The sequence below is a fragment of the Muricoccus roseus genome, from assembly GCF_900141905.1.
GTDB lineage: Bacteria > Pseudomonadota > Alphaproteobacteria > Acetobacterales > Acetobacteraceae > Roseomonas > Roseomonas rosea.
In genome coordinates, this window is the sequence record NZ_FQZF01000027.1 from 1 (window position 1) to 52928 (window position 52928).

The 52928-nt window shown below is 72.4% G+C and carries 57 protein-coding genes (1 of these 57 running past the window's edge); 35 read left to right on the forward strand and 22 right to left on the reverse strand.

Features of this window, described 5'->3' with window-relative positions; all coding sequences use genetic code 11:
• Both BUB97_RS19180 and BUB97_RS19185 read right to left on the reverse strand, forming a co-directional pair.
• Positions 1-234: transposase (locus BUB97_RS19180; protein ID WP_408906141.1), on the reverse strand; the 234-nt coding region annotated here is incomplete at its 3' end.
• Between the two features lie 253 nt (positions 235-487).
• Complete coding sequence (locus BUB97_RS19185; protein ID WP_073137749.1) at positions 488-1396, reverse strand: polysaccharide deacetylase family protein; 909 nt, start codon at positions 1394-1396, stop codon at positions 488-490.
• 112 nt (positions 1397-1508) lie between these two features.
• On the opposite strand from BUB97_RS19185, the gene BUB97_RS19190 reads away from it, so the two are divergent.
• The 12 genes from BUB97_RS19190 to BUB97_RS19245 all read left to right on the forward strand — a co-directional run bounded on the left by BUB97_RS19190 (position 1509) and on the right by BUB97_RS19245 (position 12243).
• A complete protein-coding gene (locus BUB97_RS19190) occupies positions 1509-1784 on the forward strand; it encodes a phosphopantetheine-binding protein (RefSeq protein WP_277614041.1) in 276 nt (91 codons plus the stop codon).
• 2 nt (positions 1785-1786) lie between these two features.
• Complete coding sequence (locus BUB97_RS19195; protein ID WP_073137753.1) at positions 1787-2275, forward strand: hypothetical protein; 489 nt, start codon at positions 1787-1789, stop codon at positions 2273-2275.
• The gene (locus BUB97_RS27280) at positions 2268-3620 is read left to right on the forward strand and encodes an AMP-binding protein (protein WP_073137755.1); all 1353 of its coding nucleotides are present in this window, start codon (positions 2268-2270) and stop codon (positions 3618-3620) included. The genes BUB97_RS19195 and BUB97_RS27280 overlap by 8 nt, the downstream gene beginning before the upstream one ends.
• Entirely contained in the window at positions 3617-3934 is a 318-nt protein-coding gene (locus tag BUB97_RS19205; RefSeq protein ID WP_139281393.1) for a 3-hydroxyacyl-ACP dehydratase FabZ family protein, read from the forward strand. Before BUB97_RS27280 ends, BUB97_RS19205 begins: the two co-directional genes overlap by 4 nt.
• Entirely contained in the window at positions 3931-5451 is a 1521-nt protein-coding gene (locus tag BUB97_RS19210; RefSeq protein ID WP_073137757.1) for an LpxL/LpxP family acyltransferase, read from the forward strand. Before BUB97_RS19205 ends, BUB97_RS19210 begins: the two co-directional genes overlap by 4 nt.
• A 94-nt stretch (positions 5452-5545) precedes the next feature.
• Complete coding sequence (locus tag BUB97_RS27285; protein WP_073137759.1) at positions 5546-7891, forward strand: MMPL family transporter; 2346 nt, start codon at positions 5546-5548, stop codon at positions 7889-7891.
• A gap of 314 nt (positions 7892-8205) precedes the next feature.
• Complete coding sequence (locus tag BUB97_RS19220; protein WP_245818368.1) at positions 8206-9387, forward strand: beta-ketoacyl-[acyl-carrier-protein] synthase family protein; 1182 nt, start codon at positions 8206-8208, stop codon at positions 9385-9387.
• Positions 9388-9400: 13 nt separating this feature from the next.
• Positions 9401-10207 carry a beta-ketoacyl synthase chain length factor gene (locus BUB97_RS19225; protein ID WP_073137761.1) on the forward strand — a complete coding sequence of 269 codons (807 nt, stop codon included), beginning with the start codon at positions 9401-9403 and terminating at the stop codon, positions 10205-10207.
• Positions 10204-10614, forward strand: a complete 411-nt coding sequence (locus BUB97_RS19230) for a hotdog family protein (RefSeq protein WP_073137763.1) — start codon at positions 10204-10206, stop codon at positions 10612-10614. Before BUB97_RS19225 ends, BUB97_RS19230 begins: the two co-directional genes overlap by 4 nt.
• Positions 10611-11327 carry a 3-oxoacyl-ACP reductase FabG gene (gene fabG / locus BUB97_RS19235; RefSeq protein WP_073137765.1) on the forward strand — a complete coding sequence of 239 codons (717 nt, stop codon included), beginning with the start codon at positions 10611-10613 and terminating at the stop codon, positions 11325-11327. Before BUB97_RS19230 ends, fabG begins: the two co-directional genes overlap by 4 nt.
• Complete coding sequence (locus BUB97_RS19240; protein ID WP_073137767.1) at positions 11324-11860, forward strand: NUDIX domain-containing protein; 537 nt, start codon at positions 11324-11326, stop codon at positions 11858-11860. The genes fabG and BUB97_RS19240 overlap by 4 nt, the downstream gene beginning before the upstream one ends.
• 143 nt (positions 11861-12003) lie before the next feature.
• Positions 12004-12243 (forward strand): hypothetical protein, encoded by a 240-nt coding sequence (locus tag BUB97_RS19245; protein ID WP_073137769.1) that lies wholly within the window; start codon positions 12004-12006, stop codon positions 12241-12243.
• 164 nt (positions 12244-12407) lie between these two features.
• Here BUB97_RS19245 and BUB97_RS19250 read toward each other — a convergent pair whose 3' ends face one another.
• The 6 genes from BUB97_RS19250 to BUB97_RS19280 form a co-directional block, all read right to left on the reverse strand.
• On the reverse strand, positions 12408-13409 hold the full coding sequence (locus BUB97_RS19250; protein WP_086062359.1) for a Tim44 domain-containing protein: 1002 nt from the start codon (positions 13407-13409) through the stop codon (positions 12408-12410).
• A 77-nt stretch (positions 13410-13486) separates the two neighbouring features.
• Positions 13487-14113 carry a glutathione S-transferase family protein gene (locus BUB97_RS19255; RefSeq protein WP_073137773.1) on the reverse strand — a complete coding sequence of 209 codons (627 nt, stop codon included), beginning with the start codon at positions 14111-14113 and terminating at the stop codon, positions 13487-13489.
• Between the two features lie 86 nt (positions 14114-14199).
• Positions 14200-15006, reverse strand: a complete 807-nt coding sequence (locus tag BUB97_RS26975) for a GNAT family N-acetyltransferase (protein WP_245818369.1) — start codon at positions 15004-15006, stop codon at positions 14200-14202.
• Between the two features lie 495 nt (positions 15007-15501).
• Positions 15502-15843 carry an AtuA-related protein gene (locus BUB97_RS19270; protein ID WP_073137775.1) on the reverse strand — a complete coding sequence of 114 codons (342 nt, stop codon included), beginning with the start codon at positions 15841-15843 and terminating at the stop codon, positions 15502-15504.
• Positions 15840-17219 (reverse strand): acyclic terpene utilization AtuA family protein, encoded by a 1380-nt coding sequence (locus BUB97_RS19275; RefSeq protein ID WP_073137777.1) that lies wholly within the window; start codon positions 17217-17219, stop codon positions 15840-15842. The genes BUB97_RS19270 and BUB97_RS19275 overlap by 4 nt, the downstream gene beginning before the upstream one ends.
• 6 nt (positions 17220-17225) lie before the next feature.
• Positions 17226-18212, reverse strand: coding sequence for a Bug family tripartite tricarboxylate transporter substrate binding protein (locus BUB97_RS19280; RefSeq protein WP_073137779.1), 987 nt, complete (start codon positions 18210-18212; stop codon positions 17226-17228).
• Positions 18213-18331: 119 nt separating this feature from the next.
• Here BUB97_RS19280 and BUB97_RS19285 point away from each other — a divergent pair, with 119 nt between their 5' ends.
• Both BUB97_RS19285 and BUB97_RS19290 read left to right on the forward strand, forming a co-directional pair.
• A complete protein-coding gene (locus tag BUB97_RS19285) occupies positions 18332-19261 on the forward strand; it encodes a LysR family transcriptional regulator (RefSeq protein ID WP_073137781.1) in 930 nt (309 codons plus the stop codon).
• An 8-nt stretch (positions 19262-19269) separates the two neighbouring features.
• Complete coding sequence (locus tag BUB97_RS19290) at positions 19270-20202, forward strand: hypothetical protein (protein ID WP_073137783.1); 933 nt, start codon at positions 19270-19272, stop codon at positions 20200-20202.
• Positions 20203-20211: 9 nt separating this feature from the next.
• Here the strand turns inward: BUB97_RS19290 and BUB97_RS19295 are convergent, their stop codons facing one another.
• Positions 20212-20919, reverse strand: a complete 708-nt coding sequence (locus BUB97_RS19295; protein WP_086062361.1) for a FadR/GntR family transcriptional regulator — start codon at positions 20917-20919, stop codon at positions 20212-20214.
• A gap of 127 nt (positions 20920-21046) precedes the next feature.
• On the opposite strand from BUB97_RS19295, the gene BUB97_RS19300 reads away from it, so the two are divergent.
• Positions 21047-21970 carry a dihydrodipicolinate synthase family protein gene (locus tag BUB97_RS19300; protein WP_073137787.1) on the forward strand — a complete coding sequence of 308 codons (924 nt, stop codon included), beginning with the start codon at positions 21047-21049 and terminating at the stop codon, positions 21968-21970.
• Between the two features lie 154 nt (positions 21971-22124).
• Here BUB97_RS19300 and BUB97_RS19305 read toward each other — a convergent pair whose 3' ends face one another.
• The 3 genes from BUB97_RS19305 to BUB97_RS19315 all read right to left on the reverse strand — a co-directional run bounded on the left by BUB97_RS19305 (position 22125) and on the right by BUB97_RS19315 (position 25841).
• Positions 22125-23480: a TldD/PmbA family protein gene (locus BUB97_RS19305; RefSeq protein ID WP_086062363.1), complete on the reverse strand. Its 1356-nt coding sequence runs from the start codon at positions 23478-23480 to the stop codon at positions 22125-22127.
• Complete coding sequence (locus BUB97_RS19310) at positions 23477-24784, reverse strand: M16 family metallopeptidase (RefSeq protein ID WP_073137881.1); 1308 nt, start codon at positions 24782-24784, stop codon at positions 23477-23479. The genes BUB97_RS19305 and BUB97_RS19310 overlap by 4 nt, the downstream gene beginning before the upstream one ends.
• 343 nt (positions 24785-25127) lie before the next feature.
• On the reverse strand, positions 25128-25841 hold the full coding sequence (locus BUB97_RS19315) for a restriction endonuclease (protein ID WP_073137789.1): 714 nt from the start codon (positions 25839-25841) through the stop codon (positions 25128-25130).
• Between the two features lie 268 nt (positions 25842-26109).
• Here BUB97_RS19315 and BUB97_RS19320 point away from each other — a divergent pair, with 268 nt between their 5' ends.
• Positions 26110-26316 carry a hypothetical protein gene (locus BUB97_RS19320; RefSeq protein ID WP_073137791.1) on the forward strand — a complete coding sequence of 69 codons (207 nt, stop codon included), beginning with the start codon at positions 26110-26112 and terminating at the stop codon, positions 26314-26316.
• A gap of 42 nt (positions 26317-26358) precedes the next feature.
• On the opposite strand, the gene BUB97_RS19325 is transcribed toward BUB97_RS19320, so the two are convergent.
• On the reverse strand, positions 26359-27345 hold the full coding sequence (locus BUB97_RS19325) for a Bug family tripartite tricarboxylate transporter substrate binding protein (RefSeq protein ID WP_073137793.1): 987 nt from the start codon (positions 27343-27345) through the stop codon (positions 26359-26361).
• Between the two features lie 104 nt (positions 27346-27449).
• On the opposite strand from BUB97_RS19325, the gene BUB97_RS19330 reads away from it, so the two are divergent.
• Complete coding sequence (locus tag BUB97_RS19330) at positions 27450-27935, forward strand: (R)-mandelonitrile lyase (RefSeq protein WP_086062364.1); 486 nt, start codon at positions 27450-27452, stop codon at positions 27933-27935.
• Here BUB97_RS19330 and thrC read toward each other — a convergent pair.
• Positions 27862-29265, reverse strand: coding sequence for a threonine synthase (gene thrC, locus BUB97_RS19335; RefSeq protein WP_073137883.1), 1404 nt, complete (start codon positions 29263-29265; stop codon positions 27862-27864). The genes BUB97_RS19330 and thrC overlap by 74 nt on opposite strands.
• A gap of 101 nt (positions 29266-29366) precedes the next feature.
• Between thrC and BUB97_RS19340 the strand changes: the two genes are divergently transcribed.
• From BUB97_RS19340 to BUB97_RS19380, 9 genes are all read left to right on the forward strand, one after another.
• A complete protein-coding gene (locus BUB97_RS19340) occupies positions 29367-30002 on the forward strand; it encodes a histidine phosphatase family protein (protein ID WP_073137795.1) in 636 nt (211 codons plus the stop codon).
• Between the two features lie 101 nt (positions 30003-30103).
• Positions 30104-31213 (forward strand): SGNH/GDSL hydrolase family protein, encoded by a 1110-nt coding sequence (locus BUB97_RS19345; RefSeq protein WP_073137797.1) that lies wholly within the window; start codon positions 30104-30106, stop codon positions 31211-31213.
• A 362-nt stretch (positions 31214-31575) separates the two neighbouring features.
• A complete protein-coding gene (locus BUB97_RS19350) occupies positions 31576-31884 on the forward strand; it encodes a putative quinol monooxygenase (protein ID WP_073137799.1) in 309 nt (102 codons plus the stop codon).
• On the forward strand, positions 31881-32360 hold the full coding sequence (locus BUB97_RS19355; RefSeq protein ID WP_073137801.1) for a CinA family protein: 480 nt from the start codon (positions 31881-31883) through the stop codon (positions 32358-32360). Before BUB97_RS19350 ends, BUB97_RS19355 begins: the two co-directional genes overlap by 4 nt.
• A 58-nt stretch (positions 32361-32418) precedes the next feature.
• Complete coding sequence (locus BUB97_RS19360; RefSeq protein WP_073137803.1) at positions 32419-32994, forward strand: TetR/AcrR family transcriptional regulator; 576 nt, start codon at positions 32419-32421, stop codon at positions 32992-32994.
• Positions 32991-34034 (forward strand): efflux RND transporter periplasmic adaptor subunit, encoded by a 1044-nt coding sequence (locus BUB97_RS19365; RefSeq protein ID WP_139281395.1) that lies wholly within the window; start codon positions 32991-32993, stop codon positions 34032-34034. Before BUB97_RS19360 ends, BUB97_RS19365 begins: the two co-directional genes overlap by 4 nt.
• Before the next feature lie 5 nt (positions 34035-34039).
• Positions 34040-35254: an ABC transporter permease DevC gene (devC, locus tag BUB97_RS19370; protein WP_245818370.1), complete on the forward strand. Its 1215-nt coding sequence runs from the start codon at positions 34040-34042 to the stop codon at positions 35252-35254.
• Positions 35254-35955, forward strand: coding sequence for an ATP-binding cassette domain-containing protein (locus BUB97_RS19375; RefSeq protein ID WP_073137807.1), 702 nt, complete (start codon positions 35254-35256; stop codon positions 35953-35955). The genes devC and BUB97_RS19375 overlap by 1 nt, the downstream gene beginning before the upstream one ends.
• Positions 35956-36249: 294 nt before the next feature.
• Positions 36250-36447 (forward strand): hypothetical protein, encoded by a 198-nt coding sequence (locus tag BUB97_RS19380; protein WP_073137809.1) that lies wholly within the window; start codon positions 36250-36252, stop codon positions 36445-36447.
• A 16-nt stretch (positions 36448-36463) separates the two neighbouring features.
• Here BUB97_RS19380 and BUB97_RS19385 read toward each other — a convergent pair whose 3' ends face one another.
• Together BUB97_RS19385 and xseA are read right to left on the reverse strand one after the other, a co-directional pair.
• Positions 36464-37279 carry a M23 family metallopeptidase gene (locus tag BUB97_RS19385; protein ID WP_073137811.1) on the reverse strand — a complete coding sequence of 272 codons (816 nt, stop codon included), beginning with the start codon at positions 37277-37279 and terminating at the stop codon, positions 36464-36466.
• A gap of 66 nt (positions 37280-37345) precedes the next feature.
• Positions 37346-38923, reverse strand: a complete 1578-nt coding sequence (gene xseA / locus BUB97_RS19390) for an exodeoxyribonuclease VII large subunit (RefSeq protein ID WP_086062365.1) — start codon at positions 38921-38923, stop codon at positions 37346-37348.
• A gap of 105 nt (positions 38924-39028) precedes the next feature.
• On the opposite strand from xseA, the gene BUB97_RS19395 reads away from it, so the two are divergent.
• The 3 genes from BUB97_RS19395 to BUB97_RS19405 are packed head-to-tail and all read left to right on the forward strand — an operon-like array spanning position 39029 to position 42462.
• Complete coding sequence (locus tag BUB97_RS19395; protein ID WP_175562685.1) at positions 39029-40207, forward strand: sensor histidine kinase; 1179 nt, start codon at positions 39029-39031, stop codon at positions 40205-40207.
• 57 nt (positions 40208-40264) lie between these two features.
• On the forward strand, positions 40265-41533 hold the full coding sequence (gene purD / locus BUB97_RS19400) for a phosphoribosylamine--glycine ligase (protein WP_073137817.1): 1269 nt from the start codon (positions 40265-40267) through the stop codon (positions 41531-41533).
• The gene (locus BUB97_RS19405; protein ID WP_073137819.1) at positions 41530-42462 is read left to right on the forward strand and encodes a hypothetical protein; all 933 of its coding nucleotides are present in this window, start codon (positions 41530-41532) and stop codon (positions 42460-42462) included. The genes purD and BUB97_RS19405 overlap by 4 nt, the downstream gene beginning before the upstream one ends.
• A gap of 28 nt (positions 42463-42490) precedes the next feature.
• Here the strand turns inward: BUB97_RS19405 and BUB97_RS19410 are convergent, their stop codons facing one another.
• On the reverse strand, positions 42491-43315 hold the full coding sequence (locus tag BUB97_RS19410) for a MurR/RpiR family transcriptional regulator (RefSeq protein WP_073137887.1): 825 nt from the start codon (positions 43313-43315) through the stop codon (positions 42491-42493).
• A gap of 110 nt (positions 43316-43425) precedes the next feature.
• Here BUB97_RS19410 and BUB97_RS19415 point away from each other — a divergent pair, with 110 nt between their 5' ends.
• Genes BUB97_RS19415 through BUB97_RS19435 form a run of 5 tightly spaced genes read left to right on the forward strand, consistent with a single transcriptional unit; the run spans position 43426 to position 47200 of the window.
• Complete coding sequence (locus BUB97_RS19415; protein ID WP_073137821.1) at positions 43426-44097, forward strand: amino acid ABC transporter permease; 672 nt, start codon at positions 43426-43428, stop codon at positions 44095-44097.
• Positions 44097-44762, forward strand: a complete 666-nt coding sequence (locus tag BUB97_RS19420; protein WP_073137823.1) for an amino acid ABC transporter permease — start codon at positions 44097-44099, stop codon at positions 44760-44762. The genes BUB97_RS19415 and BUB97_RS19420 overlap by 1 nt, the downstream gene beginning before the upstream one ends.
• A complete protein-coding gene (locus BUB97_RS19425) occupies positions 44731-45468 on the forward strand; it encodes an amino acid ABC transporter ATP-binding protein (RefSeq protein ID WP_073137825.1) in 738 nt (245 codons plus the stop codon). The genes BUB97_RS19420 and BUB97_RS19425 overlap by 32 nt, the downstream gene beginning before the upstream one ends.
• Positions 45469-45488: 20 nt before the next feature.
• Complete coding sequence (locus tag BUB97_RS19430; RefSeq protein ID WP_073137827.1) at positions 45489-46292, forward strand: transporter substrate-binding domain-containing protein; 804 nt, start codon at positions 45489-45491, stop codon at positions 46290-46292.
• A gap of 5 nt (positions 46293-46297) precedes the next feature.
• On the forward strand, positions 46298-47200 hold the full coding sequence (locus tag BUB97_RS19435; RefSeq protein ID WP_073137829.1) for a PfkB family carbohydrate kinase: 903 nt from the start codon (positions 46298-46300) through the stop codon (positions 47198-47200).
• Here the strand turns inward: BUB97_RS19435 and BUB97_RS19440 are convergent.
• The gene (locus BUB97_RS19440; RefSeq protein WP_073137831.1) at positions 47188-48219 is read right to left on the reverse strand and encodes a tagatose 1,6-diphosphate aldolase; all 1032 of its coding nucleotides are present in this window, start codon (positions 48217-48219) and stop codon (positions 47188-47190) included. The genes BUB97_RS19435 and BUB97_RS19440 overlap by 13 nt on opposite strands.
• Positions 48220-48305: 86 nt before the next feature.
• Here BUB97_RS19440 and BUB97_RS19445 point away from each other — a divergent pair, with 86 nt between their 5' ends.
• On the forward strand, positions 48306-48980 hold the full coding sequence (locus BUB97_RS19445) for an aspartate/glutamate racemase family protein (protein ID WP_073137833.1): 675 nt from the start codon (positions 48306-48308) through the stop codon (positions 48978-48980).
• Positions 48981-49013: 33 nt separating this feature from the next.
• Here the strand turns inward: BUB97_RS19445 and BUB97_RS19455 are convergent, their stop codons facing one another.
• From BUB97_RS19455 to argH, 4 genes are all read right to left on the reverse strand, one after another.
• Positions 49014-50774, reverse strand: a complete 1761-nt coding sequence (locus BUB97_RS19455; protein ID WP_086062369.1) for a DEAD/DEAH box helicase — start codon at positions 50772-50774, stop codon at positions 49014-49016.
• A 446-nt stretch (positions 50775-51220) separates the two neighbouring features.
• The gene (locus tag BUB97_RS26340; protein WP_175562686.1) at positions 51221-51376 is read right to left on the reverse strand and encodes a hypothetical protein; all 156 of its coding nucleotides are present in this window, start codon (positions 51374-51376) and stop codon (positions 51221-51223) included.
• A gap of 4 nt (positions 51377-51380) precedes the next feature.
• Positions 51381-51635 (reverse strand): hypothetical protein, encoded by a 255-nt coding sequence (locus BUB97_RS19460; RefSeq protein WP_073137835.1) that lies wholly within the window; start codon positions 51633-51635, stop codon positions 51381-51383.
• Positions 51632-52928 carry the 3' portion of an argininosuccinate lyase gene (gene argH / locus BUB97_RS19465; RefSeq protein ID WP_073137889.1) on the reverse strand. Its footprint extends 128 nt past the window's final position, so the window shows 1297 of its 1425 coding nt (coding positions 129-1425); its start codon lies off the right edge, out of view — the gene reads right to left on this strand; its stop codon occupies positions 51632-51634. The genes BUB97_RS19460 and argH overlap by 4 nt, the downstream gene beginning before the upstream one ends.

Genomic DNA, 52928 nt, shown 5'->3' on the forward strand with positions numbered 1-52928 from the left:
CCGCTCGGAGCGGACCGAGAACAGGATCTGGATCAGGCTCGCTCGGATCAGCCGCTCGGGCGCAATCGAGGGGCGGCCGAAGTCGGTGTAAAGCACCTCGAAATCGGCATCCAGGCTGGCCAGCGCCTCGTTCACCACCTGCCGGATCTTGCGCAGGGGATGCCGCGCCGGGATGCGCGCCTCAAGATCGACGTAGCTGAACAGCGACCCGCTCGTCTCGTCCGTCCCCCGCATCATCAACCCCGCGGTTGCCCTGCGGAGGTGAATCATGTTCCTCAAATCGCGTCGAGGGCCGACTTCTTCAGCAACCTGTTAGAAGTTTGGAATCACTCGGCTGACGGTGCGCCTCGGGTCCACGACCCGAGGCGACTGCAAAGGCAGGATCAGCGCCCGGCAACCCGAGACCCCGCTGATCAACGGTATCCACGGTAGTCAGACGGGGTTCCAAGGGCCTCAGGCCCTTGGCGGGTGGAGGGCGGAGCCCTCCTCAGGCTTCGATCTCGGCCAGGGCGAGATGGCGCGGGGTGGGGGCGGTGCCGGCGAGGTGCCAGGCTTCCTCCAGCCTTTCGCCGAGGGGCCGGGAGATGCGCCCGGCCAGCATGGCGCGCAGGTGCCGGGCGGTGACGCCGCGGTTGGCGCGCAGGAAGATGCTGCCGAGCACGCCCAGGGCGGCGCACCAGCGGAAGGGTTCCGCCGTGTCGATGTCGTAGGGGTGGCAGTAGGTCCAGGCCAGCGGCCCTTCGAGGCGGCGGAGCATCCAGCGCAGGTCCCAGGCCGGGACGTAGCGGAGGTACATCCCGCCCAGGGCCGGCAGCGTCATGGGGCCGAGGGGCGCGACGGGGGCGGGCAGTTCGAGCAGGCCGCAGGGCCAGACGAAGGGGCGGCGGGGTGCCGTGGGGTGGCTGTGCAGGAAGCCGCGCCCGGGGAGGACCGAGGAGGAGTATCGGTGCCCGGCCTCCATCAGCGCCTCCGCGGCCCATTCGGTGCGGGGGGTGAGGGAGAAGTAGGGGGCGCGGAAGCCGGGCACGGGCTGGCCGGAGAGGTCCTGCAACCGGGCGCGGGCGCGGTGGGCTTCCGCCCGCAGGGTGGCGGGGCCGAGGGCTTCGAGGGCGCGGTGGGTCTGGTTGTGGGAGGCGACCTCATGGCCGCGGGCGGCGATGTCGCGCACCAGCCATGGGGTGGCGTCCGCCACCTCGCCGAGGATGAAGAAGGTGCCGCGGGCGCCGCTTTCGTCCAGCAGGTCCAGCAGGGCGGCGGTGGCGGCCAGGTGGCGGGTGCGCTGGGGGTCGGCGGGGCTGGGCTCGATATCGGCGGTGAAGGTGAGGTGGTGGGAGACGGACGCGAAGGGGCCGGCGGCCCCGGGGAGGGCCGCTTTGCCGAGGCCGGGACGGGCCATTGGAGTGCCCCGTTGCGGTTCCTGCGCTCTCACGGAGCTTTTTTGCGGCGTTTCACCATTCTGTGTGCTTTATCCCCAAGTCGCTGACCGGACCAGGGTGGAGACGTATCGAGTGAGTTCGACGAGCGTGATGACGGTGCTGGAAGCCGAGGTGGCGGCGCTGGTCGTCGGGGCCCTGCAGCTTGAGGTCAGGCCCGAGGAAATCGACCCGGAGGCGCCACTCTTCGGCGAGGGGCTGGGGCTGGACAGCATCGACGCGCTGGAGATGGCGCTGGCGATCTCGCGCCAGTACGGCTTCCAGCTCCGTTCGGATGACGAGCGGAACGGGCGGATCTTCGCCTCGCTGCGGAGCCTGGCGGCGCATATCGAGAAGAACCGGGTGGGCTGAGCATGCCCGGCGCGGGCAAGGCTTTGGGCTGGCGCCTCTGGGCCACGCTGCCCTTCCTCCTGCTGCCCTTCGTGCCCCGGGACCTATGGCCGGACGGGGTGGGGGCCGTGCTGGAACGGCTCTGGGCGCTGCTGCCCGCCTTCTGGACGGCGGGCTTCGCCTGGGCTTTCGCGCGCACGCTGCGGCCGGGGCGGGAGCCGCTGATCGCCCGCTACATCCGCTTCGACGACCGGCGTGACCCGGCGGAATGCGCGGGCTATGCGCGGGGGCTGACGCTGTTCTGGGCCGTGGTCCTGGCCCTGTTCGCGGCGGTGGAGATCGCGGCGCCGCTGGCCGGGATCGACCCGGGCCTGTGGCCGGAGTCGGCGATGCTGGCGCTTTTCCTGGGGGAGCATGTGGTGCGGAGCCTTCTCTTTCCCGCCGGCGGCATCGCCTGGCCGACCCAGACGCTGGGGGCCATCCTTCGGGCGGAGCGGGCGCGCCATGGGTGACATCGCCTTCCTGGACCGCGCGCCGGGGGATGTGCTGGCGCGGCTGGGGGATGTGCCGGTCACGGCCGGGCGGTTCCTCGCGGATGTGGCGGCGCTGGCGGCGCGGCTGCCGGAGGCCCCTTACGCCCTGAACCTGTGCGCGGACCGCTACCTGGCGCTGGTGGCCTTCGGCGCGGCGCTGGCGCGGGGGCAGGTGACGCTGCTTTCGGCGGACCGTTCGGCGCACCGGCAGCGGGAGCTGGCCGCGCGCTACCCCGGCACCTATGCGGTGGCCGACGGGGTGGAGACGGTGATTCCCGCTGTGGCGGCCGGCGCCTGGGGCGAGGGGTTGGGCGCGAACTTCCCCATTCCGGCGGAGCGGGTGGCCGCGATCGGCTTCACCTCCGGCAGCACGGGGGAGCCGGCGGCGCATGCGAAGCCCTGGGCCGCGCTGGTGGCGGCCGCGCGGGCGGCGGCGGCGCGCTTCGGGCTGGATGACGCGGCGGACCAGGCGACGGTGATCGGCACCGTGCCGGCGCAGCACATGTATGGCTTCGAGACGACCATGGTGCTGCCGCTGCGCGCGCCCATGGCCATTCATTCCGGCCCGCATTTCTACCCCGTGGAGGTGGCGGAGGCCGTGGCGGCCGCGCCGGGGCGGCGGGTGGTGGTGACCACGCCCCTGCAGCTGCGGGCGCTGGTGGCGGGCAGGGTGGCCGGGGTTTCGGCCTTCATCTCGGCCACCGCGCCGCTCTCCCCGGCCCTGGCGGCCGAGGCGGAGGCGGTGCTGGGGGCGCCGGTGCTGGAGATCTATGGCGCGACGGAGATGGGCTCCATCGCCAGCCGCCGGACAGTCGAGGGCGAGGAATGGGCCCTGTATGACGGGGTGGCGCTGCGGGCCGAGGGGGCGGATGCGGCCGCGGCCGTGGTGCCGGGCCTGCCTGAGCCGGTGCCGCTTTCGGACCTCGTGGAGATGGGAGGCGGCGGGCGCTTCCGCCTGATCGGGCGGCGCGGGGACATGGTGAAGCGGGGCGGCAAGCGGGCCTCGCTGGCGCTGCTGAACCGCGTGCTGTCCGAGATCGAGGGGGTGGAGGACGGGGTCTTCGTCGCGCCCGAGGACCTGGAGGCGAACCCGGCGGCGCGGCTGGCGGCCTATGTGGTGGCGCCCGGCCGGACGAGCGCGGAGATCGTGGCGGCGCTGCGGGAGCGGGTGGAAGCGGTGTTCCTGCCGCGCCCGGTGGTGCTGGTGGAGCGGCTGCCGCGCAACGCGGTGGGCAAGATCACGCGGCAGAAGCTGGAAGCGCTGCGGGACGCGCTGCCCCATGGGGTGCCGGCCCATGGGGAAACAGAAGGGGAGGCGGGGTGAGCGCGGGGCCGGCCGAGGCCGTGGGCGAGGCCCTCTGGGCCGCGCGCTTCGCGGTGCCGGCGGACCATCCCTGCCTGCCCGGCCATTTTCCCGGCCGCCCGGTGGTGCCGGGGGTGGTGCTGCTGGACGGGGTGATGGAGGCGGCGCGGAAGGCGGGGCTGGCCGATGGGGCAGGGCTGCCGGCCGCGAAGTTCCTGCGGCCCGTGGGGCCGGAGGAGGTGGTGGAGATCGCCCTGCGGCGGACCGCCACGGGGCGGCTGGCCTTCACCGGCCATGTGGAGGGGGTGCTCGCCTTCCAGGGGGAGCTGGCGTGAGCTGGCTGCAGCAGCGCGAGCGCGGGGGCGCGGCCCTGCGGCTGATGGGCTGGATCGCCCGGGTGGCGGGGTGGCGCCTTTCCTATGCGCTGCTGTTTCCGGTGACGGCCTATTTCCTCCTCACGGCGCCGGCGCGGCAGAAGGAGGCGGTGCGGCGCTTCCAGCGGCGGGCCCTGGGGCGGGAGACGGGCTGGCGGGACCTTTGGCGGCCCTATTTCGCCTTCGCCGCCACCATGCTGGACCGGGTGTACCTGCTACGGGGGCAGACGACGGGCTTCCGGATCACGGTCTCCGGGCTGGAGGCGCTGGATGCGAAGATCGCCGAGGGGCAGGGCTGCGTGCTGCTCGGCGCGCATCTCGGCAGCTTCACCGCCATGCGGGCGCTGGCGGATGGCTGTGCCGGGCGGCGCTGCCCGGTGGAGGTGATGGCCTTCATGTACGAGGCCAATGCCCAGCTGGCGAACAAGCTGTTCTCCGCCCTGTCGCAGGAGAAGGCGCAGCTGGTGGTGCCGCTGGGGCGGCCGGATTCCATGCTGCGGGCCAAGGAATGCCTGGAGCGCGGCGGACTGGTGGGGATTCTCGCCGACAGGCGCCCGGCGGTGGGGGAGGACCGGGTGGTGCCCCTGCCCTTCCTTGGCGCTTCGGCGCCCTTCCCGGCCGGGCCGCATATCCTGGCCGCCGTGCTGAAGGCGCCGGTCATGCTCGCCTTCGGCATTTGGAAGGGGCCCCGGCGCTACGAGATCCTGTTCGAGCCCTTCGCCGACCGGGTGGTGCTGAACCGGGCGAGCCGGGAGGAGGACCTGCGGGCCGTGGCCGCGCGCTATGCCGTGCGGCTGGAGGTGGTGGCGCGGGCGCATCCGGAGAACTGGTTCAACTTCTACGACTTCTGGGAGGAGATGGCGGAGCCCGCCGCGGCGGCGGCCCCGGCGCGCGGGCCTTCCGTGGCCCGCCGGGCGGCGCTCGGCCTGCCGTTGCTGGCCCTGCCGCGCCTGGCCCGTGCCCAGGCTCAGCCTGAGACGGGCGGGCTGGAGGCGGTGATGGCGGCGCTGTCGGCCGTGCGGCGGACGGAGGCGGTGTTCGAGGAGAGCAAGTCCATCGCCGGGCTGGCCGACACGCTCTCCAGCAGCGGGACGCTGCGCTGGGAGGCGCCCTCCACGCTGGAGAAGCGGGTGGTGTACCCCTTTGCGGAGCAGGTGACGGTTTCGGGTGCCCGGCTGGTCTATGAGCGGGCCGGGCGGGAGCGGCAGGAGGTGAACCTGGACCAGGCGCCCGAGGTGCGGGCGCTGGTGGAGGCCATCCGCTCCACCCTGGCGGGGGACCTGGCCGTGCTGCGCGAGCATTACGAGGTGGGGTTCTCCGGCAGCCTGCAGGACTGGACCCTGCGGCTGAGCCCGCTTTCCATGCGGGTGCGGGCGGTGGTGCAGCGGGTGGAGGTGCAGGGCGCCGCCGGGCGCATCACGCGCTTCGAGACGGTGGGGAACGAATCCTCGGTGATGCGGATCTCGTACCGGTCCTGATCCTCCCCGGGGCTTGTGGTGCGGGCGGCCGTGGGCAATTGGCAGCGCGGGCTGGCCCCGCCGGAACGCCGACCAGAACAGGATACCGCGCAGAATGAGGTTCGTTCCGGCCGGGGTGCTGCGGCCGCTGCTGGCGCTGGGGGTGCTGGCCCTGCTGGGCGCGCTGCTGTTCCGCGCCGTCGAGGTGCGGACGGACATGGCGGATTTCCTGCCCCCGGCGGCGACGCCCGAGGCCGCCTTCCTGCTGACCGAGCTGCGCGAGGGGGCGGCGACGACGCTGCTCCTCATCGGCATCGAGGGGGCGGAGGAGGCGGAGCTGGCGCGGGTTTCGCGCGCCATGGGTGAGGCCATGCGAGCCACGGGGCTCTTCGTCTTCGTGGGCAATGGCACGGCGGACCTGACGGAGGCGGAGCAGGCGCTGCTGTTCCGGTACCGCTACCTGCTGGGGCGGTCCGAGGGCGCCTTCGAGGAGGCGGCGCTGCGGCGGGGGCTGGAGGCGCTGCTGGACGGGCTGCGCTCCTCCCTTTCGGGCGTGCTGTCGCGGCTGGGCTTCGCGGACCCGACGGGGATTTTCCTGGAGACGGTGAAGGGCTGGCTGGGCGGCAGCGGCGTGCAGGTGCGCCACGGGGCCTGGTTCGCGGGCGGGGAGGGGCCGCCGCGGGCGCTGATGGTGGCGCGGAGCAAGGCGCTGGGCACGGATACGGAGGCGCAGCGGCAGGCCGCGGAGGCGGTGCGGGCGGCGTTCGCCGGGGCCGGACCTCAGGGGCCACGCCTGCTGCTTTCCGGGCCCGGCGTGTTCGCGGCGAGCGCGGCGGCGGCGGTGAAGGCGGATGTGGAGCGGATGGCCATTCTCTCCGGCGTGCTGCTGTTGGGCTTTCTGCTGTGGCGCTACCGCTCGGTGACGGTGCTGGCGGTGGCGGGGGTGCCGCTGCTGGCGGGAACGCTGGCGGGGGCGCTGGCGGTGGCGCTGGTGTTCGGGCGCGTGCAGGGGGCGGCGCTCGGCTTCGGGGTGACCATGCTCGGCGTGGCGGTGGACTACCCGATCCTGCTGCTGACCGCGCGGCAGCGCGGGGAGGCGCTGGGGGAAGCGGCGCGGCGGATCTGGCCGAACCTGCGGCTGGCGGCCGGGGCGGCGGCGCTGGGGCTGGTGGCAATGATGGCCTCCGGCTTTCCCGGGTTGGCGCAGCTGGGGCTGTTCGGGGCCGCGGGCCTGCTGGCGGGGGCGGCGGTGACGCGCTGGGTGCTGCCCTGGCTGGTGCGGGACGAGGTGCTGGCGCGGCCCCTGCCGGGGCCGGTGATGCGCGGCCTGGGCTGGCTTTCCGGCCGGCCGGCCCTGGCGGCCGGCGCGGTGGCGGTGGCGCTGGGCTGGATGGCGCTGGCCGGGCCGCCGCGCTGGGAGGATGACATCGCCCGGCTGAGCCCGGTGCCGGAGGCGGAGCGGAACCTCGATACGGCGCTGCGGGCGCAGCTCGGGGCGCCGGATGTGCGGCACCTCGTCGCGCTACGGGGGGCGGATGAGGAGGCGGTGCTGCGGGCCTCGGAACGGGTGGCGGGGGCGCTGGCGCCCCTGCTGGCCGATGGGCGGCTGGCGGGGCTGGACCTGCCGAGCCGCTACCTGCCCAGCCGGGCGACCCAGGAGACCCGGTTGGCCGGAATGCCGGAGCGGGCGGTGCTGGAGGCGCGGCTCGCCGAGGCGATGCGGGGCCTGCCCTTCCGCGCCGGGGCCTTCGCGCCCTTCCTGGACGCCGTGGAGGAGAGCCGGCGCCTGCCCCTGCTGGATTCCGCCGCCCTGGCGGCCGCGCCGCTGATCTCCACCCGGCTTTCCCCCCTGCTCTCGCAGCGGGGCCATGAATGGGTGGGGATGGGGCTGCTCGCCGGGGTGGAGGATGCCGGGGCGGTGCGGAGGGCGGTGACGGGGCTGGGCGACCCCGGCGTGCTCCTCGTCGATGTGAAGGGCGAGACGGAGGCGATGATCGCGGCCACCACCCAGGGGGCGCTGCTCTGGTGCGGGGTGGGGGCGCTGGGGGTGCTCGCCCTGCTCGGCCTCGGGCTTCGCAGCATGCGGGCGGCGCTGCTGCGGGTGGCGCCCATCCTCGGGGCGGTGCTGGTGGTGCTGGCCGTGCTCTCGGCGCTGGGGGAGCGGCTGACGCCCTTCCACCTCGCGGCGCTGCTCCTCATGGCCGGGGTGGGGCTGGATTACGCGCTGTTCCTGGGCGCGGCGGCGCGCGACCCGGAGGAGGCGGCGCGGACCCTCGGGGCAGTGCTGACCTGCACGGTGACGACGCTGCTGACCTTCGGGATGCTGGCCCTTTGCGAAACGCCGGTGCTGCACGGGATCGGGGTGACGGTCTCGGTGGGGGTGGCGGCGGCCTTTCTTCTCGCCCTCTCCTTGGCACCGCCGCTCGGCGAGGGCTCCGCCCTCGGCCCGCCAAGGGCCTGAGGCCCTTGGAACCCCGTCTGACTGCCGTGGATACCCTGATCGAAGGGGCCTCTGGTTCGGGGCTATTTCCTGCCTTTGCAGTCGCCTCGGATTATGGACCCGAGGCGCACCGTCAGCTGAGTGATTCTAAACTTCCAGAAAAAGATGATGGTCGAAGGCACTGCCTTCGACGGGTCCGGGGAGAGGAAGGATTCCTTCTTCCTCTCCCCGGGGACCGCCGAACAGCCCCAACCGGCCCGCAACAGATCAACCAGCGAGAAATCCCTGCTGCACAGGGACGTTGCGCGATGCGATACAGCGGCCAGATGCCTTCCATGCTCCCCCCTCTCGCGATGACCGCCTTCACCGCCACCAGTGCCATGGGCACGGGGTTGGAGGCGACGCGCGCCGCCCTTCATGCGCGCCGGGGCGGGCTGGCGCCCTGCGACCTGCCCGGGATGCCGGAGGGGATCTGGGTGGGGCGGGTGCCGGGGCTGGAGGAGGTGGTCCTGCCCGAGGCGCTGGCGCGGTATGATTGCCGTAACCACCGGCTGGCGGAGCTGGGGCTGCGGCAGGACGGGTTCGAGCAGGCGGTCGCGGAGGCTGCCGCGCGCCATGGGGCCACGCGGGTGGCCGTGGTGATGGGCACGAGCACCTCGGGCATTGCCGAGACCGAGCTGGCCTATGCCGGGCGGGATGCGGATGGCGCGCTGCCCCCGGGCTTCGACTTCGCCCATACGCACGACCTCTATGCCCTGCCCCGCTATGTGCGCGCGCGGCTGGGGCTGCGCGGGCCGGCCATCGCGATCTCCACCGCCTGCACCTCGGGGGCGCGGAGCTTCCTGGAGGCGCAGTCCATGATCGCGGCGGGGCTGTGCGATGCGGTGGTGGTGGGCGGGGTGGACACGCTGTGCCGGATGACGCTGCACGGCTTCAACTCGCTGGAGCTGCTTTCCCGCGCGGCCTGCCGGCCCTGCGCGGCGGACCGGGACGGGATTTCCATCGGCGAGGCGGCGGGCTTCGCGCTGCTGGTGCGGGCGGAGGATGCGCCGGGGGGCGGCGTGGCGCTGCTGGGCGCCGGGGCGAGCGCGGACGGGCACCACATGTCCTCCCCGCATCCCGAGGGGCTGGGCGCGGTGGCGGCAATGCGCGCGGCGCTGGACGCGGCGGGCGGCGGGCCGGTGGACTACATCAACCTGCACGGCACCGGCACGCGGGCGAATGACGCGATGGAGGGCCATGCCGTGCGCGCCCTGTTCGGGGACCGCGTGCCCTGTTCCTCCACCAAGGGGTGGACGGGGCACACGCTGGGGGCCTCGGGCGCGCTGGAGGCGGTGATCGCCGCGATCTGCGTGGCGGATGGGCTTGTGCCGGGCTGCCTGGGAGTGGAGACGCCGGACCCCGGCTTCGGCGTGGATGTGGCGGTGGAGAACCGCCAGGCGCCCGTGCGGCGCGTGCTGAGCAATTCCTTCGGTTTCGGCGGCAGCAACTGCGCCCTCGTCATCGGGCAGGCGTGAGGGCCCTTCTGTCGTGAGATGCGGGATCGCGGGGGTGGGGCTGCTCGGCCCCGGTCTGCCGGGCTGGGCGGCGAGCCGGGCCGTGCTGACGGGGGAAGCGGGGTGGGAGCCAGCGCCGGTGGTGCTGGCGCCGCCCGCCGCCCTGCCGCCGACGGAGCGGCGACGCACCAGCGTGGCGGTGCGGCTGGCCCTGGCCGTGGCCGCCGAGGCGGCGGCGGATTCCGGACTGCCGCCGGAGGCGCTGGAGACGGTTTTTGCCTCCTCCAACGGGGATGGCGCGGTGGTCGGGTCCATCCTCGACGCGCTGGCGACGCCGGGTGGCGCCATCTCGCCGACGCAGTTCCACAACTCCGTGCACAATGCGGCGGCGGGGTATTGGGGGATCGCGGTGGGGTCGAACCGCGCCTCGGTCAGCCTGGGCGGGCATGACGACAGCTTCCCCATGGGGCTGATGCAGGCGGCTGCGGCCGTGGTGGCGCGGCGCGTGCCGGTGCTGTTCTGCTGCTACGACGCGCCGCTGGCGCCCCCGCTGGATGCGCGGCGCCTGACGGACACGGTGTTCGGCATGGCGCTGGTGCTGGTGCCGGAGGAGGCGCCGGTCGTGCTGTCCGTGGAGCTGGCGGACCGGGCGGAGGCGGCTTCGGCCGGCGCGCTGGGGCCCTTGATGGCCGGGAACCCCGCGGCGCGGGCGCTGCCCTTGCTGCAGACCCTGGCAGCCGGCCGCGCCGCGCGGATCGGGCTGCCGCTGCTGGATGGCGGCGCGGTGGTGCTGGGGGTGGAGCCGGACCTGGCGCCGGATGGGACGCCGGGCGCGGCATGACCCCTCGGGTTCCGCATGCGGGCGCGATGCGGCTGCTGGACCGCGTGATCGAGCATGACGCGGAGTCCATCCTCTGCGCCGCGGTGTCGCACCGGGAGGCGGGGAACCCGCTGCGGCGGGACGGGATGCTGCCGGCGGTGTGCGGGGTGGAATATGCGCTGCAGGCCATGGCCGCGCATGGGGCGCTGACCGGGGATGGGGCGGCGCAGCCGCCGGGCTACCTCGCCAGCCTGCGCGGGGTCTCGCTGGAGGTCTCGCGGCTGGATGACGTGGCGGAGGAACTGCGCGTGGAGGCACGGGCGCTCTCGCGCGCGGCGCGGGGCTTCGTCTATGCCTTCCGCGTCACGGCGGGCGGGGTTCCGCTGCTTTCGGGCCAGGCGGCCATCATCATTCCGGAGAATCCATGATCCGCGCCTTCGTCAGCGGGGGCGCGAGCCCGATCGGCGCCGCCATCTCCCGCGCGCTGGCGCGGGACGGGCATCATGTGATCGTGCATGGCAGCGGCAACCCGGAACGCGCGACCGCCGTGGCCGAGGAGATCGTCGTGACCGGCGGCAGCGCGGAGGCGGTGGGCTTCGACCTGACGGATGCGGCGGCCTGCGAGGCGGCGCTGGCGCGCGTGCTGGAGGCCGGGCCGGTGCAGACCGTGGTGCACAACGCCGGCACGCATGACGACGCGCCGATGGCCGGCATGTCCGCGCAGCAGTGGCATTCCGTCATCGATGTCTCGCTGAACGGCTTCTTCCACCTGGTGCGGCCGCTGCTGCTGCCGATGATCGGCACGCGCTTCGGGCGGATCATCGCCATCTCCTCCGTCTCCGGCCTCATGGGGAACCGGGGGCAGGCGAATTACGCGGCGGCGAAGGCGGGGCTGCATGGGGTGGTGAAGTCGCTTTCCATGGAATGCGCGCCGCGCGGCGTGACGGTGAACGCGGTGGCGCCGGGGATCATCGAGAGCCCGGCCACCCAGGCGTTCACGAAGGAGCAGATCCGCGCGATGGTGCCCGCGCGCCGGGCCGGGACGCCGGAGGAGGTGGCGCAGCTGGTCGCCTTCCTCGCCTCGGACCGCGCGGGCTACATCACGGGGCAGGTGATTTCGATCAACGGGGGCATGGCTTGACCATCGAGACGCTTTCCACGCGCCTGGCCTACGAGAATCCGTGGACGCGCGTGCGGGAGGACATCATCCGCCGCGCGGACGGGTCCCAGGGGCTCTATGGCGTCGTCGAACGCTCGGACTTCGTGGTGGTGGTGCCCGTGCAGGACGGGCGCGTGACGCTGGTGGAGCAGTTTCGCTACCCCGTGCAGCAGCGGATGTGGGAGTTCGTGATGGGCATGTGGGAGACCCGGCCCGGCACGGACCCCGCCCAGATCGCGGCGGGCGAGCTGCGGGAGGAAACCGGGCTGATCGCCGGGCGCATGACCTATGCGGGCGGGATGTTCCAGGGCGCGGGCTACTGCAACCAGCGCGGCCATGTCTTCCTGGCCACTGAGCTGACGCGCGGCGAGACGGCGCGCGAGAGCACGGAGCAGGACCTGATCTGCCGCGACTTCTCCCTCGCGGAGCTGGAGGCGATGCTGCGGGACGGGGTGATCCTGGACGCGATGAGCATCGCGGCCTTCGGGCTGCTGCGGCTGAAGGGGATGATCTAGCGGCGCGCGACGGGCGCACAGCTATCCACGGGACGAATGGGGACTATCCGTGCCCTGCGGTGGAGTGCCCGGCAGGCCGTTCATATATGGGGTCCAGACGACGACGACATGGTGCCGTCGCCATCCATGAACAGGATAGAGCGATGTCTTCCCCGATGATTTCCAAGACCCTCCGGACCCTGGGCCTGGCCGCCGCGCTGATGGGCGCGACCGCGGCTCCTTCCCTGGCCGAGGGCTTCTACGTGGCCGGCCCGACGGCCGTCCCGGCCTGGACGCAGCAGGCGGATAGCCGCACGCCCCTGGCGAGCAACGGCGCGGTGAATGCCGCGCAGAGCTTCCTCGAGCGGTCCGGTGCGACCGGCAATGGCGGTCAGCATTCCTGACGCGCAGGGCACGGGGCCCAGAGGTCCCGTCGCCTCCGGGGCTTGAACCCGAGGTTTGAAAAAGGGCCGCCGGCATCGCCGGCGGCCCTTTTCGTATGGCCTGTCCCTGGATGGGGCAGGCCTTCCGTTTCGGCGGGCCGGCCTGTGGGGCCGGCCCTGCCAACTCAGCCCGTCTGCTGGATGGCCGAGAGCAGCCAGTCCTGGCCGGGGCGGCGGACGAAGGTCCAGACCTCGGTCGCGGTCTGGCGGGCCGTCGGGTCGCCCTCCACCACGCGGCCGGTGCCGTCGCGCGTGACATCGACCAGGCTGAAGCGCATCGCCACGGTCGCGTATTCCATCCCCTCCTCGGCCCAGGCCTCGGACAGGTCGCCGGCTTCCAGGCGGACGTCGCGGGTTTCGTTGTGCCAGCCGCGGGCCGTCAGGTCGCGCAGGTCGCCCTCGAAGTAGCGGGCCATCTCCGGCGTCGTCAGGCGCCCGAGGGCGGCCATGTCGCGCGCGGACCAGGCCTGGTTGATGCGGACCAGGGCCTGTTCGAAGGCGGCGAAGTCCGCCTGGCCGATCTGCACCGGGCGGGCGGCGGGGCCACCGCCCATGCCGCCCATGGGCCCCCCGACGGAGCCACGGCCCGTGCCGCCGTCCATCTCGCGCGCATAGGCGTTGCGGCCGGCGCCGGCGCCGGCCATGGCCGGGTCGCCCATGGGCGAGGCGCGCCGGTTGCGCAGCACGCGCAGTACCAGCCAGACGATGCCGGCGATAAGGGCGAGCTGCAGCAGGAAGCCGAGGAAGCCCGCGCCGCCCGACATGCCGCCGAAGGCGCCATGGCCGAAGATCATGCCCGCGATGCCGGCGCCGAGCAGGCCGCCCATCAGCCCGGACATAAAGCCGCCGCCGAACATCCCGCCCCGGTTGGGGGTGGTGTAGGAAGGCGAGGGGCGCGGCTGGGCATAGCCCGGCTGGGCCGAGCCAGGGGCCTGGCGCGGGGTTTCGCTGCGCTGGAAGGGCGTGCTGCTGCCCGGCGCGGTGCGGGTGCTGGGCGGCGCGCTATAGGTGCGGCCGCCACGGCTGCCCGACGAAAAGCCGCCGCCCGGCCGGGCTTCCGCGATGGCGGGGCCGAGCGCGAGCGCCAGGGTGGCAAAGGCAGCCAGGAGACGTGCGCTGCGGCGCATGAGGGTGGTCCTCCCGAGGGTCATTCTCACAGGAAGTTAATATAGAACGCCGGCCGCCGGTTTCACGAGGGGGGGCCTCAGACAGGCTCTCCTTCCCGCTCCTTCATCATGGCCTGGTAGGCGGGGCGGGACTGGCAGGCGGTGATCCAGGCCTGGACATGCGGCGCGGCTTCGAACAGCGAGCGGTCCGGCTGGGCGTAGCGGATCACCTCGGCGAGGTTGATGTCCGCGATGGTGAAGCGGTTGCCCACGAGGTAGCCGCCGCTGGCCTCCAGCGCGGAATCCAGCACCGCGAAGGGCGCGCGCAGGCGGTTGGCGGCCGCTTCGGGATCCTTCTTCTGGAGGATGGCGAGGCAATCATCCTCGATGCCGCGGCCCCAGAGGGACCACATGGCGGTCAGACCTTCCTCCTTCGCATCCTGCGGGCCCAGCGGGCTGCCGGCCTTGCGGGCGAGGTAGAGGGTGATGGCGAGCGATTCGTGCAGGACGAAGCCGTCATCCTCCAGCGTGGGGATCAGCCCGTTGGGGTTGATGCCGCGGAAGGCGGAGGAGGCGGTGTTGAGGGGCGCATCGGCGGCGGTATGGTCCTTCAGGCGGTAGGCCTGGATCACCGGCACATGCTCGAAGGGGATGCCCATCTCCTTCGCAGCCCAGATGGGGCGCGTCGCACGGGACCGCAGGACACCGTAGATCTTCAGGGACATGCGCCGTTCCTCCGGATTCGCACGCATGGCGATAGCACGCGCGGCGAGGGGCGGGGAGCGGTTCCCCCCGCCCCAGCCGGCTCCGGTCAGCCCAGGACCTTGGCCATGTGGACGACGGTTCCGCCCATGAAGGGCTCGCGGCGCGTGATGGCGTAGCCGAGGCGTCCGTACAGGGCGATGTTGACCTCGAAGGCACCGTTGGTGAGGAGGCGGACCTCGCCCCGGCCGGCCCTGGCGGCTTCCCTCTCCGCATGGGCCAGGAGTTGGCGGCCGAAGCCGCGGCCCTGGTGCCCCGGCCCGACCGCGAGGTTCTCGACCCAGAGATGATCGTCGCGCAGCACCGTCTCGATCAGCCCGGCGAGGGTGGAGCCGCTGAACAGCAGGGCGAAGGCGTGTTCCCGCAGGGCGTGGTCGTAATCGGCGACCATCGGCCCGGGCTCGCGGCCGATGACCGGCACCCATTTGGCATAGACCGCGCGCACCAAGTCCCGGATCGCCTCCGCGTCCCCGGCGGTGGCGGCCCGGATCCGTGGCGGGGCCGTTTCGCGCGGCCCGGTCCTGAACCACGCCTTCCGGATCCTTCCCTCCTCCACCTCATAGATCGCGATCACCTCAACCTCGCCCGGCCCGTCCGCGAAGGAGCGGGTGACGCGCTCATGATCGACCACGAGATTGCCCACGATCGTGCGGCTGATCAGCGAGCCGAGAAGATGAGGTTCCTGGAAGCGCGCGACATGGCGCGCCCGGACCTCCGCCGCGCCGCGCGCGAGAAGGCGGGACGGAAACTCGTAATACTCGCAATCCTCGCTCCACCAACGCATGAAGGCGTCGATGTCGCGCGCGTTGTAGGCTTCCAGCTGGTTCCGCACGGGAAGCTCGGTCTCGGCTGTCATGCTCGGTTCCGTCGAATGCAAAAAAGCCCCCGCGACCTGTGTCGCGGAGGCTGGGGCAGATCCTCGAGGAGCGCCTGGCCTAGTTGAGGGGCTCGCCCCTCAACCGCCGTGGCCGAACATCGCAGGACAGCACGATCCCTCCGCGGTTCTCGCGGCGTCGGCGTCGGTCAGCGGCGTTCGGAAAGCGGCGCATGCGGGGGCAGCATTCCGTGCGCGGCTCGGTGCCGTCAAGCGGTCAGGGGTGGGGAGAGGAGGGGTCCGCCCCCCACCCGCCAAGGGCCTGAGGCCCTTGGAACCCCGTCTGACTGCCGTGGATACCCCGGATCGATGGGGTCTCTGGTTGCGGGTGCTTTTCCTGCCTTTGCAGTCGCCTCGGGTGGATGACCCGAGGCGCACCGTCAGCCCGGTGATTCTAAACGTCTAAAAGAAGACGATGGTGAGGGGTCCGGGGGGAGGAAGAATTCCTTCTTCCTCCCCCCGGGACAGACCGTCAGCTCAGGACTGAAGCTCCGCCGGCACGCGAAGGGTGAGCCCGAGCAGGCGGAAGGAGAGGGTCTTGCCGTGGCCGTCCAGGTTGAGGGCGCCGTTCACCCCGCCTTGCAGCACGTCGTCGATGACGAAGTTGAAGCCGCCGAGGTTGGGCAGGTCGTAGCGGCGCACGCGGGTGGCGCCGCGATGGGCGAAGAGGTCCAGCACGCGTTGTTCCGTCACCTGTTCGGCGATGAGGGGCCAGGTTTCGGGGCGGTAGGCGAAGAGGCCGATGTTCAGGCGGTTGCCTTTGTCGCCCGCGCGCGCATGGGCCAGGCGGTGCAGGGGGATGTCCATGGGTGCGCTCATGCGGCGTCCTCCAGCGTCAGCAGGGTGACGCGGGGGTGCACGCGGTCCCGCGGGACCATGAAGGAGAGGGTGCGGATTCGGTCCACCACGCGGGTGCGGGCGCCGCCGCCGCCGGCCGGGCCGCAGCAGAGGAGGGAGAGGACCTCCCGCGCCGCGCGCTCGGCGTCCTCCTTCGTTTCCGTCGCGACGGCGAGGCGGAGGCGGAGGTCGGCGGGGTCGGCGGTGAGGTCCGTGTCGCCGAGGATGCCGGCATCGCCGTCGAAGACGCTGACGATGCCGATGAGGTCCACGCGCACCCGCCCCTGGATGCCGAGCATCGGCAGGCGGTCCCGCAGGGTGCGGCCGGCGAGTTCGGCGCGGGCGCGGGCATTGGGGCCGGCATAGGAGATCTCGCCCTCGCCCAGCCAGCCGCCGGGGAGGCTGACGGTGGCCTTCAGCCGCGCGGGGCGCGGGGTGCCGCGCGCGCCGGTGACGCGCACGCGGTCCGGGCCTTCCTGCGCGAGGGAGATGGCGGTGATGTCGAGCGTGACGTCGGGGGTGAGGTAGGCGGCGGGGTCGTGCAGCTCGTAGAGGAGCTGTTCCTTCACCGTGCGCAGGTTCACCAAGCCGCCCGTGCCCCCGGGCTTGGTGATGGTGAAGCCACCGTCTTCGTCCATCTCGGCGATGGGGAAGCCGATGGCGTGCATGTCCGGCACGTCCTTGAAGCCGGGATCGGCGAAGTAGCCGCCGGTGACCTGGGAGCCGCATTCGAGAAGGTGGCCGCAGGCGGTGCCGGCGGCCAGGCGGTTCCAGTCATCCTCGGCCCAGCCGAAATGCGCGAGCATGGGGCCGAGGGCGAGGGCGGGGTCGGCGGCGCGGCCGGTGATGACGACCTGGGCGCCGCCGCGCAGGGCTTCCGCGATCGGCGCCGCGCCGAGATAGACATTCGCGGCGATGACCTGGGCGGGGTCGAGCACCGCGCCCTCATCGCCTTCCCAGGGCTGGAGGTCGTCCAGTGCGTCGGTGCCGCGCACGTCGTCGCCTTCCACCACGGCGATGCGGAGCTCGGGCAGGCCGAGCTCGCGCGCCAGGCGCAGCACGGCGCGCGCGGCGCCGCGCGGGTTGGCGGCGCCGCCATTGGTGATGATGGGGATGCCATGCGCCGCGCAGCGCGCGAGGATGGGGCGCAGCAGGGCTTCCAGCGCGGGCTCGTAGCCGCCATCGGGGTTGGCGCGGCGGTCCCGCTGCGCGAGGGCGAGGGTGCGCTCGCCCAGCACCTCCAGCATCAGCGCGGCGGGGCCGCCGGTCGCGATGAGGGCATCCACCACGGGGCCGCGGGCGTCGATGCGGTCCCCGGAGAAGCCGGAGCCGCAGCCGATGCGGAGGAGAGGGGACATGCGCGCTCAATCCGCCTTCGCGCCGGAGACGCGGATGACCTCGGCCCATTTGGCGATGTCGCCGCGCAGCCAGGTGGCGAATTCGGCGGGCGGCATGCCGACGGGCTCCAGCCCCTGGTCCAGCAGCTGCGGGCGGAGGTCCGGCGCGTCGAGCGCGCCCTTCAGCGCGGCGTAGATTCTGTCCCGGATCTCGGCCGGCGTGTTCGCCGGGGCGAAGAGGCCGTGCCAGGCGGAGACCTCGAAATTCTCCACGCCCTGCTCCATGGCGGTGGGCACGTCGGGGGTCCAGGGCAGGCGGTTGGCCGAGGTGGCGGCCAGGGCGCGCATCCTGCCCTCCCGCACGAAGGGGAGGACGGCGGTGACCTGGTAGATGGTCATCGGCACATGGCCGGCGACGACATCGGTGAGCGCCTGGGCGGCGTTGCGGTAGGGCACGTGCTCCAGCGGCGCGCCGGTGCGCAGCTTCAGCAGTTCGCCCGCGAGATGCGAGGAGGTGCCGTTGCCGGCTGAGGCGTAGCTGACGGAGCGCTGCTTCTTCGCCCAGTCGATGAATTCCGGCAGGGTGCGCGCGGGGATCTGCGGGCTGATGACGAGCAGGTTGGGCGCGTTGGTGACGAGCGAGATGGGCAGGAAGTCCCGCAGCACGTCATAGGGCATGTTCGGCATCAGCGACGCGTTCACCGAATGCGAGGCGATGGAGCCCATGACGAGGCTGTAGCCGTCCGGCGCGGACTTCGCGATCACGTCCGAGCCGACGACGCCGCCCGCGCCGGCGCGGTTCTCGACCACGATGGGCTGGCCGAGGGTTTGCGACATGCGGGGCGTGACGAGGCGCGTCATGATGTCGGTGGAGGTGCCGGCGCCGAAGGGGACCATCATGCGGATGGGCTTGTTCGGGTAGCCGCCCTGAGGGCCGCCCTGGGCGGAGGCGAGGCGCGGCAGGGCGGAGAGGGCGAGGCCGCCGAGCAGCAGGCGGCGCGTGGGCTGGGGCATGGGCGTTTCCTCGTGCGCGGCCCTGCGGGCCTGCGGTTTTCCTGGAGCGGCCCGGAATCCTGCATGGCGGCGGTCATCAGGCAATGGAAAGTTCCTGATGGTGTCCATAGGGTTCTTCTATGGATGTTTCGATTCGGCAGGCGCGGGCGCTGGTGGCGGTGGTGCGGCTGGGCAGCTTCACCCGCGCGGCCCAGGCGCTGGGCGTTTCGCAGCCGACGCTGACGGTGCAGCTGCGCGGGCTGGAGGAGGCGCTCGGCCTCACCTTGCTGGACCGGAGCGTGCGCGGCAGCGTGCCGACCGCCGAGGGGCAGCGGCTGGCCGAGGCCTTCGGCCGGCTGGTGGGGGATTTCGACCTGCTGGTGGGCGAGGCGCGGGAGGTGGCGGCGCAGCGCGCGGGGCTGGTGCGGCTGGCGGCGCTGCCTTCCGTGGGCACCACGGTGCTGCCGGAGGCGCTGGCGCGGCTGCGGGAGGGGAGCCCCGGCATCCGGGTGATGATCCGCGACGCGGTGGCGCACCGCATCCCCGCGCTGGTGAAGGCGGGGGAGGTGGAGCTGGCGATCGGGACCGAGTTGGGACCGGAGCCGGAGCTGCGGACGGAGCGGCTGCTGCGGGACCGGATGGTGGCGGTGGTGCCGGGCGGCCATGCGCTGGCCGGAGCAGGCGCGGTGCCGCTTTCCGCCCTGGCGGCTGAGCCGCTGATCCTGACCGACCCGCAGAGCAGCGTGCGCGTGCTGGTGGACCGGTGCTTCGCCGCGCGTGGGATGGCGGTCAGCCCGGCCTATGAGGTGACCTATATGAGCACCGCGATCGGGCTGGCGCGGGCGGGGCTGGGGGTGGCGATCCTTCCCTCCTCTGCCGTGGATGCGGCGTTGGCGCCCGCGGTGCTGGCCGTGCCGGTGGAGGCGGCGGACCTGGAGCGGGAGGTGGTGCTGGCCTGGCGGGCCGGGCGATCGCTTTCGCCGCCGGCGCGGGCGCTGGTGGCGGCGCTGCGCATGGCGGCGCGGGGTGAGCCCCACCCTGCTGGTCCACAGCCCGGTTCTTCTGCATAACTCCGGGTATGTCGCTGTCCTCGTTCTCTCGTCTCGTTCATGCGGATTGGAGCACGACGCCGGGCAAGCGGTGGTTCGCCGAAGCGCGTCGGGATGCCACTGGCTGGCTCGTCGAAGCGCCACGCCTGGTGGGCCGGGTGGAGCATTTCGTCGGAGAATTGTTCAGCGGGCCGCTGCCGACCTTGGCCGGCTTCGACTTTCCAGTCGGGATGCCCGTGCAGGTCGGCCGCAGGACGGGTTTCAGCGGCTTCAGCGAAGCCATCGACCAATTCGGCCTGGGACCGTGGGCGCGCTTTTATGATGTCAGCGAAGAGGCGCAGGATATTTCGCTGCATCGCCCCTTCTATCCTCGTGTTTCCTCGTCCTCGGCTCGTCAGGCGCACCTGCTTTCCGCGCTCGGCGTGGAGCACATGGACGCCCTCCGGCGGGAATGCGAGAGGGCGACGAGCGACCGCAGGGCTGCGTGTTCCTTGTTCTGGACACTCGGCGGTAACCAGGTCGGCAAGGCCGCCATTTCCGGCTGGCGCGACGTGGTGCAACCCGCGCGGCGGGCAGGGGCGCTGCTCTGGCCATTCGACGTCGCCGCTCTCTCTTCAGTCGAGCAGGGAAGCGTTGTCCTCTGCGAGACATACCCGGCCGAGGCATACGGACATGTCGGCGTCCGCTTCCGGAGGGGCGGCAGCAAGCAGCGGCAGGAGGACCGGCGTGCCGCGACGGCGGGGTTAGGTCAGCGCTGTGAGAGACATGGAGTTCGGCTATCGTCCGATATGGTGGCCGTTCTCACGGACGGCTTCGGGCCGCGCAAGGACGGCGAAGATGCCTTCGACGCGACGATCGGGCTGATGGGGATGATCGAAGTCGTCGAAGGCCGACGCGCGCCGGCGCCGGGCGTGCGGCAGGCCCCGGAATGGGAAGGCTGGATTCTCGGGCAGACGGCATAGGGCAAAGCCCTAAAGCTCCCTCTGCCCGTCCGTGACGCGCTGGCGGGCGCGGTGGAGGTGGTAGCGCATGGCGAGGCTGGCGCCTTCCGCGTCGCGGCGCTGGATGGCCTCGGCGATCGCCTCGTGCTCCTCGATCACGCGGCGGGCGCGTTCCTTCGAGCGGGTATGGGTGATGCCGAGGGCGACGGTCATGGACTGGTGGATCGTCTCGTGCAGCACCTCCAGCATCTCCGCGAACAGGGCGTTGCCGCTGGCGGTGGCGACGGCGCGGTGGAAGTCGTAATCGGCCTGCACGGGCACCGCGCCGGCTTCGAGGCTGGAGCGGAGGGCGGCCAGGGCGCGCTCGATGCGGTCCAGGTCGGCCGCGCCGCGGCGTTCGGCCGCGAGGCCGGCGGCACGGTCCTCCAGCGCCATGCGGACCTCCATGCAGCGGAGGATGCCGGCGATGTCCGAGACGGGGGCGAGGCGGGTGAGGTGGCCGGAGGGGCGCTTCTGCACGAAGGTGCCGGAGCCCTGGCGGGTGGCGACCAGCCCGTCGGCGTGGAGGCGCATCAGGGCTTCGCGCACCGTGGGGCGGGAGACCTGGAAGGCCTGGCAGATCTGGCTTTCGGAGGGGAGCTTGTCGCCTTCCCGGTAGGTTCCGGCGATGATCTGGTCGAGGATCTGGCCGTAGAGCTGGTCGCCCAACCGTTCCTTGCGCCCGGGCACCAGCTTCATGCCGCTCTCCTTCTCGGGGGCGCAGGATGGCGGGTTTCCGGGCCCCTGCCAACCTGTCATACAGGTTGACAAGTTGTGGGTGGATTTGTCAGCTTGGCGCCGCGACAGAACTCCCGAGGAGGCGCCCGTGCCCGCACCCCATCCCGATGTCCTGGGCGCCCTGCCCGGCATCTCCGGCATCCTGGTGACGCCTTTCGACGGGGAGGACGGGATCGCCCCGCAGCTGCTGCGGCCGGTCATCGACCGCGCCGTGAAGGCGGGGGTGCATATCCTGACCGCGAACGGCAACACGGGCGAGTTCTACGGCCTGACCACCGCCGAGGCGGAGCGGATGGTGCATGCGGCGGCCGAGATGATCGACGGCCGCGTGCCGCTGATCGGCGGCGTCGGGCGCAGCATCCACGACGCCACCTCCCTCGCCCGTGCCTCGAAGAAGGCCGGCGCGGCGGCGCTGATGGTCCACCAGCCGCCCGATCCCTTCGTCGCGCCGCGCGGCGTCGTCTCCTATGTGCAGCGCGTGGCCGAGGCGGGGGATGGGCTGCCGCTGGTGCTGTACCTGCGGAATGCCGGCATCGGGCTGGAGGCGATCGAGAAGCTCTGCGCCATTCCCGGCGTGGCGGGCGTGAAATGGGCGACGCCTGAGCCGCTGAAGCTGGCCGAGGCGATTCGCCGCGCCGACCCGAAGACGGTGTGGGTGGGCGGCCTCGCCGAGGTCTGGGCGCCGCCGCTGACCGCCGTGGGCGCGCGGGGCTTCACCTCCGGGCTGATCAATGTGTGGCCGGAGCATTCGGTGGCGATCCACGCCGCGTTGGCCGCCGGTGACTATGCGAAGGCCAATGCGCTGATCGCGACCATGAGCACCTTCGAGGAGCTGCGCGCCGAGGAGGGGAACGGCACCAATGTCTCCGTGGTTAAGGCGGCGCTGAAGCTGATGGGGAATGATTGCGGCCATGTGCGGCCGCCCGGCGCCTGGCCACTGACGGAGCGGCAGCAGGGGATGCTGGAGCAGCGGCTGGCGGAGTGGGGGCTGACCGGGAAAAAGGCGGCCTGATGGCCCGCGGGGGCTTTGCCCCTGCACCCCCACCGGGGTGGCAACGGCCACCCCGGACCCCGCGCCGAATTTCAGAGATCCCTGACCGGCCTTCCGCGGCAGCCCTGAAAAAGAAGATGAGGGGTCCGGGGAGAATTCCTTCTCCCCGGCCTCTTTACGCGCCCGCCATCGTCAGCCCTTCGATCCGCAGCGTCGGGCTATCCGTGCCGCGCCTGAACCGAAGGTCGTTCGCCGGGGTGATGTGGAGGAACATCTCCCGCAGGTTCCCGGCGATGGTGACGCCGGAGAAGGGCTCGGCGACCTGGCCGTCGCGGATCATGAAGCCGGAGGCGCCGCGGCTGTAGTCGCCGGTGTTGGCGTTGATGCTGCTGCCGATCATCTCCGTCACCAGCAGGCCTTCGCGGATATCGGCCATCAGGGCCTCCGGCGTCAGCGTGCCCGGTTCCAGCCAGAGATTGGTGGTGGAGGGCGAGGGCGGGCCGCCGACGGAGCGCGAGGCGCGGCCGTTGGAGGCGAGGCCGAGCTGGCGGGCGGAGCGCCAGTCCAGGATCCAGTGGTTCAGCACGCCGTTCTCGACCAGCACGAGCGGGGCGGTGGGCATGCCCTCGGCGTCGAAGGGGCGGGAGCGGAGGCCGCGCGGGCGCGTCGGGTCGTCGCGCACCGTGAGCCCCGGCGCCATGATCGCCGTCCCCATGCTCTCGCGCAGGAAGCTCGTGCCGCGGGCGACGGCGGCGCCGTTCGCGGCGGCGACGAGATGGCCGAGGATCGAGCCGGCCACGCGCGGGTCATAGAGGACGGGCAGGCGCGCGGTGGCGGGGCGGATGGGGTTCAGGCGGCGCACCGCGCGTTCCCCGGCGTTGCGGCCCAGCGTCTCGGGGTCGTCGAGCTCGGACAGGTGGGTGGCGGAAGCGTAGTCGTAGTCCCGCTCCATCCCCGTGCCCTGGCCGGCGAGCGCCGTGACGGAGAGGCTGTGGCCGCTGCGCGTGTAGGTGCCGGCGAAGCCGTTGGAGGCGGCCAGCGCGATGACCGTGCGGCTCCAGCCCGCATCGGCGCCCTCGGAATTCGTCACGCCGGGGATGGCGCGCGCGGCTTCCTCCGCGCGGCGGGCGCGGGCGGTGAGGGCGGCGACATCGGGCTCGACGCCATCATCCATGTCGAGCGGAAGGTCGGCCAGGGCGGGCACCCGCTCCGGCAGGCCGCCGAAGGGGTCCTCCGGCACGGCGCGGGCCATGGCGACGGCGCGCTCGGCCAGGGCGGCGAAGCCGGCGGGGTCGGCATCGGTGGTGGAGACGATGGCCTGGCGCTTCCCGAGGAAGACGCGCAGGCCGATGTCGAAGCCCTCGCTCCGCTCGACATTCTCCACCTCGCCCAGGCGCATCTGGACGGAGAGGGAGGCGCCGGCGGCGAGCATGGCATCCGCCGCATCCGCCCCCGCCGCGCGGGCGGCGGAGACGAGGGCGGCGAGGGTTTCGCGCGGGTCCGCCTTCCCGCGGTCGAGCACGGCGCTCATGCCGCGAGCTTCTCGACCACTTCCGGCAGGTGCGGTACGCGGCCGGCGGGGCCGAGGGCGGCGAGGGTGGGCGCGGCGCGGAAGGCGCGGGCGGCGGCCTGCTGGATCTGCTCCACCGTGACGGCCGCGATCTTCGCCTTCGTCTCCTCCACCGGGATGATGCGGCCATGGACCTGGAGCTGCCGGGCGAGCTGCTCGCAGCGCGAGCCCGTGGATTCCAGGGACATGAGCACGGAGGCGCGGAGCTGCGCCTTGGCGCGGGCCAGCTCCTCCTCCGTCACGTCGTGCTGCACGCGGCGCAGCTCCTCCAGCGTGGCGGGCATCAGCTCGGCCGCCTGCTCCTCGCCGGTGCCGGCGTAGATGGTGAAGAGGCCGTGGTCGCGATACGGGGAGTGGAAGGAATAGACTGAATAGACGAGGCCGCGGCGCTCGCGGATCTCCTGGAACAGGCGGGAGGACATGCCGCCACCGAGGATCGTGGAGAGCAGCATCGTCGGGTAGTGCATCGGGTCGCCATAGGCGGGGCCGGGGAAGCCCAGCAGCAGGTGCACCTGGTCGAGGTCGCGCTCCTCGCGGAACTCGCCGCCGGTGTAGCGGGCGGGCTCGGCCTCGTGCTGCGCAATGGTGGGCAGGTCGGCGAAGTGCTTCTTCGTCAGCTCCACCAGCGCGTCATGGTCCACGGCGCCGGCGGCCGCCACCACCATGCGGGAGGGGCCGTAATGGCGGCGCATGTAGCCGGTCAGCGCCTCGCGCGGGAGCTTCTCGATGATCTCGGCCGGGCCGAGGGTGGGCCGGCCCATGGGCTGGTGCGCGTAGGCCGTGTCCTGGAAGTGGTCGAAGATGATGTCGTCCGGCGTGTCGTTCGCCTGGCCGATCTCCTGCAGGATGACGCCGCGCTCGCGCTCCACCTCCTCCGGGATGAAGGTGGAGTGGGTGAGGATGTCGCCGAGGATGTCGGCGGCGAGCGGCAGGTCCTCCTTCAGCACCTTGGCGTAATAGGCCGTGGTCTCGCGCGCCGTGTAGGCGTTGAGATGGCCGCCGACGGCCTCGATCTCGCGCGCGATGGCCTGGGCGTCGCGCTTCTCCGTGCCCTTGAAGGCCATGTGCTCGAGGAAGTGGGAGACGCCGTTCTCATGCGCCTCCTCGTCGCGCGTGCCGGTATGGGCATAGGCGCCGATGGAGGCGGTCTCCACGCGCGACATGGTGTCGGAGACGATGGTGAGGCCGTTGGGCAGGCGGGTGAGGCGCAGGGCGCCGCCGTTCAGGGCAGGGTCGGTGGCGGCGGCCAGAGTCGCCTCGGTCATGTGCTCGGTCATGCTGTGGGGATGGCTTCCGGGACCTGGGGAGGGCGTTTCGAGGGCTGAATGTAGGGTGTTCGGGCGCGGGGTGCGAGGTTGCACCGGGGAAACGGGGGTCGATCTCTCCCCGGACCCGTCGAAGGCAGTGCCTTCGACCCATCATCTTTTTCTTCGAGTTGGAGTCATTCAACTGACGGTGCGCCTCGGGTCCGCGACCCGAGGCGACCGCAAGCGCAGGATCAATCCCCTTCAACCCGAAACCCCATTGATCCGGGGCATCCACGGCAGTCCGACGGGGTTCCAAGGGCCTCAGGCCCTTGGCGGGTGGAGGGCGGAGCCCTCCCGGCCCTCAGCGCGCGGCCTGTCGGATGGGCGGGGCGGGTGGCGGCAGGGGCAGGGCCGGGCGGGTGAGGCGGCGCGGCTCCGTGGGGCTGGCATCCTCCGGGGCGAGGCGGGGGAAGAGCAGGATGAAGCCCGCGAAGACGGCGGCCGGGAGGAGGGGAATGCGCAGCGCGGGGCGCCAGGGGCGGGTGGTGGCCCGCCGGGCGCGACGGCGGCGGGCGCGGGTGGGCTCGGCTTCCGGTGGGGGCGTGGGGGTGGCGGGGAACTGGAAGAGGCGATCGGCCCGGGGCAGGTCGGAGACGTGGAGGAGGAGCACGCCGACGCGCGCGGCGAGGGCGTGGGCGGCGGCGGTGTAGGGGGCGTTGGAGACGACCGCCGCGCCATCCGCCCCTGCATAGCCGCGCCCGGCCAGGGCTTCCTGCACGGCCTTGTTGCCGACGGGCCGGTTGTAGAGCTTGCACTGCAACACGACGCTGCGCTTGCCTTTGCGGGCCAGGACATCCACCCCCTGGTCGCCCGAGCCGCGGCCGACGGAGACGGTCCAGCCATGGGCCGCGAGGGTGTCGGCGCAGTGCTGCTCGAACTGCCGCGGCGTGAGGCTGGGTGTGAGGCTGGGGGCGGGCGTTTCGGCGGGGGGCGCGGCCTGTGGAGCCGCGCCATGGGCGATGACCAGCACGGCCGCCAGGAGAAGGAGCGCGACGGCGGCGAGGAGCAACCCCATCCCGATGCCCTTCCGGCCGTCTTGTGGTCACCGGCGGGCGGCCGGGCGCCTGGCCCGCGCAGCGACTCGGGCGTGCCGCGCGGGGCAGGCCTTTTACGTGCCGTTCCTCACAGCGAACTTCAACATTGCCGGCTAAATTCGGTTCAGGAATTCGCCCGCGAAATCAGGGATTTCCTGGGATCGGGATGGGGGGCGGGGGTGCGGGGGCTGCAACTGGCGCTTCGGGCGGGCGCTTTCCACGGGTCTTCATCATCCGGCGGGGTGCCCCATGACCCAGGCGAACAAGGACGATCCGAGCCACGATCCCGGCGATTCCGTGCCGCCCGGCGTCGCGCCGCGGTTTCCGCCGGCGCTGACGGAGGAGGACCGGAAGGTGAAGCGCAAGCTGGAGGAGCTCGGCGGAGGCGCGCCGGTGCGGCATGACGAGCCGCAGGGGCGCGCGGAGCCGGAGGGGCCGGAGAAGCGGGGCGCCTGAGCGCGCGAGCGCGCCGCTTCCTCGTCCGGCCAGGGCCTGCCATCACTCGATGCGGATGTTCTCGGCGCGCACCACCTCGCGCATCGCCACGCGCTGCTCGGCCACGAAGCGGGCGAGGTCCTCGCGGCTGCCGCCGGTGGGCAGCACGCCCAGGCCGTTCAGCAGGCGGTCCCGCCGAGCGGGGTCGGCCAGGCCCTGGTTCAGCGCGGCGTTCAGGCGGTCGAGGATGGGGGCGGGGGTGGCGGCGGGCGCCCACATGGCCACCCAGTCATTCACGTCGAAGCCCTCGAAGCCCCCTTCGGCCACGGTGGGGACATCGGGCAGGAAGGGCAGGCGTTCGCGGGTGGTGACGGCCAGCGGCCGCAGGCGGCCCTCGCGGATGAGGGGCACGGCCTGGGGCGTGGTGGAGAAGGCCATGTCCACCGCGCCCGCCAGCACATCCTGCATGGCGGGCGCCGAGCCGCGATAGGCGACGTGGACGAGGCCGAGCGACGCGCGGCGCGACAGCACGGCGCCCGCGAGATGCGGGCCGGAGGCGATGCCGGAGGAGGCATAGGTCATGCCCGGCTTCTTCCGCGCGGCCTCCATCAGCGCGGCCAGGCTCCCCGGCCCGGCCGGCAGCACCACCAGCACCTGCGGCAGGGTGCAGACGCGGCCGATGGGCGCGAAGGCGGTGGCATAGTCGAAGGGGAGGTTGGTCATCAGGGCCGGGTTGAGGGCCTGGCCCGAGGCGTCGGAGAGGATGGTGTAGCCATCCGGCGCCGCGGCGGCGACGGCGGCGGCGCCGATGGAGCCGGTGGCCCCACCGCGGTTCTCGACCACCAGGGGCTGGCCGAGAAGGGCACCCATGGGTTCGGCCAGCAGGCGGGTGGGCACGTCCACCCCGCCGCCCGGGGCGTAGGAGGCCACCACGCGGATGGGCCGCGTGGGCCAGGGGGCCTGCGCGCGGGCCTGTTCCGGCCGGAGGGCCGGCAGGAGGGGAAGGCTGGCGCTGGCCGCGATGAGCGAGCGGCGGGACAATGCGGGCATGGTTCTGCCTTGGACGTTTCCTGGGTGGCAGCTTATGGGCCAGGCTTCCGCCCGGCAAAGGGGAAGGGCCGCCGGCCGCGGGGCCGAGGCAGAGGAGCAAAGCGATGGACATCAAGCGGGTTGGTTCCCGGCCTTCCGGCAAGGGGCCGGCGGAGTACTTCACCGGTGCCGTGCGCATCGACCCGCTGTTCGACGCGGAGGATCCCGCGCGCGTGGCGGGGGCGATGGTCACCTTCGAGCCCGGCGCCCGCACGGCCTGGCACACGCATCCGCGGGGTCAGACGCTGATCGTCACGGCGGGCTGCGGCTGGGCGCAGCGCGAGGGCGGCGCGGTGGAGGAGATCCGGCCGGGCGACGTGGTCTGGTTTCCGCCCGGGGAGAAGCACTGGCACGGCGCCACGGCGGGCACGGGCATGACCCATATCGCCATCCAGGAGAAGCTGGACGGCAAGGCCGTGGACTGGATGGAGCCGGTCAGCGACGCGCAGTACGGGCGCTCACCGGGCCGCTTCCGCTTCAGTCCGCGTTGCGGCGGGCGTGGGCGCGCACGGCGGACTGCACGGCCGAAAGGTCGTTCGGCAGGACGCTGAACCGCTCCTCGCGCTCGTAGAGGTCCGCCATGTGGGGCGGCAGGGCGGGGCGGGTGCCGGTCGCCTGTTCCACCGCGTCCGGGAACTTCGCGGGATGGGCGGTAGCGGCGATGACGATGGGCGTGCCCGGCGCATCCGGCGCATGGGCGTGGCTGGCGGCGGTGCCGGCGGCGGTGTGGGGGTCGGCGGCGTAGCCCTGGGCGTAGAGGCGGCGCATCTCGGCGATGGTCTCCTCATCCGACACCGCCTGGCCGCGGAAGAGGGCGGCGGCGTTGCGCCAGGCCTCCTCGGGGATGGGCATGGTGCCGGTTTCGCGGAAGGCGCGCATGGTGGCGGCGGTCTGCGCGCCGTCGCGGCCCAGCAGCTCGAACAGCAGGCGCTCGAAGTTGGAGGAGACCTGGATGTCCATGCTGGGCGAGAGGCTGGGCACCACGGGCTGCGCGGACATGTCGTTGGCCGTGATCCAGCGCGCGAGGATGTCGTTGCGGTTGGAGCCGATGATGAGGCTGGAGACGGGCAGGCCCATGCGGCGGGCGGCCCAGCCGGCGAAGACATTGCCGAAATTGCCGGTGGGCACGGCGAAGGCCACCTCGCGCTCCGGCGCGCCGAGGGAGAGGGCGGCGTAGACGTAGTAGGGGATCTGCGCCGCGATGCGCGCCCAGTTGATGGAGTTGACGGCGGAGAGGTTCATCTCGGCGCGGAAGGGCGCGTCGTTGAACATCGCCTTCACCAGGTCCTGGCAATTGTCGAAATCGCCCCGGACCGCGAGGTTGCGCACGTTGGGGGAGAGCACGGTCGTCATCTGGCGGCGCTGCACGGCGCTGGTGCGGCCTTCCGGATGCAGGATGACGATGTCGAGGTTCTGGCGGTCGCGGCAGGCCTCGATGGCGGCGGAGCCGGTGTCGCCCGAGGTGGCGCCGACGATGGTGATGCGCTCCCCGCGCCGGGCCAGCACATGGTCGAACATGCGGCCCAGCAGTTGCAGGGCGAAGTCCTTGAAGGCGAGGGTGGGGCCGTGGAACAGCTCGAGCGCGAAGCGGCGCTCGTCCAGCTGCACCAGGGGCGCCACGGCGGGGGTGGTGAAGCCCGCATAGGCGTCGCGGCACATGGAGAGCAGCACGCCGGGCTCGAAGGTGTCGCCGGTGAAGCGGCCGATGATCTCGGCCGCGATCTCGGGATAGGGGCGGCCGCGCAGGGCGCGCCAGTCCTCCGGCAGGAGGATGGGCCAGGTCTCCGGCAGGAAGAGGCCGCCATCCTCGGCCAGGCCGGCCAGGAGGACGGATTCGAAGTCGCGGGGTGCGGCCTCGCCGCGGGTGGAGACGTAGCGCATGGCGGGGGGCTTAGCGGAAAGGGAGGGCCGCCGGAATGGCCGGTTGCGCATGGGGGCTTCGTGACTGGCACGGGCGAGCCGGGCCGGGCGAGGATGCGGGCATGATCCGGCGCGTCCTGCTCCTTCTGCTTCTCCTGGCCGCTCCGGCGGCCGCCCAGGAGCTCCGTCCCGTCTCGCCCGGTACGCCGGAGGGCGATGCGCTGGTCGCGCGCCTGCGGCAGGGCGGGCTGGTGCTCTTCCTGCGCCATGCCGATACGCGCGGGGAGGCCTGCGACCGGTCCTTCCGGGTGGGGGACCGGGCGGGGCAGCGGAACGTCTCGGTCATAGGTCGCGCGCAGTCGGCCGCGATTGGGCGCCGCCTGGAGGAGCTGGAGATCCCGGTGGAGCTTCCGGTGCTGGCCGGGCCGGTGTTCCGGGCGCGGGACACGGCCGAGGCCGCCTTCGGTGCGGCGCGGGTGCGGGTGACGGATGAGCTGCTGGCCGACGACTTCGCCGGCGGGCGGCTGGAGGAGGTCATGGAAGGGCATCGGCGGCTGCTCTCGGTGCCCGTGGCGGCCGGGGTGAACCGGGTGCTGGTGGGGCACCGGACGCCGCTGATCATGATCGCGGGGCCGCCGGTCGGCGGGCGGGCCTTTCCGGAAGGGGCCTTCGCGGTGGTGGAGCCGGGGGGCGGCTTCCGCGTGCTGGGCATCCTGGAGCTCGTGCCGCTGCCGGGCGGCGGCTTCCACGGCTGCTGAGGCGGTTCGCTTTACATTGCGGTGCGACAAGGTAGTGGGGTGGAGGGGCCGGTGGGCCGGGTGCGGCCTGCATCCGGCACGGCGGCGTGCGGGGGACAGCGATGGCGAAGCTCGGGATCCGGACCTACATCGAAACCGGCCGCGCGAAGTTCTCCTTCGATCCGCTCGATCCGGTGATCGTCTCCACCGACCATATCATGCCGCGGAACATGGCGTGGTACCGTCAGTTCGTGCAGCACAAGGCGGCCCTGTTCCGGCTGGGCGAGGCCGTGATGCGGCTGCCCCCGCGCCATGTTCTGGACCTCATCGCCTTCTGCCGGTTCAGCCTGGCGCAGCACGGGACCCTGCAGGTCGATGACGCGCGGCTGGCCGGGGCCTGGGCGGGCGGGCCCGCCGGGCTGGCCGGCCTGCTGCAGCGCCTGGGCTTCGCGCTACGCCAGGTGGCACCGGATTCGCCCGATTCGCCCCTGCCGATCGAGGCCCTGAAGCTGACCGACCAAGCCGCGCCCCTTCCGGGGATGGAGACGCTCTATGTCGTCGGCGACAGCCATGTGCGCTTCCTCGCCGGCAAGGACGAGACGACCGGGTACGCCGGGCTGGAGCGCGGGATCAAGCTGTTCCGGGACATGGTGCCGGGCTTCGTGGGCCTGCATCTCGGCGCCGGGCTGGCCTGGCAGCTGGGCGTGCGCGGTTCCAGCACGGCGGCGACCGAGAAGATCGAATACCTGCTGGGCGAGAGCGGTGCGGTGCCGCGCGGCGCGCGGGTGGTGTTCTCCTTTGGGGAGGTGGATTGCCGCGCGCATGTCTGCCAGCAGGCGGAACGCCAGGGGCGGCCGGTGGAGGCCATCGTCGAGGATATCTGCGCGCGGGTGATCGCGTTCCTGGACGGCATCGCGGCGCAGGGCTTCCGGCCGGTGGCCTGGGGCCCCATCGCGCCCACCTGGCTCGACCGCATCCAGGACCCGCGCTACCCGGTCTATGGCAGCTTCGAGCAACGCAAGGCAGCCACGCTGCACTTCAACGCCACCCTCGCCCGGCTCTGCGCGGAGCGGGGGCATGGCTTCCTCACGGTCGCGCCCCAGCTGTTCCGGGCGGAGGACGGGGTGACGGACAAGCAGTTCTACTGCGACCCGATCCACCTCTCGCAGAACGCGCGGCCTTTCCTCTACCCGCAGTTGGACGCGTTGCTGGGGCCTTTGCAACTCGGGTGATTGGCGCGGGTTCTGGGCTGTTCGGTCTGTCCCGGGGAGAGGAAGAAGGAATTCTTCCTCTCCCCGGACCCGTCGAAGGCAGTGCCTTCGACCCATCATCTTCTTTTAGAAGTTTGGAATCACGGGGCTGACGGTGCGCCTGAGGTCTTGGATCTCAGGCGACTGCAAACGCAGGAAGGGCACCCTCAACGGGAGACCCCTTCAATCATCGTATCCACGGCAGTCAGACGGGGTTCCAAGGGCCTTAGGCCCTTGGCGGGTGGAGGGCGGAGCCCTCCTCTCCGGAAGTTCCGCCGGAGCCCGGTATCGGTCCCACCGCTCCTTGGCCTAGCCTGCGCGCAAGCAAGACGGAGCGCGCATCCATGGTTCATGTCGTCGCCATCATCACCGCCCGGCCCGGGCAGCGGGAGGCTTTGCTGGCGTTGTTCCGCGCGAACATGCCGGCGGTGCTGGCCGAGGAGGGGTGCATCGAATACGCGCCGGTGGTGGACCTGCCGGATTTCGGGCCTGTGCAGGCGCCGATCGGGCCTGACAGCTTCATGGTGATCGAGAAATGGGCGACGCCGGAGGCGCTGCGGGCCCATGGGGCGGCGCCGCATATGGTGGCCTATGGCCGCGCCTCGCGTGAGCTGGTGGCGGGGCGCGCGGTGCATGTGCTGACCGCGGCATGAGCAGCGAGGCCGTGGCCGTCCGTGTGGCGGCGTTGCTGATCGCGCGGCGGGAGACGGTGGCGGTGGCGGAGAGTTCCGCGGGCGGGCTGATCGCGGCGCGGCTGCTCGCGGTGCCCGGGGCCTCGGCCTATTTCCTCGGCGGGGGCGTGGTCTACACGGGCGCGGCGCGCGCGGGGCTGCTGGGCATCACCGCCGAGGAGATGGCGGGGATGCGGCCCTCCACCGAGGCCTATGCGCGTTTCCTCGCCGGGCGCGTGCGGGAGAGGTTGGGGGCGGATTGGGGGCTGGCGGAGAGCGGGGCGACCGGCCCTTCCGGCAACCGCTATGGCGACGCGGCGGGCCATGCCTGCTTCGCGGCCTGCGGGGCCGGCATGCTGGCCCGCACCCTCGAGACCGGCTCGACCGATCGCGCGGCGAATATGGAGGATTTTGCGGAGGGGGCGCTGCGGGTGCTGGAGGAAGCCCTGCGCGGATAGGTTTACTATACCGGCTGGACGGTCTGGACAAACCGTCCGGCCGGTATAGTTAAAGGGCATGCCGCCCGATCCACCTCCCGCCGCGACCCGCCCTGATGCCCGAACCCGTGTTCTGGACGCGGCAGAGGGCATCATCCGTGCCCGGGGCGTCCCCGCCCTGACGCTGGAAGGGGCGGCGCGGCAGGCCGGGGTCTCCAAGGGCGGGCTGCTCTATCACTTCGCCTCCAAGGAAGCCTTGCTGGTTGCGCTGATGCGGCGGCTTGCGGAGGGGATCGAGGCGGATTTCCAGACCATGGCGGCGGCCCAGCCGGAAGGGCCCTTGCGCGCCCTGCGGGCCTGCCTGGCCTTCACCTTCGATCAGCCGGACATTTCGGAGGCGCATGCGCGGGCGGCGGCGGTGCTGCTGGCGGCCTTCCACCACGACCCCGCGCTGATCGACCCCATCCGGGAGTTCTTCGCCCGCGTGCGAACCCGCGTGGCGGAGGAGGGGGCGCCGCCCGGCGTGGCCTGGGCGGTGATGCTGGCGGGCGACGGGCTGTTCATGGCGCGGCTGTTCCGCCTCTACGAACCAGGGGCGGAGGAATTGGCGGCGCTGCGGGCCACGCTGCTCGGGCTGCTGGAGTCGGGAACGTGAAGCGCTGGGCGGTGGTCGGCGCCGTATTGGCGGCGGCCGGGATCGGAGCCTGGGCTATGGGGCTGGGCCCTTTCGCTTCCGGGCCCATGGGCGGGGCGGTGGCGCCGCCGGCCGCTGCCTCGGCGCCCGCCGGGGTGGGTGCGCTGGGGCGGGTGGAGCCGGCCGGGCGCATCCGGCGCCTGGCAGCGCCCGGGCTGAGCATGGGCGCGCGGCTGGAGCGGCTGCTGGTGGACGAGGGCGACACGGTGAAGGCCGGGCAGGTCCTGGCCGAGTTCGCCGATGCCGGGCAGCGCGACGCTGCGATGGCCGAGGCGGCGGCGCGGATGGCGCAGGCCAGCGCGACGCTGGAGCGCACCCGCCGCGGCGGCAGCGAGAGCGAGGTGGCCGCGGCCGAGGCGCGCGTGGCGGCGCTGCGCGCGGCCGAGGAGACGGCACGGCGCGACGCGGCGCGTTCGGCATCCCTCGTCTCCTCCGGCGCGGGGGCGGCGGCGCAGGCGGAGCGGAACCGCTTCCTCGCCACGCAGCGCGCGGCGGAGCGCGCCACGGCCGAGGCCGATCTGGAGACGCTGCGGAACCCGCGGGATGAGGACGTGGCACGCGCCGAGGCCGATCTGGCCGCGGCGGAGGCCGCGCTGGCGCGGGCACGGGCCGATGCGGATCTCGCGCGGCTGCGCGCCCCTTCCGACGGCACGATCCTGCGCGTGATCGCGCGGGCGGGCGAGGCGGTGGGCAGCGACGGCGTGCTGGAGATGGGCGACCTCTCCCGCCTCGACGTGGTGGCGGATGTTTATGAGACCGACCTGCCGCGCCTGCGGGAAGGTGCCGCCGCCGAGGTGGTGGTACCGGGCGAGGCCGCGCGCCACCATGCCGTGGTTCGCGAGATCGGCTGGGTGGTGCGGCGCACGACCCAGGCCGGCACGGACCCCGTGGCGGCGGTGGATGCGCGCACGGTGGAGGTGCGGCTGACGCTGGACGAGGCGGGGCGCCAGGCGCTGCTGCGGCGCTCCGGCATGCAGGTTCAGGTGGCGATTCGGCCGTGAACGCGATGTCCGACCTTCGGCCCGCCGCGCGTGGCGCCATGCGGGCACCCGGCTTCCTCTCCGGCTCCTGGTTGGCGGTGCGGCTGGCCTGGCGGCAGCTGCGCTCGGAACGGGCGCGGCTGGCCTCGGCCATCGCGGGGGTGATGTTCGCCTGCGTGCTGGTCTTCATGCAGCTCGGCTTCCGTGCGGCGCTGTTCGAGAGCGCGACGACGCTGATCGGCGCGATGCGGGCGGACCTGTTCCTGATGAGCCCGATGACGCTCGCCTCCTTCCGGCCGGAGACCATCCCGCGCGTGCGGGTCTCGCAGGCGCTGGGGGTGGAGGCGGTGCAGGCGGCCGTGCCGGTCTATCTGGCGCAGGCGAGCTTCCGGAACCCGGAGTCGGGGAGGCGGCGCATGATCCAGCTCATCGGCTTCGACGCCGAGGCGGGGGTGCTGGACCTGCCCGGGCTGGCCGCGATGCGCGAGGCGCTGAAGCAGCCGGACACCATCGCCTTCGACGCGCGCTCGCGGCCCGAATTCGGCCCGGTGCTGCGGATGTTCCAGGAGCAGGGGCCGTTCGCCGTCCAGATCGGCAACCGCGAGATGCGCGTGGTGGGCACGGTGGAGATGGGAACCTCCTTCGGCGCGGACGGCAATGCCGTTCTGTCGGAGGTGAATTTCCGCCGCGCGGTGCGGGAGAGGCCGCAGGCGTTGGTGGACCTGGCCGCGATCCGGCTGAAGCCCGGGGCCGACCTGCTGGCGGCGCAGGCGGCGCTGCGCGCGATCATGCCGCCGGATGTCGCGGTGCTGACGCAGGAGGAGCTGCGGCGGCACGAGCTGCGCTACTGGGAGGAGGCGACGCCGATCGGCTTCATCTTCTCGTTCGGCAGCCTGATGGGGCTGATCGTCGGCATGGTGATCGTCTACCAGATCCTGTTCAGCGACATCGCCGGGCATCTGAAGGAATACGCGACGCTGAAGGCGATGGGCTATTCCAACGCGCATCTCTCGCGCGTGGTGCTGGGCGCGGCCGGGATCCTCGCGCTGCTGGGCTTCGTGCCGGGCACCATCGCCTCCGCGATGCTCTACGGCGTGATCGCGGATGCGACCTTCCTGCCGCTGGCCATGGCCACGGAGCGCGCGGTGACGGTGTTCCTGATGATCTTCGCCATGTGCGGCGTGGCCGGGCTGCTGGCGGTGCGCAAGCTGCGCGACGCCGATCCGGCGGACATGTTCTGATGGAGAACCCGGTCGAGATCCGCGAGGTCACCTACGCCTATGGCGAAGGCGCGCTTCGGCGGGAGGTTCTGCGGGAGGTGGACCTCCGCGTCGGGCCGGGGGAGATCGTGATCCTCACCGGCCCCTCCGGCAGCGGCAAGACGACGCTGCTGACGCTGGCGGGCGCGCTGCGCGCGGTGCAGCAGGGATCCTGCCGCGTGCTGGGGCGCGAGCTGGCCGGCGCGCGGGAGGCGGAGCGGGTGGCGCTGCGGCGGCGGATCGGCTTCATCTTCCAGAGCCACAACCTCCTCGGCTTCCTCAGCGCGCGGCAGAACGTGGCGATGGCGCTGGAACTGGATGGCGGAACGGGCGAGCGCGAGCGGCTGGAGCGGGCCGATGCCATGCTGGCCTCCGTCGGGTTGGCCGAGCATGCGGGGAAGCAGCCCGGACAGCTTTCCGGCGGGCAGCGGCAGCGCGTGGCGGTGGCGCGGGCTCTGGTGGGCAGCCCCGGGTTGATCCTGGCGGACGAGCCGACCGCGGCGCTGGACAAGGCCAGCGGGCAGGAGGTGGTGCATCTGCTGCGCGACCTGGCGCGGTCCCGCGGGACCGCCATCCTGCTGGTGACCCATGATCCGCGCATCCTGGATGTGGCGGACCGGATCGTGGCGATGGAGGACGGGCGGGTGGTGGCCGATGACGCAGCCCGGGCCGTGAACGGATAATCCGCGCGTTCTAACCTAGGATACGGAAGTTCCCGTGCCGGCCGATTACAGGCCATTCGGGCATGGAACGGGCTGCGGGGCGCTTCGTCATGAAGCGTTAGCACACGCTTCATGACGCCTGTGGAAGAAGCGGGGTGGCGCGCAACGCCAGCTCCGGCACCGCGTTCCGGGCGGCGGCAAGCCGGCAGAGCTCTTCACCGTCTTGTCACGGCGCGGCGTCTTGCGGGGCGGGGCGCCGGGCAACACTTTCCGGCGCGGCCAGTGCTTTAAGGCCCTGTATTGGAGTGAGATTTCATGCGCGTTCCGCTTCCCGGCCGCGACTACTTCCCGCCGCGGGTGCTGCTGCGCGGCGCTCCGCGGCCCTTGCTGGAAAGCCCCCGCCCGGACTCCCGGAGCGGGTTGATGACGATGTCCGCCGGTTCCATGGCCCTGCCCGCCATGCCGGCTTCCCCGCCGGCCCCGGCGGCGAGCCTGCGCCCCGCCGCCGCCTGAGGCGCGGGACGGGAGATCAGGGAAGGACGGGCCGCGGATCGAGCGAGGTCGCGAGCCAGAAGAGGCCGAGATGAAGATGCGGGCCGGTCACGCGGCCCGTGGCGCCTGAGGCGCCGATGACCTGGCCCCGCGAGACGGGGTCTCCCTCACGCAGATCCAGGCGCGACATGTGGGCGTAGAGGGTGGTCACGCCGTGGCCATGCTCGATCAGCATGGTGTTGCCGGTGAAGTAGAGGTCTTCGGCGAGGGTGACGCGGCCCGAGGCGGCGGCGACGAGTGGCGTGCCGACGGGCACCGCGACATCCAGGCCGAGATGCGGGGCGCGCGGCTGGCCGTTCAGAATGCGCTGGCTGCCATAGACGCCGCTGATCCGCCCGCGGGCGGGCCATTCGAAGCCCTCCGCGAAATGGGGCGTGGCCGTGTCCGTGCGGCGGGCGGCGTTGAGGCGTTCCTGCTCGGCCCGGATGCGGGCCAGGGCTTCGGCATCCGGCGTGACCATGCGGGGCGGCAGGCCCTCCAGGCGCTGGATGTCCCATTCCCGCGGGGCGATGGCGATGCGGCGTTCCTCACGCGCGCCGTTCGGGACGGTGACGGTGAGGGTCGCCTGCGGGCCGGCATCGCGGCCGAGGCCGAAGACGAAGAGCCCATCCGGCGAGACGCGGAGGTTGCGCCCCTCGAAGGCGACGCGGCTGCCCGGATCCGCGCGCCCGGTGACGAGCGCGCCCTGGGCGATGCGCTCCGGCAGGACGAGCGCCGCCGCCGACCTCGCGAGCAGCAGCGCCGGCAGCGCGAGGGTGGCCCTGCGTGACAAGTTCAGCGCGCGATCGCTCATCCGTGCTCCAGCAAACCGACAAAAATAGAAGGGGGTCCGGGGGGATACCTCCCCCCGGCCTTTCTCCTACAGCAGCGACCCCTGCACATCCGCCTTCCCGCGCTTCCTGGCGCGGTCATCGGTCACGTTCACGAGGCCATCCGCGAATTGCAGGGCGAGCTTCTGCCCCGGCGCGACGCTGGCCGCCGCCGTGACGGGCAGGCCATTGGCGTCGCGCACCAGGGCGAAGCCGCGTTCCAGCAGCGCCTGGTAGGAGGCGCCTTCGAGGCGGGCGGCGAGGCCGTTCAGCGCCGCCCGGGATTCGCGCAGGCGGCCCAGGATGATGGGCGTGGGGTCCGGGATGCGGGCGAGGGTGGCGTTGCGTTCAGCCAGGCGGCGCTGGGCGGCGGCGTCCAGCCGCTCGGCCGCGCGGGTGAAGGCGGCGCGGCCTTCGCGCAGGCGGGTGCGCAGGAAGGGGGCGGGGTCCGGCAGGCCGGCCAGGGCGCGGGAGTGCCGGCCGATGGCGGCCCGGGCGGCACCGGCGACACGGAGCTGGAGAAGGTTCAGCGCCGCGCGCCGGGCGGCGATGGCCTCCTGCGGGCGGGGCAGGCGGGCGGCGGTGGATTCCAGCGCGCGGCGCTTGGTGGCGATGAGGGCGCGCGGGGCGAGCTGCAGCCGGTGGCCGCGATCCTCCAGCCGGTTGCGGCCCGCGGCGATGAGGGCGGGCAGGTCCGGCAGGCCGGAGGCGGCGCGGGCCAGGCGCAGCCGGCCGCGGTCCAGCACGGAATGCCCGGCGCGGTGCAGGCGCGTGCCGCGCTGTTGCAGGGCGGCCAGGAGTTCCTCGCGCGAGGGGACGGCGAGTTCGGCAGCGGCGGTGGGCGTGGGGGCGCGGCGGTCGGAGGCGAAGTCGATCAGCGTGGTGTCGGTCTCGTGGCCGACGGCGGAGATGAGGGGGATGGGCGAGCTGGCGGCGGCGCGGACGACGATTTCCTCGTTGAAGGCCATCAGGTCCTCGAGGCTGCCGCCGCCGCGCGCGACGATGATGACATCTGGGCGCGGGATGCGGCCGAGCGGCGAGAGGCCCCCCATGGTGGCGATGGCGGCGGCCACCTGCTCCGCCGCGCCCTGGCCCTGCACCGCCACGGGGATGAGCAGCACGCGGCGGGGGAAGCGGCGGGCGAGGGTGGTGCGGATGTCGTGCAGCACCGCGCCCTTTTCGGAGGTGATGACGCCGATCACTTCGGGCAGGAAGGGCAGGGGGCGCTTGCGCGCCTCGTCGAACAGGCCCTCAGCGCCGAGGCGGAGGCGCAGCTTCTCGATGCGGGCGAGCAGCGCGCCCTCGCCGGCATATTCCAGCTTCTCGATCTGCAGCGCGTAGTCCGAGCGCTTGTCGGAGGCGGTGATCTTGCCGGTGGCGATCACCTCCACCCCGTTCTCGGGCTTGACCGCGAGCTTGGAGAGGGCGCCGCGCCAGATGATGGCGCGGATGGTGCCGGCCTCGTCCTTCATCGAGAGGTAGGAGTGGCCGGAGGGGTAGGTCTTGAACTCGCAGATCTCGCCGCGCACGCGGACGCGGCCAAAGGCGCTTTCCAGAGTGCGCTTCACCGCGCCCGAGATCTCGGAGACGCTGTATTCCGGGATGTTGCCGCTGCTGGTGCCGTCCATGGGGGCATTATGGGCGCTCGCGCCCGCGCGCGCCACGCGGGGAGCGAAACCTTGCCCGAGCCTTGCCCCTTTCGCTCCTGCAACCGAAGGGGAGTGCTGGTCTTGATGGACGATGCCGGAGTGTCGAGGGACGAGCCGTTGGAGGTGCAGCTCGCGCGGGTGCGGCGCTATGGCGAGATCCTGAACGACTTCGGGCGCATGGCGGCGGAGGCGAGCGAGGCCGAGCGGCTGGTCCAGCTGGCCTGCGTACAGGCCGCGCGCGGCATCGGCATCCGCCACACCAAGGCGCTCCGCCACCGGCCGGAGAGCGGGGACCTGCTGATCGTGGCCGGGGTGGGCTGGAGGCCGGGGGTGGTGGGGCATGTGAGCCTCGGCACCGATCTCGCCTCCCTGCCCGGCCAGGCGCTGCGGACGCGGCAGCCCAACATCATCGACGACCTGCCGCATGACCCGGAGTTCCGCTACTCCGCCGTGCTGCGGGAACATGGGATCGTTTCGGCGCTGAACGTGCCGGTGGCGGTGGATGGGGATGTCTGGGGCGTGCTGGAGGTGGACAGCGACGTGCCCCGGCGCTTTGGCCCGGATGACGTGCAGTTCCTCTCCGCCATGGCGAACACGCTGGGCCTGGCGCTGGCGCGGCGGGGCGGGGTGACGGAGGTGACGGAGGCGGCCGCGGATGCGGCGCGGCAGCTGGCGCAGGAGCGGATGCTGCGCGGCGAGCTGCAGCACCGGGCGAAGAACGACCTGCAGCTCATCCTCTCGCTGCTGGTGATGCAGCGGCGGCGGCTGCCGGATACCGAGGCGCGGCGGATCTTCGGCCATGTGATGGACCGGGTGGCGGCGATCGGCGTGGCGCATGACCAGCTTAGCCTCGAGCGCGGGACGGGGCTGATCGACGTCGCCGACTACCTCCAGGCGCTCTGCGGCAACCTTTCCGCCCGGCGGGAGGGCGTGCTGATCGAGACGGCGCTGGAGTCGGTGGAGATGCCGCATTCCCGCGCCGTTCCGCTGGGGCTGATCGTGAACGAGCTGGTGACGAACGCGCTGAAGCATGCCTTTCCCGAGGGGCGGGAAGGGGTGATCCGGGTGGAGTTCGAGGTTCCGCCCGGCGCCGAGGCGCGGCTTTGCGTGCGCGACGACGGGGTCGGGATGGGGCCGCCCCGGCCAGGCAGCTCGGGCACGGAGCTGGTCCGGCGGCTGGTGCGCCAGGTGGGCGGCCGGCTGGAGGAAATGGCCCAGCCTCGCGGGGCGGGATTCTGCGTCATGTTCCCGTTGGTGACCTGACGCGCGGCGGCTTCCACGGCATAAGGCGCTGCGACGGAACAGGGGATCGGGCGCGAGATGAAGGTTCTGCTGGTCGGCGGCGGTGGGCGCGAGCACGCGCTGGCATGGCGGATTTCGGAGAGCCCGCTTCTGACGAAGCTGTGGTGCGCGCCGGGGAACCCGGGAATCGCGGCCCATGCCGAATGCGTGGCGATCGGGGCCGAGGACGTGGCCGGGCTGGTGGGTTTCGCGCGCGGGAACGGCGTGGAGCTGGTGGTGGCGGGGCCTGAGGCGCCGCTGACCCTGGGCCTGGCCGATGCCTGTGCCGCGGCGGGCATTCCCTGCTTCGGGCCGAGTGCCGCCGCCGCAATGCTGGAGGGCTCCAAGGCCTTCACCAAGGCGGTGCTGGACGCGGCCGGCGCCCCTACCGCGGCCTGGCGGCGCTTCGATGACCCCCGGGCCGCGCGCGACTATGTCCGCGCCCAGGGCGCGCCGATCGTGGTGAAGGCCGATGGGCTGGCGGCCGGCAAGGGCGTGGTGGTGGCCGCCACGCTGGAGGAGGCCGAGGCGGCCATCGCCGACATCATGGAAAGCCGGGTGCATGGCGCAGCCGGCGCCTCCGTGGTGATCGAGGAATGCATGACCGGCGAGGAGGCCTCGTTCTTCGCGCTCTGCGACGGCACGCGCGCCATCCCCATGGCCGCCGCGCAGGACCACAAGCGCGTGGGCGATGGCGACACCGGCCCGAACACGGGCGGCATGGGCGCCTATTCCCCGCCGCCCGCCTTCACGGATGCGGTGCGGGACGAGGTGATGGCGCGGGTGGTGGAGCCCGTGCTGGCGGAGATGGGCCGGCGCGGCGCGCCCTTCCGCGGCGTGCTCTTCGTCGGGCTGATGCTGACGGAGACGGGCCCGCGCGTGATCGAGTTCAACGTGCGCTTCGGCGACCCCGAATGCCAGGTGCTGATGATGCGGCTGCGGAGCGACCTCCTGCCGGCGCTGCTCGCCTCCGCGCGCGGGGATCTTTCCGGCGTTTCGCTGGAATGGTCCGAGGATCCGGCGCTGGTGGTGGTGATGGCCGCGCGCGGGTATCCCGGTGCGGTGCGGAAGGGCGAGGTGATCGGCGGGCTGGAGGCGGCGGCGGCCGTGCCGGGGGTGCGGGTGTTCCATGCGGGCACGGCGCGCGGGGCGGATGGCGCCGTGGTGGCCTCGGGCGGGCGCGTGCTGGGCATCGGGGCCAGCGCGCCGGACCTGCGCGCGGCGCGGGACGCGGCCTATGCCGCCGTGGACGCCCTGGACTGGCCGGGCGGCTTCTGCCGGCGCGACATCGCCCACCGGGCGCTATGAGCGGGGGCGCCGCCTCCATCCGCTGCGGCGACGACCTGCGGGGGCGGGTGCCGGGCGCCTATTTCTGCCTCGCCGACCCGGTGTGCCAGGGGCCGGTGCATGGGGAGTTCCCGGAGGAGTACATCGCCCGGCGCGCGGGCTTCGTCGCGGCCCATTACGGTGCGGATCTGGGCGAGGTGCGCGAGCGGCTGCTGGGCGAATACGCGGCACTGCGCGAGCTGGCGGGGTATAACCGCATCCTGCTGTGGTTCGAGCACGACCTCTGGGACCAGGCGGTGCTGATCCGGCTGCTCTCGCTGCTGGCGGACTGGCCGGCCCTGGCCGGGCGGCTCTGGCTCATGCCCTGCGACGGGGTGCGCCCCTTCGCGGAATACACCCAGGCCGAGCTGGACGCGCTGGTGCCGGCCGCCCTGCCCTGGGCCGCCGTGGAGGCCGGGGCCGAGGCCTGGCAGGCCTTCGCGGACCCCGACCCGACGGCGCTGGACCGGCTTTCCCGCCGGGCGCTGCCGCTGCCGCATCTGGCGCGCGCCATCCGCCGCCACCTGCAGGACCTGCCCTGGGTGACGGACGGGCTGGGGCTGACGGAGCGGCAGGTGATGCAGGCCGTGGCCGAAGGGGCACGCAGCGAGGATGCGCTGTTCCGGCGGCTGCGCGGCGCCGACCCGGTCTTCCCGGTGACGGACCTGATCCTGCGGGACGTGCTGAAGCGGCTTTCCACCGGCACGCGCCGGCTGGTTTCGCGCGACCCGCCCCATGCGCTGGCGCCGCGCGGGGCGGCGATCCTGGGCGGGGAGGAGCGCTATGTCCCGGCGCCGCGCCTGCATGCGGGGGTGGTCGTCGGGCCCGGGGGCGGGTGGTGGTGGAACCCGCGCGCCGCGGGGGTGACGGACCGGCCGCCGGGGCGGGGGGCGATGGGGCTGCTGGGGTAGTGCCAGGGGGCGGCGGCGGCACCCGGCCCTAGGGCCCGACGGGCCGCCCGGCCTGGAGCACGCCGAGCACCAGCACCTGCGCCAGGCACATCTGCGCCACCAGCGCTCTGAAGCCGAAGAGTTCCGCATCCCGCACGTCCAGCGCCACCGAGGCGAAGGGCAGGAGGGGGCTGAGCGGGCCATCCGACATCGCGACGACGGAAACGCCATGGGCAGCCGCCCATGAGGCGGTCTCCACCGCGTCGGCGGAGTAGGGATGGAGGCTGATGACCACCAGCGCATCCCCGGGCCGCATCGTCTCCGTTTCGTCGCGCAGCATTCCGGCCGCGCCCGCCATCAGCCGCGCCGCCTTGCCGGAGCGGGTGAGGCCGTAGGCGATGTAGCCTGCCACGGGATGCGAGCGCCTCTGCCCGACGACATGGACCAGCGGCGCGGCGGCGAGCAGCGCGATGGCGCGGTCCAGCGCGGCGGCATCCACCGTGTCGATCAGATTCTGCAGCGAGAGCTGGTTCAGCGCGCCGGCCTGCTCGAGCAGGCCCATGGCCCCGCCGCCCGTCCCGGCCGCACGAAGCTGGTGCACCCGTTCGCCATAGCTGGGCGAAGCGGCGACGAGGGCGGATTGCAGCACCTTCTGCATCTCCGAGAAGCCGGAGAACCCCACCGCCTGCGCGAGCCGGATGAGGGCGGAGGGCTGCACGCCGGCCGCCTCGCTCAGCGCGGTCACCGTGCTCAGCGCGGCCTGGTTCGGATGGTCCAGGATGTGCCGCGCGGCCTGTTGCAGGCGTGGGCTGAGCTCGGGGTGCCGGCGCCGCAATTCCTCCAGGAGGCTGCTCCGCTTCGCGTCTGGTGTCATTTCGTCATCCCGAACGGTGGGCATGATGGAACCAATTTTCCAAAATTGGAAAGTTGAAATGTATTCTTCAGGAGGCTAGCCTTCCTCCCGGGAAGAAACCCAGGGGAAGAATGGCCTACACGTTCCAGTTCGGGGCCGTGTTCGCGAGCATGGATTTGCTCGCGAAAGGCGCGTGGCTCACCATCCAGCTCTCCGTGGCCGCGATGGTGGCGGGGCTTGTGTTCGGCACGCTGTTCGCCGTGCTGCGCAGCTTCGGCGGCCGCTGGGCGGACCGGCTGATCGGGGCATATGTCGAGGCGATCCGGAACACGCCCTTCCTGATCCAGCTCTTCCTCATCTATTTCGGGCTTCCCTCGGTGGGCATCGCGCTGGACCCTGTCACGGCGGCGCTGATCGGCATGTCGGTCAACTGTGCGGCCTATACCACCGAGATCATCCGCTCGGGCATCATGGCGGTTCCGCGGGGGCAGATCGAGGCCGCGCGGGCGCTCGCCTTCACCACCACCGACATCATCCGCCACATCGTCCTCTTCCCGGCGCTGCGTGTGGCGGCTCCGGCGCTGGGCAGCCAGTTCATCCTGGTGATGCTCGGATCGAGCGTGGTCTCCACCGTCTCGGCCGAGGAGCTGACGGCGGTCGGCCATGTGCTGGAGACCGAGACCTTCCGGCCCTTCGAGGTTTATATAGTCGTCACGCTGATCTACCTGGCGATCGCCTTCACGCTGAAGCTGCTCTTCGCCTGGCTCGAGAACAGCTGGTTCGCGCGGCGGGGGCGCCTCTGATGCGCAGCTTCGGGACGCCCGAATTCCTCTTCATGCTCCAGGCGGCGCGCTGGACCGTGATCCTGTCGCTCATCGCCTATCTGGGCGGCGGCGCGCTGGGGGCGGTGCTCGCCTTCATGCGAGTTTCGGGCAACCGCTTCGCCAGCGGCTTCGCCCGGGTCTGGATCCTGCTGTTCCAGTGCACGCCGCTGCTGATGCTCCTGTTCCTGGTCTTCTTCGGCCTGGCGCTCACGGGCTACGGGCAGAACGCCTATGTCGCGGTCACCGTCGCCCTTTCCTGCTACGCCGGGGCCTATTTCGGGGAGATCTGGCGCGGCGCGCTCGAGGCGGTGCCGCAGGGCCAGTGGCAGGCCTCCGCCGCGCTGGGCTTCAGCCGCTACGAGCAGTTCCGCCACGTGATCGTGCCGCAATCCGTGCGCATCGCGATCCCGCCGACGGTGGGCTTCATGGTGCAGGTGATCAAGAACACGTCGCTCGCCTCGATCATCGGCTTCCAGGAGCTGACCCAGGCCGCGCAGTTCGTGAACAACCTGACCTTCCAGCCGATCAGCGTCTATCTCGTCGCTGCGGCGGTCTACTTCATCCTCTGCTTCCCCCTCACCCTGCTCAGCCGCCGGCTGGAGAAGAAGCTGCATGTCGATCGTCCAAGTCCAGTCGCTGCATAAGCGCTACGGCGCCCAGACCGTGCTCGACGGCGTCTCGCTGGATGTCGCGGCGGGCGAGGTGGTGGCGATTATCGGACGGAGCGGCTCCGGCAAGAGCACGCTGCTGCGCTGCATCAACGGGCTGGAGACGATCGACGGCGGCAGCATCACCGTCGCCGGCCATGTCGTCAGCCGCGCGCCGAAGGTGCTGCGCGCGCTGCGGCAGGATGTCGGCATGGTGTTCCAGAGCTTCAATCTCTTCCCGCACCTGACCGCGCGGGAGAACGTGGCGCTGCCGCAGACGGTCGTGCTCGGGCGCGGCAAGGCGGAGGCGCAGGCGGCGGCCCAGGCGCTGCTGGAGCGCGTCGGCCTCGCGCCGCGCGCCGAGGCCTATCCCTCCGCCCTCTCGGGCGGCCAGCAGCAGCGCGTGGCGATCGCCCGTGCCCTGGGCCTGGAGCCTAAGGTGCTGCTCTGCGACGAGATCACCTCTGCGCTCGACCCGGAGATGGTGGGCGAGGTGCTGGAGGTGGTGCAGGACCTGGCGGCCCGCAGCATGACCATGCTGCTGGTGACGCATGAGATGAGCTTCGCGCGCCGCGCGGCCAGCCGCGTGGTCTTCATGCATGCCGGGCGTGTGCATGAGGAAGGAACGCCGGCCGAGATCTTCGAGCGGCCGCGCACACCGGAGCTGGTGCAGTTCGTCCGCGCCATCAGCATCCGCGACTAAGCAACCCCTGGGAGGAAACAATGATGAATCGCCGAAGCCTTCTCGCCCCGCTGGCCCTCGCGCCGTTCCTGCCGCTCGCGGCGGGGCCCGCCCATGCCCAGTCGGGCGCCCTGACCGTGGCGGACATCAAGCGCCGGGGTAAGATCCTGATCGCGATGGACACCAACAACCCGCCCTGGGGCATGTTGGACACCTCCATGCAGCCGGACGGCTACGACATCGCGGTGGGCCGCATGCTCGCGCAGGATTTCGGCGTGCCGATGGAGCTGGTGCCCGTCACCAGCCAGAACCGAATCCCCTTCATCCTGACGGGCAAGGCGGACCTGGTGATGGCTACCCTCACCATCACGCCGCAGCGTGCGGAGCAGGTGCTGTTCTCCAAGCCCTATTGCGCGCAGGAGAGCATCATCATGGCGCCCCGCGAGACGCAGATCCGCAGCTTCGAGGACCTGCGCGGCAAGCGCGTCTCGGTGGTGCGCGGCGCGATCCAGGACCCGATCGTGGTCGAGCGTGCCCCTGGCGCGACCATGATGCGCTACGACAACGACGCCAGCACGATCCAGGCCCTGATGTCGCGCCAGGTGGATGCCACCGCCACAGGCTTCCTCATCCCCGCCCAGACCAACCGACTGCAGCCCGGCCGCAACTACGAGAAGAAGCTCTCGCTCGGCACGCAGATGATCGGCATCGCCATGCGCCACGGCAGCGACGACCTGCTGCGCGCGGTGAACGGCTTCATTGACAAGGCGAAGGCGGACGGGCGGCTTGCCGAGGCCTTCAAGCGCTACACCGGCGTGGATCTCCTGCCGCTGGCGGATGCCTGATCCGCATGGCGTCCGTCGCCTGCGTCGGGATGACGGTGCATGACCGCATCCTGTCGGTGCCGTCTCTCCCGACCCAGGCGACCAAGCTCTATGCCAGCGCGGTGAGCGAGGCCGGCGGCGGCCCCGCGGCGACGGCGGCCGTCGCCATCGCCGCGCTGCGGGGCCAGGCGCGGCTGTTCGGCCGCGTTGGCGCCGACGACACGGGCGCGGTGATCCGCGCGGAGCTGGCGCGCTACGGCGTGGATGTTGCGGGCGTGGCGGAGCTGGCGGGGGCGCAATCCGCCTGGTCCGCCGTGGCCGTGGACCCCGCGGGGGAACGGCTCATCCTGAACTTTCCCGGCCGCGGCCTGCAGGTGGAGCCTGCCTGGCTCGATCCCGCCGGCATCGGGGCATGTGGCGCCGTTCTGGTGGATATGGGCTGGCCGCTCGGCGCGTCTCGTGCCCTGGCGATCGCGCGGGAGCGCGGCATTCCCTCCGTGCTGGACGCGGATCTGGGGCCGCTGCCCGAGGCCGCGGCGCTGATCGGCCAGGCGGAGCATGTGGTCTTCTCCGAACCCGCGCTGCGCCACCATTCCGGGGAGGCCGACCCGGCCGAGGGGCTGCGTGCCCTGCGCGCCCGCCTGCCCCGGGCGGTGCTCGGCGTCACCACGGGCCCCGATGGATATCTCTGGCTGGAGGGCAACGAACCGCACCGCCTCGCCCCGCCGCGCGTGACGGTGGTGGATACGCTGGGCGCGGGCGACGTGTTCCATGGCGCCTATGCGCTGGCGCTGGCCGAAGGCGCCAGCGTCGCGGCGGCGGCCCGCTTCGCCGTGGCCGCCGCGACGTTGAAATGCACCCGGCCGGGCGGGCGCGCGGGCGTCCCGTCCCGGCCGGAGGTCGAGGGGCTGCTGGCTCAGCCCTGGTAGTTCTGCAGGAACTCCGGCCCCGCATGGGCCATTTCCGGGCTGCCGGAGAAGGCGGGCTTCGACATCCAGGGCCGGCCATGCTGCGCCAGCAGCGACTGCACGAGGGAAACATAGGGCAGGCCATGCTCCCGCACACGGGTGCGGAAGGCGTCCCAGTCCGGGTATTCGAGCGCCGCGGGCCACCAGATGGCGCGCCCCGCCAGGTAGCCGCTCGCCCCGGCCCGGAAGGCGTAGGTGAGGATGCGGCGGAAGGGCTCCATCGCCGCGCCGGCCGAGAGCATTACCCAGGGGCGGTCCAGCATGGCGTCGATCCGGTCGAACCATTCCTGGGTCTGCGCGGCCTCGGCGCTGCCGTCATCGGGATCGACGATCGCCTTCGCGGCGATGGGCGTCTCCAGCTTGAAGATGTCGATGCCGTAGCGCTCCTTTCGGAACTCCTCGACGGTGGCGAGCACCATCTCCGGCCGCTTGTCCGCATCCTCATGGTAGGAATCGCCGGCGGCGCTGCCGCCGAGCGGATAGACCAGAGGTTCCAGCAGAAAGGCGATGTCGTGCTCCCGGCATTCGCGCCCGACCTGCTCCACCAGCGCGTGCTGGTGCGCGAGCACGTCTGGCGCCGCGTCCGGGCGGTACCAGAGCATGAGCTTCACGCCATCCGCGCCCAGCCGCTTGATCTTGGCGACGGACCAGCCGGGGTAGATCAGCGTCTTCCGCCCGCCCGGCCCTTCCTCGCAGGCGAACTGCTCCAGCGTGATCAGCAGCCCCCGCGAGGGGTCCACGGACTGGCTGGCGAAGGGATAGGCGTATTGCGGATCCAGCAGCATCGCCGAGGCGTGCGGGGACAGCTCCTCGATCAGCAGGCGCTTGATCCGGCCGATCTCCCTCCAGTCCGGTGAGCCGTGGCGGTCAGCCACGAGCTGCTCCACTCCCGGGCGCTGGTCCACCGCGATCATGGTGAAGAAGCCGCGTGAATCCGATAGCCGCCGCAGCGACCAGAGCTTGCCTGCGGAAATCTGCATCGTTCCCCCCGTTCCGGCCCCGCCGTTATGGCGCATATTTTCCATATGTGGAAGATTGGAATAAATGATCCATTCAGGAGGACGCCATGGCGCGACGGATCGGCTTCATTCACACGGTCGGCTTCCTCGTGGAGAGCTTCCGGGAGCGCATGCGCAGCGCCTATCCCGATGCGGAGGTCTTCCACATCCTCAATGAGAGCCTGCTGCAGGACCTGCTGCGGGGCGCGCCGAAGGCCCTGGTCTACCGCCGCGTGGTCTCGCAGGTGGTGCTGGCCGCGGAAGCCGGGGCGGAGTTGATCGTGGTGACCTGCTCCTCCACCTCGCCGGCGGTCGATATCGCGCGGCAGGTGGTGCAGCAGCCTGTGCTGAAGATCGACGACCCGATGGCGGCGGAGGCCGTGCGACGGGGCCCGCGCATCGGCCTGCTCTGCACGGCGGCCAGCACGGTGGAGCCCAGCAGCGCGCTGCTGCGCGCCCATGCCGCAGGGCAGGGGCGGGAGCTGTCGATCGTGCCGGTGGTGAAGCCGGAGGCCTATTCCGCCCTGATGGCGGGCGACCGCGCCGGGCATGACGCGATGGTGCGCGCCGCCGGGGCGGCGCTGGCCGGCGAGGTGGACGTGCTGGTGCTCGCCCAGGCCTCGCTGGCGCATCTCCAGCCGGAGCTGGATGCCTCGCTGTCCGTCCCTGTCCTGGCCAGCCCGCCCCTTCTCATGGAGGCGATCGGCGCGGCCCTTCGGCAGAAGACGGCCGGAAACGCCTGAGCGCCTCCGGCGGCCCGGCTCAGGAGGCCCGCCTCAGGCCCGCTTGCGCCGCACCGGTGCCGCCGCGCGCGAAATCGGCTGCATCGGCTCGATCCGGATATGCGCCTCCTCGCCGCCCGGCCGGCGGGCGTTGGCGGCGAAATGGGCGGCCGCGTAGGGCGCGATCTCGACCTGGGTCTCGCGGCCCTGGATGCGGATGCGGCCGATTTCCGCGCGGGAGACGTCGCCGCGCTTGCAGAGGAAGGGCAGCATCCAGCGCGGATCCGCCTGGCCGTCGCGGCCGACGCTGACGCGGAACCAGACGCCCTCGGAAGACGGGGGCGGGCCGCCGGCCTCGCGCGGGCCGTCGAAGCCCGGCGCGCGGCGGGGCCGCTCCGCCGCGGCGGAGGCGAGTTCTTCCGGGGCCGGCAGGGGCGCGCGGAGGAGCTTCACCAGGGCGGCGGCGAGGGCGAGCGGGTCGATGCCGGAGGGGGAGGCCCCGTCCTCCGGGCGGCTCCAGCCGGCCGGGTCACCGCCCAGGCCGGTGCCGCCCAGGCCGGTGCCGCTGAGGCCGGTGCCGCTGAGGCCGGTGAGGGTGCGGGCGATGGCCAGATCCTCCTCGGCGGCTTCCTCGCGCAGGATCTCGGTCGCGCGGGCGGCGATGCGCTCGGCATCCTTGGCGCGCACCTGCTCGGCCGAAGGGGCGGGACCCCAATCGGCCTCGACGCGGGCGGCCTGGATCAGGCGCTCGGCGATGCGGCGACGGGAAGGCGGGACGATCAGCAGGCTGACGCCCTTGCGCCCGGCACGGCCGGTGCGGCCGGAGCGGTGCAGCAGGGTGTCGGGGTCGCGCGGAAGCTCGGCATGGATCACCAGGTCCAGCTCCGGCAGGTCGATGCCGCGGGCCGCCACGTCGGTGGCGACGCAGATGCGGGCCTTGCCGTCGCGCAGGCTCTGCAGGGCGCGGGTGCGCTCGGACTGGGAGAGCTCGCCCGAAAGGGCCACGGTCTCGAAGCCGCGCTCCGTCAGGTTGCCGTGCAGGCGGGCGACCGCGGCGCGGGTGGCGCAGAACACCATGGAAATCGGCGCCGCCTCCAGCCGCAGCGCGTTCACCACGGCCCGCTCCACGTCGCCCGGGGCGACCAGGGCGGCGCGGTAGGTGATGTCGCCATGCGGCTCGTCGCCGGAGGTGGCCTCGATGCGCAGGGCGTCGCGCTGGAACTGTTTGGCCATCTGCGCGATGGGGCGCGGCACGGTGGCGGAGAAGAGAAGCGTGCGGCGCTCCGCCGGCAGGGTGCCGAGGATGGCCTCCAGCTCCTCGCGGAAGCCGAGGTCGAGCATCTCGTCGGCCTCGTCCAGCACCACGGCGCGGATGGCGTCGGTCTTGAGGTTGCCGCGCTCGATATGGTCGCGCACGCGGCCGGGGGTGCCCACCGCGATATGCGCGCCGGCCGAGAGGGCGCGGCGCTCGGCCACGGGGTCCATGCCGCCGACGCAGGAGGCGACGCGACCGCCGGCCGGGCCATAGAGCCAGGTCAGCTCGGCCCTTACCTGCAAGGCCAGTTCGCGCGTGGGGGCGACGACCAGGGCGAGCGGCGCGCCGGGGGCCGGCAGGCGGGCGGCATCGCCCAGCAGATCGCCGGCCATGGCCAGGCCATAGGCGACGGTCTTGCCGGAGCCGGTGCGGGCAGAGACCAGCAGGTCACGGCCCGCCGTGCCCTCGGCCAGTACGGCGGCCTGCACGGGGGTGGGGTTGGCATAGCCGCGGGCAGCAAGCGCATCGCGCAGCGGCGTGGGGAGCGTGTCGAAAGGCATTCCAGACGTCCAAGAAAAAGGGGCGCCTGGACGCGGCGGCCTGCCTCATGGGGCAGGGCTCGGCGCGGGGGAGCGGCGCATGGGAAAACGGAGGGCGCGACGGCAACCTCGCCAGCCCCATATCGGGGTTGCGGGGCCGGGCCACAACCGGTGGCTTCGCATTGCTGCCTTGCGGGGCGGTGTTCTGGGGTTTCGGTCTGTCCCGGGGGGAGGAAGAAGGAGTTCTTCCTCTCCCCGGACCCCTCACCATCAGCTTCTTTTAGAAGTTTGGGATCGCGGGGCTGACGGTGCGCCTCGGGTCATGGACCCGAGGCGACTGCAAAGGCAGGAAAAGCACCCTCAACCAGAGACCCCATCGATCCGGGGTATCCACGGCATTCAGACGGGGTTCCAAGGGCCTCAGGCCCTTGGCGGGTGGAGGGCGGAGCCCTCCGCTGGCGCGGCCGTCAGCGCCGGTGGAGGATCATCCCGAGGATGAGGGCCGAGGCGGCGATGCCGGCCATGCGCGTGGCCCCTGGCGTATCGCCGGAGAGGGCCATGGCGAAGGTGCCCAGCACCCCCGCGCCGCCCGCCAGCAGGAGGATGAGGGACAGGCTTCGCATGGGTTCAGCGCGGGCTGCCGGGGCGGGCGATCGGCGGGTCGCCCGATTCCAGCGGGGTTTCGGCGGGTGGGGCGCCGGGGGTGAGGGAGTCGGCCGGGCGGGGCGTCACGGGCGGGTCGCCCGGATGGGTGCCGGGCGGGAAGTGGGGATAGGCGCGCGGATAGATGATGGCGTCGGCCGGCCCGGGGGAGCGGACCGGGCCCACGCGGCCGCAGGCCGCCAGCGCCAGGGCGGCGGCCAGGAGGGTAAGTGCCTTCATGCCAGCTTCCCCACCCATTCGCGGGCCATGGCGGCCACGTTCGCCGGCGCCGTGCCGCCGAAGGAGGTGCGCGAGCGGACGGAGGCGGCGACGGAGAGCACGCCGAACACCGCTTCCGTGATGCGAGGTTCCACCGCCTGCATCTCGCCGATGGTGAGGCCGGCGAGGTCCACGTTCATGCTTTCGGCCTTGGCCACCAGGCGGCCGGTGACGTGGTGGGCGTCGCGGAAGGGGAGCTTGAGCTCGCGCACCAGCCAGTCCGCGAGGTCGGTGGCGGTGGAGAAGCCGGCGCCGGCGGCCTCGGCCAGGCGGCCGACCACGGGCTGCATGTCCCGCACCATCCCGGCCGTTGCGGCCAGCGCCAGGGCCAGGTTCTCGGCCGCGTCGAAGATGCCCTCCTTGTCCTCCTGCATGTCCTTTCCGTAGGTCAGGGGCAGGCCCTTCATGACGGTGAGGAGGCCGACCAGGGCGCCGGTGATGCGGCCGGGCTTGGCGCGCACCAGCTCCGCCGCATCCGGGTTGCGCTTCTGCGGCATGATGGAGGAGCCGGTGGTGAAGGCGTCCGACAGCTTGACGAAGTTGAAGTAGGGGTTGGTCCAGATCACCACCTCCTCCGCGAAGCGGGAGAGGTGGGTGGCGCAGATGGCGGCCGCCGAGAGGAATTCGAGCGCGAAGTCGCGGGAGGCGACGGAGTCCAGGCTGTTGCGCGTCGGGCCGTCGAAGCCCAGCGCGGCGGCGGTCATGTGCCGGTCGATCGGGAAGCCGGTGCCGCAGAGGGCGGCGGCGCCGAGGGGGCTTTCGTTCAGGCGGCGGCGGCAATCGGCCAGCCGGCCGCGGTCGCGCGAGAGCATTTCCACATAGGCCAGCAGGTGGTGGCCGAAGGTGGTGGGCTGGGCGGGCTGGAGATGGGTGAAGCCCGGCATGACGGTGCCGGCGTGCTCGGCGGCCTTCTCGGCCAGCGCCTTCATCACATCGGCGATCTGGGCGTCGAGCCCGTCGATTGCGTCACGGGTCCAGAGGCGGACATCGAGGGCCACCTGGTCGTTGCGGCTGCGGGCGGTGTGCAGGCGCTTGCCCGCTTCCCCGATGCGCTCGGTCAGCCGCGCCTCGATGTTCATGTGGATGTCCTCCAGCGCCTCGCTGAAGGGGAAGTCCCCGGCCTCGATCTCCTCGCCGATGGCATTCAGCCCGTCGCGGATCGCGGCCTCGTCCTCGGCGGAGATGATCCCCACATGGGCGAGCATCGCGGCATGGGCGAGGCTGCCCTTGATGTCCTGCCGCCACATCTTGCGG

Excerpts from the sequence above, each read along its gene's own strand:
- BUB97_RS19185 (WP_073137749.1), bottom strand. The coding sequence starts at position 1,396 with ATGGCCCGTCCCGGCCTCGGCAAAGCGGCCCTCCCCGGGGCCGCCGGC.
- BUB97_RS19195 (WP_073137753.1), top strand. The coding sequence starts at position 1,787 with ATGCCCGGCGCGGGCAAGGCTTTGGGCTGGCGCCTCTGGGCCACGCTG.
- BUB97_RS27280 (WP_073137755.1), top strand. The coding sequence starts at position 2,268 with ATGGGTGACATCGCCTTCCTGGACCGCGCGCCGGGGGATGTGCTGGCG.
- BUB97_RS27285 (WP_073137759.1), top strand. The coding sequence starts at position 5,546 with ATGAGGTTCGTTCCGGCCGGGGTGCTGCGGCCGCTGCTGGCGCTGGGG.
- BUB97_RS19220 (WP_245818368.1), top strand. The coding sequence starts at position 8,206 with ATGCTCCCCCCTCTCGCGATGACCGCCTTCACCGCCACCAGTGCCATG.
- BUB97_RS19230 (WP_073137763.1), top strand. The coding sequence starts at position 10,204 with ATGACCCCTCGGGTTCCGCATGCGGGCGCGATGCGGCTGCTGGACCGC.
- fabG (WP_073137765.1), top strand. The coding sequence starts at position 10,611 with ATGATCCGCGCCTTCGTCAGCGGGGGCGCGAGCCCGATCGGCGCCGCC.
- BUB97_RS19245 (WP_073137769.1), top strand. The coding sequence starts at position 12,004 with ATGTCTTCCCCGATGATTTCCAAGACCCTCCGGACCCTGGGCCTGGCC.
- BUB97_RS19250 (WP_086062359.1), bottom strand. The coding sequence starts at position 13,409 with ATGCGCCGCAGCGCACGTCTCCTGGCTGCCTTTGCCACCCTGGCGCTC.
- BUB97_RS19255 (WP_073137773.1), bottom strand. The coding sequence starts at position 14,113 with ATGTCCCTGAAGATCTACGGTGTCCTGCGGTCCCGTGCGACGCGCCCC.
- BUB97_RS26975 (WP_245818369.1), bottom strand. The coding sequence starts at position 15,006 with ATGACAGCCGAGACCGAGCTTCCCGTGCGGAACCAGCTGGAAGCCTAC.
- BUB97_RS19270 (WP_073137775.1), bottom strand. The coding sequence starts at position 15,843 with ATGAGCGCACCCATGGACATCCCCCTGCACCGCCTGGCCCATGCGCGC.
- BUB97_RS19275 (WP_073137777.1), bottom strand. The coding sequence starts at position 17,219 with ATGTCCCCTCTCCTCCGCATCGGCTGCGGCTCCGGCTTCTCCGGGGAC.
- BUB97_RS19280 (WP_073137779.1), bottom strand. The coding sequence starts at position 18,212 with ATGCCCCAGCCCACGCGCCGCCTGCTGCTCGGCGGCCTCGCCCTCTCC.
- BUB97_RS19285 (WP_073137781.1), top strand. The coding sequence starts at position 18,332 with ATGGATGTTTCGATTCGGCAGGCGCGGGCGCTGGTGGCGGTGGTGCGG.
- BUB97_RS19290 (WP_073137783.1), top strand. The coding sequence starts at position 19,270 with ATGTCGCTGTCCTCGTTCTCTCGTCTCGTTCATGCGGATTGGAGCACG.
- BUB97_RS19295 (WP_086062361.1), bottom strand. The coding sequence starts at position 20,919 with ATGAAGCTGGTGCCCGGGCGCAAGGAACGGTTGGGCGACCAGCTCTAC.
- BUB97_RS19305 (WP_086062363.1), bottom strand. The coding sequence starts at position 23,480 with ATGAGCGCCGTGCTCGACCGCGGGAAGGCGGACCCGCGCGAAACCCTC.
- BUB97_RS19310 (WP_073137881.1), bottom strand. The coding sequence starts at position 24,784 with ATGACCGAGGCGACTCTGGCCGCCGCCACCGACCCTGCCCTGAACGGC.
- BUB97_RS19315 (WP_073137789.1), bottom strand. The coding sequence starts at position 25,841 with ATGGGGTTGCTCCTCGCCGCCGTCGCGCTCCTTCTCCTGGCGGCCGTG.
- BUB97_RS19320 (WP_073137791.1), top strand. The coding sequence starts at position 26,110 with ATGACCCAGGCGAACAAGGACGATCCGAGCCACGATCCCGGCGATTCC.
- BUB97_RS19325 (WP_073137793.1), bottom strand. The coding sequence starts at position 27,345 with ATGCCCGCATTGTCCCGCCGCTCGCTCATCGCGGCCAGCGCCAGCCTT.
- BUB97_RS19330 (WP_086062364.1), top strand. The coding sequence starts at position 27,450 with ATGGACATCAAGCGGGTTGGTTCCCGGCCTTCCGGCAAGGGGCCGGCG.
- thrC (WP_073137883.1), bottom strand. The coding sequence starts at position 29,265 with ATGCGCTACGTCTCCACCCGCGGCGAGGCCGCACCCCGCGACTTCGAA.
- BUB97_RS19340 (WP_073137795.1), top strand. The coding sequence starts at position 29,367 with ATGATCCGGCGCGTCCTGCTCCTTCTGCTTCTCCTGGCCGCTCCGGCG.
- BUB97_RS19345 (WP_073137797.1), top strand. The coding sequence starts at position 30,104 with ATGGCGAAGCTCGGGATCCGGACCTACATCGAAACCGGCCGCGCGAAG.
- BUB97_RS19350 (WP_073137799.1), top strand. The coding sequence starts at position 31,576 with ATGGTTCATGTCGTCGCCATCATCACCGCCCGGCCCGGGCAGCGGGAG.
- BUB97_RS19355 (WP_073137801.1), top strand. The coding sequence starts at position 31,881 with ATGAGCAGCGAGGCCGTGGCCGTCCGTGTGGCGGCGTTGCTGATCGCG.
- BUB97_RS19360 (WP_073137803.1), top strand. The coding sequence starts at position 32,419 with ATGCCGCCCGATCCACCTCCCGCCGCGACCCGCCCTGATGCCCGAACC.
- devC (WP_245818370.1), top strand. The coding sequence starts at position 34,040 with ATGTCCGACCTTCGGCCCGCCGCGCGTGGCGCCATGCGGGCACCCGGC.
- BUB97_RS19375 (WP_073137807.1), top strand. The coding sequence starts at position 35,254 with ATGGAGAACCCGGTCGAGATCCGCGAGGTCACCTACGCCTATGGCGAA.
- BUB97_RS19380 (WP_073137809.1), top strand. The coding sequence starts at position 36,250 with ATGCGCGTTCCGCTTCCCGGCCGCGACTACTTCCCGCCGCGGGTGCTG.
- BUB97_RS19385 (WP_073137811.1), bottom strand. The coding sequence starts at position 37,279 with ATGAGCGATCGCGCGCTGAACTTGTCACGCAGGGCCACCCTCGCGCTG.
- xseA (WP_086062365.1), bottom strand. The coding sequence starts at position 38,923 with ATGGACGGCACCAGCAGCGGCAACATCCCGGAATACAGCGTCTCCGAG.
- BUB97_RS19395 (WP_175562685.1), top strand. The coding sequence starts at position 39,029 with ATGGACGATGCCGGAGTGTCGAGGGACGAGCCGTTGGAGGTGCAGCTC.
- purD (WP_073137817.1), top strand. The coding sequence starts at position 40,265 with ATGAAGGTTCTGCTGGTCGGCGGCGGTGGGCGCGAGCACGCGCTGGCA.
- BUB97_RS19405 (WP_073137819.1), top strand. The coding sequence starts at position 41,530 with ATGAGCGGGGGCGCCGCCTCCATCCGCTGCGGCGACGACCTGCGGGGG.
- BUB97_RS19410 (WP_073137887.1), bottom strand. The coding sequence starts at position 43,315 with ATGACACCAGACGCGAAGCGGAGCAGCCTCCTGGAGGAATTGCGGCGC.
- BUB97_RS19415 (WP_073137821.1), top strand. The coding sequence starts at position 43,426 with ATGGCCTACACGTTCCAGTTCGGGGCCGTGTTCGCGAGCATGGATTTG.
- BUB97_RS19420 (WP_073137823.1), top strand. The coding sequence starts at position 44,097 with ATGCGCAGCTTCGGGACGCCCGAATTCCTCTTCATGCTCCAGGCGGCG.
- BUB97_RS19425 (WP_073137825.1), top strand. The coding sequence starts at position 44,731 with ATGTCGATCGTCCAAGTCCAGTCGCTGCATAAGCGCTACGGCGCCCAG.
- BUB97_RS19430 (WP_073137827.1), top strand. The coding sequence starts at position 45,489 with ATGATGAATCGCCGAAGCCTTCTCGCCCCGCTGGCCCTCGCGCCGTTC.
- BUB97_RS19435 (WP_073137829.1), top strand. The coding sequence starts at position 46,298 with ATGGCGTCCGTCGCCTGCGTCGGGATGACGGTGCATGACCGCATCCTG.
- BUB97_RS19440 (WP_073137831.1), bottom strand. The coding sequence starts at position 48,219 with ATGCAGATTTCCGCAGGCAAGCTCTGGTCGCTGCGGCGGCTATCGGAT.
- BUB97_RS19445 (WP_073137833.1), top strand. The coding sequence starts at position 48,306 with ATGGCGCGACGGATCGGCTTCATTCACACGGTCGGCTTCCTCGTGGAG.
- BUB97_RS19455 (WP_086062369.1), bottom strand. The coding sequence starts at position 50,774 with ATGCCTTTCGACACGCTCCCCACGCCGCTGCGCGATGCGCTTGCTGCC.
- BUB97_RS26340 (WP_175562686.1), bottom strand. The coding sequence starts at position 51,376 with ATGCGAAGCCTGTCCCTCATCCTCCTGCTGGCGGGCGGCGCGGGGGTG.
- BUB97_RS19460 (WP_073137835.1), bottom strand. The coding sequence starts at position 51,635 with ATGAAGGCACTTACCCTCCTGGCCGCCGCCCTGGCGCTGGCGGCCTGC.